The sequence below is a fragment of the Martelella sp. FLE1502 genome, from assembly GCF_053484255.1.
In genome coordinates this window covers 285,015-341,390 of record NZ_JBAKFQ010000001.1, presented here as the reverse complement: position 1 = coordinate 341,390, position 56,376 = coordinate 285,015, and the positions used below count along the sequence as shown (strand labels likewise).

The 56,376-nt window shown below is 62.7% G+C and carries 58 protein-coding genes (2 of these 58 running past the window's edge); 43 read left to right on the top strand and 15 right to left on the bottom strand.

Going from position 1 to position 56,376, the window contains the following annotated elements:
* The 5 genes from V6767_RS01600 to V6767_RS01580 form a co-directional block, all read left to right on the top strand.
* On the top strand, positions 1-181 hold the end of the coding sequence (locus tag V6767_RS01600; protein WP_448471802.1) for a cation:proton antiporter. Its footprint begins 212 nt before the window's first position; the window shows 181 of its 393 coding nt (coding positions 213-393); its start codon lies off the left edge, out of view; the stop codon is at positions 179-181.
* A gap of 4 nt (positions 182-185) precedes the next feature.
* The gene (mnhG, locus tag V6767_RS01595; RefSeq protein WP_448471801.1) at positions 186-527 is read left to right on the top strand and encodes a monovalent cation/H(+) antiporter subunit G; all 342 of its coding nucleotides are present in this window, start codon (positions 186-188) and stop codon (positions 525-527) included.
* Positions 528-880: 353 nt separating this feature from the next.
* Positions 881-1,303 (top strand): MucR family transcriptional regulator, encoded by a 423-nt coding sequence (locus V6767_RS01590; protein ID WP_230718968.1) that lies wholly within the window; start codon positions 881-883, stop codon positions 1,301-1,303.
* 295 nt (positions 1,304-1,598) lie between these two features.
* Positions 1,599-2,021 carry a helix-turn-helix domain-containing protein gene (locus V6767_RS01585; protein ID WP_448471800.1) on the top strand — a complete coding sequence of 141 codons (423 nt, stop codon included), beginning with the start codon at positions 1,599-1,601 and terminating at the stop codon, positions 2,019-2,021.
* On the top strand, positions 2,011-2,502 hold the full coding sequence (locus V6767_RS01580) for a DUF6456 domain-containing protein (protein WP_448471799.1): 492 nt from the start codon (positions 2,011-2,013) through the stop codon (positions 2,500-2,502). Before V6767_RS01585 ends, V6767_RS01580 begins: the two co-directional genes overlap by 11 nt.
* Before the next feature lie 5 nt (positions 2,503-2,507).
* Here the strand turns inward: V6767_RS01580 and V6767_RS01575 are convergent, their stop codons facing one another.
* Positions 2,508-2,933, bottom strand: coding sequence for a SufE family protein (locus V6767_RS01575; RefSeq protein WP_448471798.1), 426 nt, complete (start codon positions 2,931-2,933; stop codon positions 2,508-2,510).
* Positions 2,934-3,024: 91 nt separating this feature from the next.
* A complete protein-coding gene (locus tag V6767_RS01570) occupies positions 3,025-3,534 on the bottom strand; it encodes a DUF5330 domain-containing protein (protein WP_448471797.1) in 510 nt (169 codons plus the stop codon).
* Positions 3,535-3,944: 410 nt separating this feature from the next.
* Here V6767_RS01570 and V6767_RS01565 point away from each other — a divergent pair, with 410 nt between their 5' ends.
* Complete coding sequence (locus V6767_RS01565) at positions 3,945-4,859, top strand: peptidoglycan-binding domain-containing protein (protein WP_448471796.1); 915 nt, start codon at positions 3,945-3,947, stop codon at positions 4,857-4,859.
* Positions 4,860-4,937: 78 nt separating this feature from the next.
* On the top strand, positions 4,938-5,285 hold the full coding sequence (locus V6767_RS01560) for a DUF1491 family protein (RefSeq protein WP_448471795.1): 348 nt from the start codon (positions 4,938-4,940) through the stop codon (positions 5,283-5,285).
* A 33-nt stretch (positions 5,286-5,318) separates the two neighbouring features.
* On the opposite strand, the gene V6767_RS01555 is transcribed toward V6767_RS01560, so the two are convergent.
* The 6 genes from V6767_RS01555 to V6767_RS01530 all read right to left on the bottom strand — a co-directional run bounded on the left by V6767_RS01555 (position 5,319) and on the right by V6767_RS01530 (position 11,714).
* Entirely contained in the window at positions 5,319-6,239 is a 921-nt protein-coding gene (locus V6767_RS01555) for a DUF2336 domain-containing protein (RefSeq protein ID WP_448471794.1), read from the bottom strand.
* Between the two features lie 344 nt (positions 6,240-6,583).
* On the bottom strand, positions 6,584-7,348 hold the full coding sequence (locus V6767_RS01550) for an ABC transporter ATP-binding protein (protein ID WP_448471793.1): 765 nt from the start codon (positions 7,346-7,348) through the stop codon (positions 6,584-6,586).
* A complete protein-coding gene (locus tag V6767_RS01545; protein WP_448471792.1) occupies positions 7,345-8,112 on the bottom strand; it encodes an ABC transporter ATP-binding protein in 768 nt (255 codons plus the stop codon). Before V6767_RS01545 ends, V6767_RS01550 begins: the two co-directional genes overlap by 4 nt.
* A gap of 4 nt (positions 8,113-8,116) precedes the next feature.
* Positions 8,117-9,265 (bottom strand): branched-chain amino acid ABC transporter permease, encoded by a 1,149-nt coding sequence (locus V6767_RS01540; protein WP_448471791.1) that lies wholly within the window; start codon positions 9,263-9,265, stop codon positions 8,117-8,119.
* Between the two features lie 6 nt (positions 9,266-9,271).
* Positions 9,272-10,288 carry a branched-chain amino acid ABC transporter permease gene (locus V6767_RS01535; protein WP_448429802.1) on the bottom strand — a complete coding sequence of 339 codons (1,017 nt, stop codon included), beginning with the start codon at positions 10,286-10,288 and terminating at the stop codon, positions 9,272-9,274.
* Positions 10,289-10,364: 76 nt separating this feature from the next.
* The gene (locus V6767_RS01530) at positions 10,365-11,714 is read right to left on the bottom strand and encodes a substrate-binding protein (RefSeq protein WP_448429800.1); all 1,350 of its coding nucleotides are present in this window, start codon (positions 11,712-11,714) and stop codon (positions 10,365-10,367) included.
* A 228-nt stretch (positions 11,715-11,942) separates the two neighbouring features.
* On the opposite strand from V6767_RS01530, the gene V6767_RS01525 reads away from it, so the two are divergent.
* The 31 genes from V6767_RS01525 to V6767_RS01375 all read left to right on the top strand — a co-directional run bounded on the left by V6767_RS01525 (position 11,943) and on the right by V6767_RS01375 (position 41,373).
* On the top strand, positions 11,943-12,416 hold the full coding sequence (locus V6767_RS01525) for a YcgN family cysteine cluster protein (RefSeq protein WP_448429798.1): 474 nt from the start codon (positions 11,943-11,945) through the stop codon (positions 12,414-12,416).
* A 317-nt stretch (positions 12,417-12,733) separates the two neighbouring features.
* Positions 12,734-13,216, top strand: a complete 483-nt coding sequence (locus tag V6767_RS01520) for a hypothetical protein (protein WP_448471790.1) — start codon at positions 12,734-12,736, stop codon at positions 13,214-13,216.
* Positions 13,191-14,453, top strand: coding sequence for a DNA-packaging protein (locus V6767_RS01515; protein ID WP_448471789.1), 1,263 nt, complete (start codon positions 13,191-13,193; stop codon positions 14,451-14,453). The genes V6767_RS01520 and V6767_RS01515 overlap by 26 nt, the downstream gene beginning before the upstream one ends.
* Before the next feature lie 59 nt (positions 14,454-14,512).
* Positions 14,513-14,830 (top strand): Dabb family protein, encoded by a 318-nt coding sequence (locus tag V6767_RS01510; protein WP_448471788.1) that lies wholly within the window; start codon positions 14,513-14,515, stop codon positions 14,828-14,830.
* A 233-nt stretch (positions 14,831-15,063) separates the two neighbouring features.
* A complete protein-coding gene (locus V6767_RS01505) occupies positions 15,064-16,224 on the top strand; it encodes a phage portal protein (protein WP_448471787.1) in 1,161 nt (386 codons plus the stop codon).
* A gap of 29 nt (positions 16,225-16,253) precedes the next feature.
* On the top strand, positions 16,254-16,940 hold the full coding sequence (locus V6767_RS01500) for an HK97 family phage prohead protease (RefSeq protein ID WP_448471786.1): 687 nt from the start codon (positions 16,254-16,256) through the stop codon (positions 16,938-16,940).
* A gap of 69 nt (positions 16,941-17,009) precedes the next feature.
* Positions 17,010-18,248, top strand: coding sequence for a phage major capsid protein (locus V6767_RS01495; protein ID WP_448471785.1), 1,239 nt, complete (start codon positions 17,010-17,012; stop codon positions 18,246-18,248).
* 97 nt (positions 18,249-18,345) lie between these two features.
* Positions 18,346-18,912: a head-tail connector protein gene (locus V6767_RS01490; RefSeq protein ID WP_448471784.1), complete on the top strand. Its 567-nt coding sequence runs from the start codon at positions 18,346-18,348 to the stop codon at positions 18,910-18,912.
* Entirely contained in the window at positions 18,912-19,241 is a 330-nt protein-coding gene (locus V6767_RS01485; RefSeq protein ID WP_448471783.1) for a phage head closure protein, read from the top strand. The genes V6767_RS01490 and V6767_RS01485 overlap by 1 nt, the downstream gene beginning before the upstream one ends.
* Positions 19,238-19,645, top strand: a complete 408-nt coding sequence (locus V6767_RS01480; protein ID WP_448471782.1) for a DUF3168 domain-containing protein — start codon at positions 19,238-19,240, stop codon at positions 19,643-19,645. Before V6767_RS01485 ends, V6767_RS01480 begins: the two co-directional genes overlap by 4 nt.
* A gap of 34 nt (positions 19,646-19,679) precedes the next feature.
* Complete coding sequence (locus tag V6767_RS01475) at positions 19,680-20,090, top strand: phage major tail protein, TP901-1 family (RefSeq protein WP_448429778.1); 411 nt, start codon at positions 19,680-19,682, stop codon at positions 20,088-20,090.
* Entirely contained in the window at positions 20,087-20,449 is a 363-nt protein-coding gene (locus tag V6767_RS01470) for a gene transfer agent family protein (protein ID WP_448471781.1), read from the top strand. Before V6767_RS01475 ends, V6767_RS01470 begins: the two co-directional genes overlap by 4 nt.
* Before the next feature lie 26 nt (positions 20,450-20,475).
* Entirely contained in the window at positions 20,476-20,664 is a 189-nt protein-coding gene (locus V6767_RS01465) for a rcc01693 family protein (RefSeq protein WP_448471856.1), read from the top strand.
* Positions 20,665-20,673: 9 nt separating this feature from the next.
* Positions 20,674-21,252, top strand: coding sequence for a phage tail tape measure protein (locus V6767_RS01460; protein ID WP_448471780.1), 579 nt, complete (start codon positions 20,674-20,676; stop codon positions 21,250-21,252).
* Positions 21,253-21,261: 9 nt separating this feature from the next.
* A complete protein-coding gene (locus V6767_RS01455; RefSeq protein WP_448471779.1) occupies positions 21,262-21,891 on the top strand; it encodes a phage distal tail protein, Rcc01695 family in 630 nt (209 codons plus the stop codon).
* Positions 21,888-22,778 carry a DUF2163 domain-containing protein gene (locus tag V6767_RS01450; RefSeq protein ID WP_448471778.1) on the top strand — a complete coding sequence of 297 codons (891 nt, stop codon included), beginning with the start codon at positions 21,888-21,890 and terminating at the stop codon, positions 22,776-22,778. The genes V6767_RS01455 and V6767_RS01450 overlap by 4 nt, the downstream gene beginning before the upstream one ends.
* Positions 22,775-23,212, top strand: a complete 438-nt coding sequence (locus tag V6767_RS01445; RefSeq protein WP_448471777.1) for an NlpC/P60 family protein — start codon at positions 22,775-22,777, stop codon at positions 23,210-23,212. Before V6767_RS01450 ends, V6767_RS01445 begins: the two co-directional genes overlap by 4 nt.
* Before the next feature lie 9 nt (positions 23,213-23,221).
* A complete protein-coding gene (locus V6767_RS01440) occupies positions 23,222-27,061 on the top strand; it encodes a baseplate multidomain protein megatron (RefSeq protein WP_448471776.1) in 3,840 nt (1,279 codons plus the stop codon).
* Between the two features lie 16 nt (positions 27,062-27,077).
* Positions 27,078-27,284 (top strand): hypothetical protein, encoded by a 207-nt coding sequence (locus V6767_RS01435; RefSeq protein WP_448429765.1) that lies wholly within the window; start codon positions 27,078-27,080, stop codon positions 27,282-27,284.
* Positions 27,285-27,465: 181 nt separating this feature from the next.
* On the top strand, positions 27,466-27,708 hold the full coding sequence (locus V6767_RS01430) for a hypothetical protein (protein WP_448466833.1): 243 nt from the start codon (positions 27,466-27,468) through the stop codon (positions 27,706-27,708).
* Positions 27,709-27,747: 39 nt separating this feature from the next.
* The gene (locus tag V6767_RS01425; RefSeq protein ID WP_347445684.1) at positions 27,748-28,410 is read left to right on the top strand and encodes a response regulator transcription factor; all 663 of its coding nucleotides are present in this window, start codon (positions 27,748-27,750) and stop codon (positions 28,408-28,410) included.
* Positions 28,407-29,786 (top strand): sensor histidine kinase, encoded by a 1,380-nt coding sequence (locus V6767_RS01420; protein ID WP_448471775.1) that lies wholly within the window; start codon positions 28,407-28,409, stop codon positions 29,784-29,786. Before V6767_RS01425 ends, V6767_RS01420 begins: the two co-directional genes overlap by 4 nt.
* 108 nt (positions 29,787-29,894) lie before the next feature.
* A complete protein-coding gene (locus tag V6767_RS01415) occupies positions 29,895-30,335 on the top strand; it encodes a hypothetical protein (RefSeq protein WP_448471774.1) in 441 nt (146 codons plus the stop codon).
* Between the two features lie 111 nt (positions 30,336-30,446).
* Positions 30,447-31,583, top strand: a complete 1,137-nt coding sequence (gene ccmI, locus V6767_RS01410) for a c-type cytochrome biogenesis protein CcmI (protein ID WP_448471773.1) — start codon at positions 30,447-30,449, stop codon at positions 31,581-31,583.
* Positions 31,580-32,029 carry a cytochrome c maturation protein CcmE gene (gene ccmE / locus V6767_RS01405; RefSeq protein ID WP_448471772.1) on the top strand — a complete coding sequence of 150 codons (450 nt, stop codon included), beginning with the start codon at positions 31,580-31,582 and terminating at the stop codon, positions 32,027-32,029. The genes ccmI and ccmE overlap by 4 nt, the downstream gene beginning before the upstream one ends.
* A complete protein-coding gene (locus V6767_RS01400; RefSeq protein ID WP_448471771.1) occupies positions 32,026-34,020 on the top strand; it encodes a heme lyase CcmF/NrfE family subunit in 1,995 nt (664 codons plus the stop codon). The genes ccmE and V6767_RS01400 overlap by 4 nt, the downstream gene beginning before the upstream one ends.
* Positions 34,017-34,475: a cytochrome c-type biogenesis protein gene (locus V6767_RS01395; protein WP_448471770.1), complete on the top strand. Its 459-nt coding sequence runs from the start codon at positions 34,017-34,019 to the stop codon at positions 34,473-34,475. The genes V6767_RS01400 and V6767_RS01395 overlap by 4 nt, the downstream gene beginning before the upstream one ends.
* Before the next feature lie 105 nt (positions 34,476-34,580).
* A complete protein-coding gene (locus V6767_RS01390) occupies positions 34,581-36,119 on the top strand; it encodes a Do family serine endopeptidase (protein WP_448471769.1) in 1,539 nt (512 codons plus the stop codon).
* A 121-nt stretch (positions 36,120-36,240) separates the two neighbouring features.
* The gene (locus tag V6767_RS01385; RefSeq protein ID WP_448471855.1) at positions 36,241-36,930 is read left to right on the top strand and encodes a response regulator transcription factor; all 690 of its coding nucleotides are present in this window, start codon (positions 36,241-36,243) and stop codon (positions 36,928-36,930) included.
* Positions 36,931-36,933: 3 nt separating this feature from the next.
* A complete protein-coding gene (locus V6767_RS01380; protein ID WP_448471768.1) occupies positions 36,934-38,358 on the top strand; it encodes an ATP-binding protein in 1,425 nt (474 codons plus the stop codon).
* Between the two features lie 60 nt (positions 38,359-38,418).
* Positions 38,419-41,373: a bifunctional [glutamine synthetase] adenylyltransferase/[glutamine synthetase]-adenylyl-L-tyrosine phosphorylase gene (locus V6767_RS01375; protein ID WP_448471767.1), complete on the top strand. Its 2,955-nt coding sequence runs from the start codon at positions 38,419-38,421 to the stop codon at positions 41,371-41,373.
* A 6-nt stretch (positions 41,374-41,379) separates the two neighbouring features.
* On the opposite strand, the gene V6767_RS01370 is transcribed toward V6767_RS01375, so the two are convergent.
* Together V6767_RS01370 and pepN are read right to left on the bottom strand one after the other, a co-directional pair.
* Positions 41,380-43,023, bottom strand: a complete 1,644-nt coding sequence (locus V6767_RS01370; protein WP_448471766.1) for a PAS domain-containing protein — start codon at positions 43,021-43,023, stop codon at positions 41,380-41,382.
* Positions 43,024-43,250: 227 nt separating this feature from the next.
* On the bottom strand, positions 43,251-45,893 hold the full coding sequence (gene pepN / locus V6767_RS01365) for an aminopeptidase N (RefSeq protein ID WP_448471765.1): 2,643 nt from the start codon (positions 45,891-45,893) through the stop codon (positions 43,251-43,253).
* A 164-nt stretch (positions 45,894-46,057) separates the two neighbouring features.
* Here pepN and V6767_RS01360 point away from each other — a divergent pair, with 164 nt between their 5' ends.
* Positions 46,058-47,002, top strand: a complete 945-nt coding sequence (locus V6767_RS01360) for a DMT family transporter (RefSeq protein WP_448471764.1) — start codon at positions 46,058-46,060, stop codon at positions 47,000-47,002.
* A gap of 6 nt (positions 47,003-47,008) precedes the next feature.
* On the opposite strand, the gene V6767_RS01355 is transcribed toward V6767_RS01360, so the two are convergent.
* Positions 47,009-48,289 (bottom strand): MFS transporter, encoded by a 1,281-nt coding sequence (locus V6767_RS01355; protein WP_448471763.1) that lies wholly within the window; start codon positions 48,287-48,289, stop codon positions 47,009-47,011.
* A gap of 485 nt (positions 48,290-48,774) precedes the next feature.
* On the opposite strand from V6767_RS01355, the gene V6767_RS01350 reads away from it, so the two are divergent.
* Both V6767_RS01350 and V6767_RS01345 read left to right on the top strand, forming a co-directional pair.
* Positions 48,775-49,608 carry a hypothetical protein gene (locus V6767_RS01350; RefSeq protein WP_448471762.1) on the top strand — a complete coding sequence of 278 codons (834 nt, stop codon included), beginning with the start codon at positions 48,775-48,777 and terminating at the stop codon, positions 49,606-49,608.
* A 149-nt stretch (positions 49,609-49,757) separates the two neighbouring features.
* A complete protein-coding gene (locus tag V6767_RS01345; protein WP_448471761.1) occupies positions 49,758-51,047 on the top strand; it encodes a hypothetical protein in 1,290 nt (429 codons plus the stop codon).
* 114 nt (positions 51,048-51,161) lie between these two features.
* On the opposite strand, the gene V6767_RS01340 is transcribed toward V6767_RS01345, so the two are convergent.
* The 3 genes from V6767_RS01340 to V6767_RS01330 all read right to left on the bottom strand — a co-directional run bounded on the left by V6767_RS01340 (position 51,162) and on the right by V6767_RS01330 (position 53,130).
* Complete coding sequence (locus V6767_RS01340) at positions 51,162-51,353, bottom strand: hypothetical protein (protein ID WP_448429731.1); 192 nt, start codon at positions 51,351-51,353, stop codon at positions 51,162-51,164.
* 144 nt (positions 51,354-51,497) lie between these two features.
* Positions 51,498-52,331, bottom strand: a complete 834-nt coding sequence (locus tag V6767_RS01335; protein WP_448471760.1) for a uracil-DNA glycosylase — start codon at positions 52,329-52,331, stop codon at positions 51,498-51,500.
* Positions 52,332-52,341: 10 nt separating this feature from the next.
* A complete protein-coding gene (locus tag V6767_RS01330; protein ID WP_448471759.1) occupies positions 52,342-53,130 on the bottom strand; it encodes an SDR family oxidoreductase in 789 nt (262 codons plus the stop codon).
* Positions 53,131-53,360: 230 nt separating this feature from the next.
* Between V6767_RS01330 and V6767_RS01325 the strand changes: the two genes are divergently transcribed.
* Complete coding sequence (locus V6767_RS01325) at positions 53,361-55,019, top strand: electron transfer flavoprotein-ubiquinone oxidoreductase (protein ID WP_448471758.1); 1,659 nt, start codon at positions 53,361-53,363, stop codon at positions 55,017-55,019.
* Positions 55,020-55,108: 89 nt separating this feature from the next.
* Positions 55,109-56,014 (top strand): diacylglycerol/lipid kinase family protein, encoded by a 906-nt coding sequence (locus V6767_RS01320; RefSeq protein WP_448471757.1) that lies wholly within the window; start codon positions 55,109-55,111, stop codon positions 56,012-56,014.
* On the opposite strand, the gene V6767_RS01315 is transcribed toward V6767_RS01320, so the two are convergent.
* Positions 56,015-56,376: the final stretch of an AMP nucleosidase gene (locus V6767_RS01315; RefSeq protein WP_448471756.1), read on the bottom strand. The gene runs 1,132 nt beyond the window's last position; 362 of the gene's 1,494 nt are visible here — the last part of the coding sequence; the start codon falls outside the window, past its right edge; it ends in the stop codon at positions 56,015-56,017.

The following is a 56,376-nucleotide window of genomic DNA, read 5'->3' as shown; positions in this document are numbered from 1 at the left end:
GCTCGGCCTTGTCGGCTTTCTGGCGACCGTCGCCTTCGCGCGGTTCATCCGTTCGAGCGCGATGCGGGCCGATACCGAGACGGGCTTCAAGGTGAAGCCGCATCCCATGGCCTATGATTCCGGGCCGTCGGGCGAAGACGTGCCGGTGGTTTCGGCCGATGCGGAAAAGAGCGGGGAGTAGGGTTATGGCGCAATATCTTCTGGCCGGGCTGGTTTCCCTTCTGATGCTTGCGGGCGCGGCCTTCACGCTTACGGCTGCAATCGGAATCATCAGGCTGCCCGATCTCTATTCGCGCATGCATGCGGCCTCCAAGGCCGGCACGGTCGGGGCGGGGCTGATCTTTCTGGCAATCGGCATTCATGCCGGCGAGGTATCCACTTTCGTGCGGGCCTGCGCGGGTATCGTATTCTTCATCATCACGGCGCCGATCTCGGCGCATCTGCTGGCGCGCGCCTCTCATGAGGTTGGTTACCCGCTATACGAGAATACGGTCAGGGATGAATTACAAAGTAGAGACAGTGATTAGCAGCACGGTTTTTACGACTTTGGAATGTTTTTAAGTATTATGCCATGGGCAGACCCGAAATCGCGTGATCGCGCTTCGCTGCTTTCAATAAAGACGATAAAACGACGATTTAAACTTTACATTTGTCATTGAAGTGGTATTCCGTCCAAGAGCGCGCGAATATTTAGCGCGTTGATGAAAATAAACAGGCCCTATCCGTGAGGCTGTGCTGCCGGTTTTCCGTGCGGCGCGGCTTTAATTTCTACGCAGAAACGACGACGACCAACGGCGCTGCTTGAAGAGATTTTCTGAAGGCGTCCTTGCGCAGAGTAACTGCGGGCGCGGGCAGGCAAAGAAAAGAACAGGAGTGAAGAATGACGGATGCAACGATCGAGCAGGACAACCAGGCCCTCGTGGAACTGACCGCCGATATCGTGGCCGCTTATGTGAGCAACCATGTGATCCAGACCGGCGACCTGCCGGGGCTCATTCACGAGGTGCACGCCGCGCTGAGCAACACCGCGAAGCCGCAGGCTGCCGCCCAGGCTCAGGAAAAGCAGAAGCCGGCGGTTTCGGTTCGCAAGTCGATCAGCGGCGACCATCTCGTTTGTCTGGAATGCGGCGGCAGCTTCAAGTCGCTGAAGCGTCACCTGATGACCCATCATGACCTGACCCCGAATGCCTATCGCGAAAAGTGGGACCTGCCGGCGGATTATCCGATGGTGGCGCCCTCCTATGCCGAGGCGCGTTCCCGCCTTGCCAAGGAAATGGGTCTCGGACAGCGCCGCGGGCGCTAATCGCGATCAAACGATTTCGCTCCGGATCTGGATGCCGGCGGTCGAGAGGCTGCTGGCATTTTTTTATCTGCAAGCGCTAGCAAATGCCGGCGTCCTCTCAGGGACATTCCCTAAGGTTGTGTTTACCTTCGTGCAATGCCCGCATAGGTAAACGGTTGAAGAGAGTAGGAAAATAATCCTATTATGGAGGAAAATAAGTAAACAAAAACAACAGGCGGTTTTGAGGGTACCCCTCTTTATGTCCCCGCTTCCGGCGCCGATGTAAGAATAAAATCCTATTTTTCAGGGAGCTGACATGAACGAGCAACGCGTAGCATCGCCGGTCGCGACGACCTTCCAACAACGCCTGAACCATCAGCCAGCCTGGTGCATCGAGAGGGCAAGCCAGATGTCGGATATCCGCAAGGCCTGCCGCATTGTTCTGCTGATCACCAAGGAGATGGCGCTTATCGCCGGCGAGCGGATTTCGATCCGCGCCGAGCGGCGGCGTTCCGTCTCGCATTATCGCCAGATCGCCATGTATGTCTGCCACGTATCGCTGCAGTTGTCGCTGAGCGAGATCGGACTTGCCTTCGGGCGCGATCGCACAACGGTGGCCTATTCCTGCCGCGTCATCGAGGACCGGCGCGACGACCGGGCTTTCGACGAGTTCATCGCCGCCGTGGAGCGTCTGGCCTATAACGTGATCATTGCCGCCGAGGTGCGCCATGACGGCTGAGATGGGCGAGAAGACGCCGCTGGACATGCTGGCGCGGCAGAAGGCGCGCGACGGCTCTCCTTTTCTGACGGAGGAGGCGTTTGCGGCCGGGGAACGGCTGGCGGAGGATTTCAACCGCGCCCTTATGCAGCCGCGGATTTCCGCCTCGCTTCAGCCGCGCCTTGAGACGCGGGGCCGGTTTGCCGCTCCATCGGCAATGTCGGATACGGCGATCGATGCGCGCCGCCGCGTGGCGCGGGCGCTGAAGGCGGCTGGACCGGAGCTAGCCGATATCGCGCTCGATTTCTGCTGCTTCATGAAGGGGCTCGAACAGATCGAGCGGGAGCGGCAATGGCCGGTCCGCTCCGCCAAGCTGATGGTGCGCACGGCATTGCTGGCGCTTGCCCGCCACTACGCGCCGCCGCCGGCCAAGACGGGCATTCGCGGTTGGGGCGCGGCGGGCTACCGGCCCGAGATCTCGGCATTTTTCGCGGATGAGTGAAATGCTCAGGCGGCGAGTTCGCGCGCCGCCGTTTCGCGGATTTTGGTGACCATGGCGTTGAGCCCGTTGGCGCGCTGGGCGGAGAGGTGATCGACCAGGCCGATCTTGCGGAAGGTTTCGATGGCGTCCGTCTTTGCGATTTCCGATGCGGTGTGGCCCGAATAGACGGTCAACACGATCGACACCAGCCCCCGCACGATGAAGGCATCGGAATCGCCCCGGAATTCCATCACCGGGTCCTCGCCTTCGCCTGTCTTCGACACCAGCCAGACCTGGCTGGCGCAGCCATGCACGCGATTGTCCTCGATCTTCTCGTCCTCCGGCAGGTCCGGCAGGGCCTTGCCGAGCTCGATGACGTAGCGGTAGCGGTCTTCCCAGTCATCGAGAAAGGAAAAGTCGTCGATAATCTGCTTGAGTTTGTCGCTCATCATCCGGCCTTTTGATTGCTACTGCCTCGATATAGTTCGATGCGGCGGGAATTGAAATGCGCGGCGGCGCAGGAAGCCGAAATTTGCCGGTGTTTCAGCGCGGACGCGGGGTCGGCACGGGTACGTTCTCGGGCAGGCCGGGGATGCGAACGGTCGTCTCGACCATTGCCGGCTGGCCGATGATCGCGCCGGTCTGGATGAGGTCGGGCGTGTTGCCGGCAACCACCGCGGGCGGTGTTTCGACGACGGGTTCGGGCGCGATGACTGGCTCCGGCGCGGCGGGCCGGGCGACCTTGGGCGCGGCAGCGGTTTCCTGGGCGGGTTTCGGCGATTTGTCGCCGAAATGCTGGCCGAGATAGATATAGACGATCTCCGCGCCCTGGCGCGCGCGGCGGCCGAGAAAGCTGATAATGCCCGAGCCGTCATTGCAGACATCGGGGCGTTCGTCGCAGATGCCGCTCATATATTCGAACGTGCCGCGCGCGGCCGAGACCGCGCCGCCGATATCCTGGCCGCTGGGCAGCGCCTGTTGCTCGCGCGTTGCAGCACCCCCCAGCATGAGCGGCGCGAAGAACGGCACCAGCAGGAGCAGAACGAAAATCATGAATGCGGATTTCAGCAGGAATCTCATCGGCCCCCGGCCTGTTGGTTGTGCCCGCAAGCGTTGTACCCACACTTAACCTAAGACGGTAAATGAGCCGCTAAAAGGGCGCGGGAAAACGAACACAGGAGCGGCACCCCACTGCTTGACCATGGGTGTGCGTGTAAATATATAACTAAATCAGATCCTTGGTTTGAAAACGGGGCGTGTCTTGATGTGTTATGGCAACGTACCCCATTAACCATATCCAGAGATTTTTTCGATTGTAGAGGCGCTATCGGCGCGCGCGACGCTGGCAGCGGGAGGCCTGCTCCATTACCCTTCGTTAACAGCCGCGGTCTATTTTCTGCGGCGAGAGGCGTGACCGGATGCCGATGGTTTGAAAAGCGGCGAAGATACGGGTGATGGACTGAATGGCGAAAAAGACGACGAAGAAAACCGGAAAGCGCGGGAAAAAGACGCCCTCGCTGATCGGGCGCACGGCGTCGTCGCTGGGCGGCCTCGCGGCGCGTCATCCGGGCAAGATCGGCGGGCCGCTGGTGTTCGGCGTGGTCTTCAGCTTCGTATCGGCCAATGCGCTATGGTATCAGCCGGGGCCGCATCCGAGCCCGATGATGAAGACGCGCCAGCCGACCAACCCCTATGCCGTTCCCGGCCGCCGGATGGCCGAGGCGACGGACTTCGAGAGTTTCCGCATCGAACTCGAGGATGGCGAGACCGCCGCCGCCGAAAAGCCGAAAGACGATCTGGTCGCGATCCTCGAACAGGTCGAGGCCAATCCGCCGCCGGCAACGAGCGCTGCGATTGAACAGGACGTGACCGCGTCAGCGCCGCCGCCCGCGCCGGTTGCCGATGAACCGGATATCCTTGCCGTTCAGCAGGCGCTTGCGGCGCGGGGCTACTACAAGGGCACGCCGGACGGGGTGACCGGCCCGCTGACGAAAGCGGCGATCAGGGCATTCCAGGGCGATAGCGGGATCACGCCGACCGGGGAGGCCGACGAGGAGGTTGTGGCGCTGCTCAGCGTAGCCGCGCCGCTGCCGGAACCGCGGCCGGAGACCGCCCCATCGCCTGATCCGGTTGCCGACATCCTGAAGTCGGAAACCGCGCCTGCGGGCAACGCCGAAGTATCCGCCGCCGATCCGATGGTGGTCGAGATCCAGCGCGGACTGGTGAATATCGCCTATGACGGCGTGGTGGTCGACGGCGTGGCCGGGGCGACGACGCGGGCGGCGATCCTCGAATTCCAGAAACACTACCGGCTGCCGGAAACGGGCGAGCCGAATGAGGCCGTGCGCGACAAGCTTCGCGAGATCGGCGCGCTTTAGGCTGCCGATCTGCCGTTGCAAAAAGCCCGGTCATCGGGCATGCCATGAGAACGTCGTGGAAATCCTGGAGCGGCCGATATGCGCCTTCGTTCAGATTTTTTTGCTTCCGCGCTGGTGCGCGACGCCTTCGCCGCGGGCGGTTTCGCGGTGATCGAGCGCAAGGGCGCGGCCGAAGCGGGGGCGATCGTGATCCGCCAGATTTTCCGCGACGGCACCGAGAGCCTCTATCTGCCAGCCCCGCAGAGCTTTGCGGAGGAGGGTGTGCAGGACCGGGTTTTCGAGAGGCGGCTCAACGCGGCGTCATCGGAAAAAGTATCGGAGATGCTGGAGCGCGAAATGCGTTTCGACAGCGATCTGTGGGTCGTGGTGCTGGAATGCGAGAATGTGGACGGCTTCTTCAACATTGCCGACGAAGAGCAGGGCTGAGCGGGCTTCTTGCGCTGAAGGCGGCCGGGCGGTTCACGCCGTGCGCCGCGCCGCTTCCTGTTTTTCGGCGGCGACACGGGTTTCGCGCTCGCGCTCCGACTGCCAGCCCAGCAGTTCCTGGATGCAGGTGGCGGGCTTCAGCGATCCCACGAGCTTTTCGGCCGCGTGTTCGGTGGTTTCGTTGTCCTGCCGGTCGATCGCGGCAATGCGGGGCAGAACGTAGCTCGTGTCGGCATGGTTCATGCCAAGCGCGATCAGGGCGACGGCAAGACGCTGGCCGGTGGGTTCTTCGAGAATGCGACGGGCGAGCACCCGGTCGCCGCCAAGCGCGCGCGTGAAGGTTTCGGTGAAGAACGGCTTTTCGGCGCGCCGCGCGAAGCGCACCAGGAGCGCGGTCTGCAACTCGGTGAGGGTGGAAACGCCGAGGCGATCGGCATCGCCGGTGCCGGCGGCCATGGCCTTCAGCGTGCGACGTAGCGCCTCGCTGTCATCGCGGGTGCCGGTGTCGACGTCGAAATTGCCGGCGGACTCCTGCTGTTCCTCCGAGCGCCGTGCGCCGATCAGCGCCTGGATGACCTTCTGCGACAGGTCCGTCCGGTGGATGATGGCGCGGATATGTTCTTCCGTTGTGGTCTCGATCAGGGCGATCAGCGTGTCGTCGGTGATGGCGGGCGAGCGGGCGAGGAAGGGGGCCGCGACCGCGATCTCGCGGCTGCCGATATAGCGGCAGACATCCTGCGGCACATGGGCGTGGCAGGAAAGGGCGGCGACCGCCTGGCGGCGCGCCTCCGGCGAAGAGGCCTCGTAGACGGGGCCGAAGAGTTCGGCAAAGCGCCGGCGTTCGGCGCCGCTCGGATTGTCGAGCGAGCCGAAGCCCGAAACCGTGGCCATCAGCACGACGTCGAGATTGCGCGTGTTCTTCAGCCCTTCAAGTTCCCGATACCGATCGACCAAGACCGTACTCCCCGACAAATGTCTTCTATCGACAACAGGTTAGGGAGAAAACGTTATAAAGATGTTAACCATAGCGATGGAGCGTATTCCGGCTGCCGGGCCGTGTCTTTATTGCTCTGGCGATGTAAGGTGAACAGGTCGGGCAGCTTGCTCCCGATACTCTCTCCCGCTGGCGGGAGAGATGCCCCGAAAGGGGCAGTGAGGGTGGTTCAGCGTTTCAAATTGTGAGGGCGTTCGCGGGGATAGACTCCCCCCTCACTGTCGCTTTCGCGACATCTCTCCCCTCCGGGGCGAGAAGATTGGGGGGCTATGCGGAGAGGTTGATGGAGAGACTGGCATGAGCCTCAGATCGCCAGATATTCCTCGCGCAGTTCGGCGTTGTCGAGCACTTCGGCCGCGGTGCCGGAGAAGACGATCTGGCCGGTGTCCATGATGACCGCCTTGTCGGAGAGGCGAAGGGCTGCGACTGCGTTCTGTTCGACGATGATGGTGGTGATGCCGAGGTCGCGGATCTGGCGGACGATGCTTTCGATCTCGTGGACGATCACCGGGGCGAGACCCTCATAGGGCTCGTCGAGGAACAGGATCTTGATATCGCGGGCGAGCGCGCGGGCGACGGCCAGCATCTGCTGCTCGCCGCCGGACATGGTGACGGCGTCCTGCCTGCGGCGTTCGGCGAGGCGGGGAAAATGATCGTAGATCTTCTCGATGGTCCAGCCCTTTTCGCCGGAGACCTGGGCGAGAACGAGGTTTTCCTCGACGGTCAGCCCGCCGATGATGCGGCGGTCTTCCGGCACGAGCTGCGCGCCCATCTTGGCGGCCTGGAAGGCGCGCTTGTTGTGCAGCGGTTCGCCATCGAGCCAGATTTCACCGCTCTTCAGGCCGGGATTGTCGAGGCGGGCGAGGGTGCGCAGCGTGCTGGTCTTGCCGGCGCCGTTGCGGCCGAGGAGGGACAGCACCTCGCCCTTGGCGATATCGAAGGAAACGCCCTGAACGATGTAGCTTTCGCCGTACCAGGCGTGAATGTCGCGGACGCTGAAGAATGCATCGCCCTTTTCGGTGGCCATCCGGTTTTGCTCCTCGCGGACATTGTTGCTGTGCATGTTCATGCCTCGGTCTCCCCGAGATAGGCTTCCTTGACCTTCGGGTTCCCGCGCACCTCATCAGGAGAACCTTCGGCGATGATCCGGCCCTGCGCAAGCACCGAGATCCTGTCGGCGAGCGAGAACACGACATGCATGTCATGCTCGATGATCACCTTGGTCATGCCGCGGGCCTTGATGCGCTGAAGCAGTTCGATAGTGCGGTTGGTATCGTGGCGGGCCATGCCGGCCGTGGGTTCGTCTAGAAGCAGGAGCTTAGGTTTCTGGATCAGGCACATGGCAAGCTCCAGCCGCCGCTTGTCGCCGCGCGATAGCGAGCCCGCCTCGTGATGGCGGCGCGGGGCAAGCCCGATATCCTCCAGGATGAATTCGGCTTCCTCGCGCACTTCGTTTTCGCCGGCAAGGGCGCGGATGGCATTCAGCTTGAACGCGCCGTCGCGGCGGGCGAAGGCGGGGATCATGACGTTTTCGATCAGCGTCAGGTCCGGAAAGATCTCCGGCGTCTGGAACACGCGCGAGACACCCATCTGGTTGATTTCGTGGGGCGCGTGGCTGGTCAGCGTCTGGCCATCGAAGACGACCTTGCCGTGGGTCGGCTTCAGCCGGCCGATGCAGACATTGAGCAGGGTGGACTTGCCGGCCCCGTTGGGGCCGATAATGGCGTGGACCTTGCCGCTTTCGACCTCAAGATTGACATCGGAAAGCGCGCGCAGCCCGCCGAAGCTCTTGTGGACGTCATCAACGTGAAGGACGATGTTTTTGTCGGCCATGGTGTTACTCCGCGGGCTGGACTTCGGCGACGGATTGTTCCTCCGCCTTGCCGGTGCCGCCGCCGCCGAAGCGGGCGCGGACACGTTTGACACCTTCCATGATGCCGCCGGGCAGGAAGATCACGATCGCCATGAAGATCAGGCCGAGCGTCAGGTGCCAGCCTTCTCCGACGAACAGCGACAGGAGCTTGACCACGGGGATCTCCAGCGCGTCCGGCAGGAAGGAGAAGGTCTGATGCAGGGCCTGCTCGTTGAAGGACGAGAAGATGTTTTCGAAATATTTGATGACGACAGCGCCGATGACCGGGCCGACCAGCGTGCCGACGCCGCCGAGAATGGTCATCAGCACGACCTCGCCCGAAGCCGTCCACTGCATGCGTTCGGCGCCCGCCAGCGGATCGGTGACGGCCATCAGCGCGCCGGCGAGACCGGCGAACATGCCGGAAATGATGAAGGCGGAGCGCAGATATGGCCGCGTGTTGAAGCCGGTATACATCATCCGGTTCTGGTTCGACTTCACCGCCTTCAGCATCATGCCGAAGGGCGAGCGGAAGATGCGGATCGTGAGATAGAAACAGATCAAAAGGGCGATGGCGCAGAAATAGAAGCCGCCATAACCCTGGAGCTGGATGCCGAAGAAATCGGGTGAGGGCAGGCCGGCGCCGGCTTCGAAGAACATCCGGTCGAGGATGCGCGGATCATTATGCGAAAGCTGCAGGCCGGTTTCGCCGTTGGTGATTGGCGTCAGCACCGAATAGGCGAGGTTGTAGCTCATCTGGGCGAAGGCGAGCGTCAGGATCGAGAAATAGATTCCCGAGCGCCGCAGTGTGACGTAGCCGATGACGGCGGCGAACAGGCCGGAACAGATCATCGCGAAGATGATCGCCGGGATCGCGTTCATGGTCAGCAGCTTGAACGACCAGACGGCGGCATAGGAGCCGACGCCGAGAAAGGCGGCGTGGCCGAAGGAGAGATAGCCCGTCAGTCCGAACAAAATGTTGAAGCCGATGGCGAAAATGCCGAAGATCGCAAATTTCTGCAGGAGCGCCGGATAGGCGGCGCCGAGCGGCATGAACAGGATGGGCGCGGCAAGCACGATGGCCGAGAAGATGGCAAACAGCAGCCAGTCATTGCGGGAAAGATTGGCGAACATGCGGGTCTATTCCTCCATCACGCCGCGGCGGCCCATGAGCCCGCGCGGCATGGTCAAGAGAATGATGACGGCGACGAGGTAGATGATGACCTGGTCGATGCCGGGGATGATGGCCTTGACCTCGTTCATCGAGGCGAAGGATTGCAGGATCCCTAGCGTGAAGCCGGCAATGATGGCGCCGGGCAGCGAGCCCATGCCGCCGACCACGACCACGACGAAGCTCAACACCAGGAAATCCATGCCGAGGTGATAGTTCGGCGGCAGGATCGGCGTGTACATGACGCCGGCGAGGCCCGCGACCACCGCGGCGATGCCGAAGACGACGGTGAAGCGCTTTTCGATGTCGATGCCGAGCAGGCCGACGGTTTCACGGTCGCGCATGCCGGCGCGGACCACCATGCCGTAGGTGGTGAATTGCAGGAAGGCGAACACGGCGCCGATGATCAGGAGCGCCGTCACGAAATAGATCAGGCGCCACCAGGGATAGACGATGAAGGCATCGGCCATGCCGATCCAGGCCCCGACATTGGCGGTGCCGGAGAAGAGGGAGGGGGCGGTCTGCGGGATCGGATTGGCGCCGAAGATCTTCTTGATGATCTCCTGCAGCACGATCGCGAGGCCGAAGGTGACGAGAATCTGGTCGGCATGGGGACGCTTGTAGAAGAACCGGATCAGCCCGCGCTCCATCGTGAGGCCGATCAGCAGCATGACCGGGATCGCGAGCAGGATCGACAAGGGGACGGACCAGTTGATGATCGTGGCCCCGACATCGCCGAAAGCGTATTCCATGTAGGGGATGGCGCGGGGCGCGAACAGCGCGCCCTCTTCCTTGGGCGGCTGGATCGGCCAGGAAATCAATGCGTTGAAGGCCACGGCGCAGAATGCGCCGAGCATGAACAGCGCCCCGTGGGCGAAATTGACCACGCCCAGCGTGCCGAAGACCAAGGTGAGGCCAAGCGCGATCAGCGAATAGGCCGCGCCCTTGTCCAGACCGTTCAGAATTTGAATGATGATGGCGTCCATTACCCGCTATCCGCTGTTTTGATGCGCGGGACCGGGCGCGGATCTGGCGCCCGGTCCGTTGTTCATCTGGCCGAGATCAGCACTGCTTGGCCGTATCGGGTCCGAGCTCGCCGCCGAAGATCGACGGATCGTAATCGACCTGCGAGCGCGGCACGACTTCGACCACCTTGAGGAGGTCGTATTCGTTTTGCGGGTCCGGGTTACCGCGCACGACCAGGCAATCCTTCATGCACTGGTGGTCGGCGGCGCGGTAGAGCGTCGGGCCATTGCCGAGACCATCGAACTCGAAGCCTTCCAGCGCCTTGATGACTTCCGGTGCGAAGAAGGTGCCCGCGCGTTCCACGGCGTCCGCGTAAAGCAGGGCCTGGACGTAGCAGGTCTGGGCTGCCTGGGACGGCGGGAAGCCGTATTCGGCGCCGAAGGACTGGACGAAGGCCTTGGTGCCGTCATTGTCGAGCGACCACAGCCAGTTGGCCGAGCCGAGGATGTTCTCGGCGGCGGAGCCCGCGCCCTTGGCCATCAGGTCGGAGAACAGCGGCACGACGATCTCGAAATTCTTGCCGTTGGCCTGCTTGTCCTTGAGGCCGAACTGGACGGCCTGGGTCAACGAGTTGACCATATCGCCGCCGTAGTGGTTGAGAATCAGGACATCCGCGCCGGAATTGAGAACCGGGGTGATGTACTGCGAGAAGTCGCCCGCGCCGACGGGGGTCTTGACCGTCTGGACGGTTTCCCAGCCGAGCGCCTCGGTGGCGTTCTTCATCGATTCCTCCTGGGTCCAGCCCCAGGTATAGTCGGCGGTGAGGTGATAGGCGCGGCGGTCCGAACCGTATTCCTTTGCGAGGACCGGGCCGAGCGCTTCGCCGGACTGGTAGGCGTTGAAGAAGTGGCGGAAGCCGTAGCGGCGCTTGTCCTTGCCGGTGGTGTCGTTGGAATGGGTGAGGCCGGCCATGAAGATGACGCCCATGTCCTGGCAGAGGCTCTGCACGGCAATAGCGACGCCCGAGGACGAACCGCCGGTGATCATCACCGCGCCGTCCTTCTCGATCATGCGCTTGGCGCCGTCGCGGGCCGCGTCCGACTTGGTCTGGGTGTCGCCGGTGACATAGTCGACCTTCTTGCCGAGAATGCCGTTGCCCTTCAGCGTCTTCGAGGAGAAGGTCGACAGCATGCCGCCATCGCCTTCGCCATTCAGATGCTTGGCGGCGAGCTGGAGGGCCTTCAACTCGTCGAGGCCTTCATCGGCATAGGGGCCGGTCTGGGGCACGTTGAAGCCGAGCACGACATTGCTGCCGGTCGGCATGTTGCAGGACATCTTGTCCTGGGCGTATGCGCCGCGGACGAAATGCATGGGTGCGGCGAGCGTGATGCCGGCGGCCGCGCCCGCTCTCAGCAGGCTGCGCCGGTTCATGATAAAGCGAGACATTCAGACTCCTCCCAAGTCGTGAAAAGGGCTGCGCTCTCCTCAGCGCAGAAGCGCTCATCCTCCGGAGCGCATGGGGGGATGCTAGCAAGCGGGCAAATTGTCGCAATTGACCGATAGTGATAAGACCTTTGTTTAAGTCAGTAATTGCTTACGTAATATCCGGCGCGATGCGGGTTGAAGCGCGGCCGCGACGCGCGCATATAGGCGGTTCGGCGAAAAGGAAGACCAATGGCTGACAAGGCGGACGAACCTTTCTGGCGGGTGAAGCGGCTCGAGGAGATGGACAATCGCGAATGGGAAGCCCTTTGCGATGGTTGCGGGCTGTGCTGTCTGAACAAGCTGGAGGACTGGGAGACGGGGGAGGTGGCGTTCACCTCGGTCGCCTGCCGGCTGCTGGACGGGCATAGCTGCCAGTGTTCGGATTACGAGCACCGGCAGAAGACGGTGCCGGAATGCATTCAGCTCGATATGGAGGGCGTGCGGGAAATCCCCTGGCTGCCGCCGACCTGCGCCTATCGGCTGATCCATGAGGGACGGGACCTCTACTGGTGGCATTACCTCGTTTCCGGAGACCGCGAGACGGTGCATCAGGCCGGGATTTCGGCCCGCGACAAGACCATCAGCGAGATGAAGGTGGCGGTGGAGGACTACGAGGACTACCTGATCGAATGGCCGGTGCTGACGGGCGAGAAGACGGGATGAGACATTCCGCCAAGATTACAAGATAAGAAAAAATACCTATTATAGGAAAATAATCCTTGACGGCGTAACGGTGCTTTGGTAGCTTCTGGATACGGTCGGGAATTTGCGGGTTTGACCCCGTTTCGCCTTCCCGCCCGATTCAGCCGTCACTCAGACTGGAGCGGTTCCGCTTTTCCTCGTATCGCGGAACCGCTCTATCTTTTTGACCTTCTGCGAGCCGGTGACGGCTCCATCCGGAATTGTTGCCGCCCGGTTTCGACCGGGCTTTTTTATGGTCGAACGGCGGACTTGAGAGGTGCGCCGGAAGGAGCTTCATTGTGGCTGACCATGAGTCATTCGATATCTCGCTATTCGGGTTGTGGCCGCGCAACCCGCGCTATGAAGGCGGGGCGGGGCGAACGGAGGCCGGCTATCATTTCATCGAACCGAAGACGCGGCGCGGCGGCGGCGATGACGACATGCGGCTGCTCTTGAACGACCTGACGGCGGAGATGCGGGCGCAGTTTTCTTTTTTCAAGCGACTGCGCATGCGGGCCGTCAAGAGAGGTAGTCAGGGCGATGACGGCGATGCCCGCGCCGAGGTGAAGGCGGCGACCGATGCGATCGCGCTGATCATCCGGACGCTGGAAAAGGCCGACGAGCTGCAGCGGCGGCTGGCGGCCAACCGCAAGGACGAGGAAGAGCGCCAACTGAATTTCAGGGATTACGACAATGCCAAAGCCCATTTCTTCGACCTCATCGAAAAGCGGGCCGAGGAACTGGCGACAAGAAAACTTGCCGAACGCGAACGGGCAGGCTGATCCGTTCCATTATGCCGCCTTTCTCGCCAAGGAATGGCAGTTTCTGGCGCGGCCGGAGCAATTGCCGCCGGCCTCCGACTGGCGGACATGGCTGCTGATGGGCGGCCGTGGGTCAGGCAAGACCCGCGCCGGAGCGGAATGGGTGCATGATCTGGCGATTGCCGATGGCGAAAAAAGCGAATTGCGGATCGCGCTGGTGGCGGAGACGCTGGGCGACGCCCGCGAGGTGATGATCGACGGCGTTTCCGGGATTTGCCGTGTGGCCCGGCGGATGAAGCCGGATTTCGAGATCACGCGACGGCGGCTGGTATGGCCGAACGGGGCGGTTGCCTATCTGTTTTCCTCCGAGGACCCGGAGGCGCTGCGCGGGCCGCAATTTCACTTTGCCTGGTGCGACGAACTGGCGAAATGGCGCTATGGGCAGGAATGCTGGGACATGCTGCAATTCGGCCTGAGGCTCGGGCATTCGCCGCGGCAGATGGTGACCACGACGCCGCGCGCTGTGCCGCTATTGAAGCGGCTGATGGCGGAAGACGACACCGTGTTTACCCGGATTTCGACGGCGGATAATCGCGCCAATCTGGCGCCCGGCTTCATCAAGGCGCTTTCCAGCCGCTATGGCGGAACGCGGCTTGGGCGGCAGGAGCTTGACGGCGAGTTGATCGAGGATCGCGAGGACGCGCTGTGGCGGCGCTCCGATCTGGATGCGCTTGTTGCCCGACGCGCGATGGCAACCGGGCGGATCGTGGTGGCGGTCGATCCGCCTGCGGGCTCGGGGCGGAATTCGGTCTGCGGTATTGTGGTTGCGGGCGGGATGGAAAATGGCGGGGCGCTGGTGCTGGCCGATTGCTCTGTCGAGGGCGGTTCGCCGGCGCAGTGGGCGCGGGCGGTGGTGGAGGCCTATCGGCGCTTCGATGCCGACCGAGTGGTGGCCGAGATCAACCAGGGCGGCGATATGGTGACGGCGATGCTGCGCAGCGTCGATGAACGGCTGCCGGTCTCGACGGTTAGGGCCAAGCGCGGCAAGTTTCTGCGCGCCGAGCCGGTGGCCGCACTTTATGAGCAGGGGCGGGTACGCCATGCCGGGCATTTTGCCAGGCTCGTGGACCAGATGTGCGATTTCGGGCCGGACGGGTTATCTGCGGGCCGGTCTCCCGACCGGCTGGACGCGCTGGTCTGGGCGCTGACGGCGCTGCTTCTGGAGGGCGACGGGATGCCGCGCGTGCGGGGCGTATAGCGACTTGCGCGCCGCAATCGCCAGTGCTAGCAGAAGCCCGAACAGCGCAGAGGTCTGGCATGATACGACATATCGTTTTCTTCTCGGTTCCCGAAGGCGGGGATGCGGATGCGATCGAGGCCGGGCTTTCGATGCTGACCGAAAACCCGCATGCCAGCGTGCTGGAAATCGGGCGCAATACCCGCAGCGACCTTTATGACGAACAGGTCGATTTCGTCGTCTATGGCGAGTTCGAGGACGAGGCGGCGCTGGCGGCTTATCGGGCGCATCCGATCTATCAGAAGTCGACGGCGACGGTGCGGCCATTGCGCGAGATGCGGATGGCGGCGGATTACGATACTGAAAAGGCGGTGAAGACATCGCGTTTTGTGGGATAGTTGTTGGGGCGCTGTAGGTGGTTTGTCCCGGTAGGTTTTTCGTAGGGATAGACTCCCCCCTCACTGCCCCTTTCGGGGGATCTCTCCCCTCCGGGGCGAGAAGATTGGGGGGCTTTGCGGTTAGGCCGGCGTGATAGTCGGCGTCCGGTTGGGCGGTGTCGTTGCCGCTTCTGTATTTTTCAAAGCTCCGGTTCTCCGGGGCTTTTTTTGTTTTGAAAACAGAGAGGTGTGGCATGAAGATGCCCTTTCATCTGCCGGGACGGCGTCCGGCGGACGTGGTTTCCGCGTCCGAGAAAAAGGCGACGCCGGTGACGCTTTCGGCGCTTTCGATCAGCGGAGAGGCGCGGTGGACGGGACGGTCCTATGCCGCGCTGTCGCGCGAGGGATTCATGAGGAACCCGGTGGCGCACCGCGCGGTGCGGCTGATTGCCGAGGCCGCGGCGGCGATGCCCTGGCAGCTTTTCGATGAGGGCGCGCTGGTGAGCGATCATCCGCTGCTGGCGCTTTTGAAGCGGCCGAACGGGCGGATGAGCGGCTCGGATTTCTTCGAGGCGCTGTTCGGACATCTTCTGCTTTCCGGCAATGCCTATGTCGAGCCGATCCTTGTGGGCGAAACGCTCAGGGAGCTGCATCTGCTGCGGCCCGACCGGGTGCGGATCATCGAGGGGCGGGAGGGGTGGCCGGAGGCTTATGAATACCGGATCGGCGCGCATGCGAGCCGGTTCGCGGCCGAGGGCGACGGGCTGACGGTGCTGCATATGCGGCTGTTCCATCCGCTCGACGATCATTCCGGGCTTTCGCCACTGGCGGCGGCGCAGATGGCGCTGGACCTGCACAATGCGTCATCCGTTTGGAACAAGGCGCTGCTCGACAATTCCGCACGGCCTTCCGGCGCGCTGGTCTATCAGCCGAAGGATGGCGGCAACCTGACCGAGGAGCAGTACGAGCGGCTTAAGCAGGAGCTGGAGGACGGCTATGCCGGGCCGGTGCGCGCGGGCCGTCCGCTGCTGCTGGAAGGCGGGCTCGACTGGAAGGCGATGGGACTGACGCCGCGCGACATGGACTTTACCGAGGCGCGCAACGGCGCGGCGCGGGATATCGCGCTCGCCATCGGGGTGCCGCCGATGATGCTGGGGATCCCCGGCGACAACACCTATTCCAATTACCAGGAGGCCAATCGGGCATTTTACCGGCTGACGGTGTTGCCGCTGATTGCACGCACCGCCGCGGCGCTGACGAGCTGGCTTGCGCCGATCTATGGCGCGGGGCTGAAGCTGGAGGTCGATCTCGACCAGGTCTCCGCCCTTTCGGCGGAGCGCGATGCGCTGTGGACCCGGGTGTCCGGCGCTGATTTTCTCTCCGACGAGGAGAAGCGCGAGGCTGTCGGCTACTGAAAATGACCGGCGAATTTCAAGGAGTGGATATGGGCGAGAACACCATGCTGGCCGATGAACTGAAATATGCCGACCTGTCGCTGACCGACCTTGCGGGCGATGGGTCGTTTTCGGGCTATGCGAGCCTGTTCGGCGAGATCGATCTCGGCAAGGACATGATCGAGCGCGGGGCGTTTTCGCGCTCGCTGCAAAAGCGCGGCGCGGGCGGCGTGCGGATGCTGTTCCAGCACGACCCGTGCGAGCCGATCGGGACGTGGACGAAGATCCGCGAGGACGGGCGCGGGCTTTATGTCGAGGGCGTGCTTTCCGCCGACGTGGCTCGCGCCCGTGAGGTGCATGCCCTGATGAAGGCGGGCGGGCTCGACGGACTTTCGATCGGTTTCCAGACGGTTAGGGCGAGGACGGATCAAAAATCCGGCGTGCGCCGGGTGCTGGAGGCCGATTTATGGGAAATATCGATCGTTACCTTTCCGATGCTGCCTTCGGCGCGGATCGCGAATGTGAAGCAGGCGGGCGATATCTTTCCGACAATCAGAGAATTCGAGCGATGGCTGACGCGGGATGCCGGCCTCTCCCGAAAGGCGGCGCGCCGGTTTCTGGCCGGCGGCTATGACGCGCTTGTTGGCAGGCAGGATGCGGCCAATGGCGCAGACGGGGCGGATGACGACCGGCTTTTGGGCCTGTTGCGGCGGGCCAGCCGGATGATGTCGCCCTGACATCCATGGCGGGTGGCAGGCAAAAATGCCGCGCCCGTATTTCAACCGAAATTGCGAGAGGACAGGATTATGACCATGTCTCAGATGAAGGTTGCGCCGGAGATCAAGAGCGCGCCGATCAACCAGGCTTTCGAGGACTTCATGTCGAGCTTCGAGGCCTTCAAGGAAGCCAATGATCGCCGGCTCGGCGAGATCGAGAGCAAGATGGGCGAGGATGCGGTGACCCGCGACAAGGTCGACCGCATCAACCGCGCCATGGACGCCCAGTCGCGACTGATCGACGAGATGCAGCTGAAGAAGGCGCGCCCTTCGCTTGGCCGCTCGAACGCTCTTGCGGCGAGCGAGCACAAGGCGGCGTTCGAAAACTATATCCGCCGCGGCGACGAGCAGGGGCTTCGCGCCCTTGAGGCCAAGGCGATTTCGACGACCGAAAGTGATGGCGGCTATCTGGTGCCTGATGAGACCGACACCGAGATCGGCCGCCGGCTGACGGCGGTTTCGCCGATCCGGCAACTGGCGACGGTTCGTCAGGTGTCGGGCGCGGTGCTGAAGAAACCGTTCATCGCCTCGGGCTTTACCGCCGGATGGGTGGGCGAGATCGCCGACCGCGACCAGACCGCGACGCCGGACATTTCCGAGCTGTCATTCCCGACGATGGAGCTTTACGCGATGCCGGCGGCGAGCGCTTCGCTGCTGGACGATGCGGCGGTGGATGTCGAGAGCTGGATCGCCAGCGAAATCGACATCGCCTTTGCCGAACAGGAGAGTGCTGCCTTCATCAACGGCAATACGGCGACCATGCCGAAGGGTTTCCTGAGCTACACCAACGTGGCTGACAGCGCCTGGGAATGGGGCAAGATCGGCTATGTCGCGACCGGCGCGGATGGCGCGTTCAAGGCAGCGGACCCTTCCGATACGCTGATCGAGACGATCTATTCGCTGAAGGCGGCGCATCGCCAGAACGCGCATTTCGTGATGAACCGGAAGACGCAGGGCACGATCCGCAAGTTCAAGGATGATGACGGCAATTATCTCTGGCAGCCGCCGGCGGGGCTCGGCCAGTCCGCATCGCTCATGGGCTTCCCGGTGACCGAGGCCGAGGACATGCCGGATATTGCGACCGACGAAACGGCGATTGCCTTTGGCGATTTCGCCGCCGGCTATCTGGTGGTCGATCGCACCGGGGTCCGGGTTCTGCGCGATCCCTATTCGGCCAAGCCCTACGTGCTGTTCTACACCACCAAGCGCGTTGGCGGCGGGGTGCAGAACTTCGAGGCGATCAAGCTGATCAAGTTCGGCGAGGCGTAAGGCGAACGGCCCCGGCAAGCTGCCGGGGCCGTGTCTTCAGACAAACCTGCCCCGGCGCTTGCGTCGGGGCTTTTTCGTTGCCGGAGGAATTTTGACGATGAGCTATGCCCTGATAACGCCGCCCGCGGAAGAGCCGGTGAGCCTCAGCGAGGCCAAGGCGTTCATGCGCCTCGATGGCAGCGAGGAAGATGATTTTGTAGCGGCGCTGATCGTGGCCGCGCGGGAATATCTGGAAAGCGTGAGTGGTCTGGCGCTGGTGACCCAGACGTGGCGGCTTTACCGCGATGCATGGCCTGCCAGCGGCATGATTTCACTGGCGCATGGGCCGGTGCAGAGCGTCGATGCGGTGACCGCCTATGATGGCGATGGCGAGGCGACGGTGATTGCGCTCGACGGCGGACGGCTTGATGGCCGGGCGCGGCCGGCGCGGTTCTATCTGCCCGGCATGGGCGGATGGCGGGCCGGTGTCAACGGCATCGAGGTGGAGTTTACATCGGGTTTCGGGGCGGCGGCGGATGTGCCGGAGGTCGCCAGACAGGCGATCCTGCGCCATGTGGCGCACATGTTCGTGTTCCGGGGCGCGGTCGGGCCCGATCAGCAGCCGGCTGGAACGCCCGATGGCTATGACCGGCTGATCGCGCCGCTCAAGGCATGGAGGCTTTGATGCGCACGTTTGATCCGGGGGCGTTTTCGGCAAGGCTTCAGCTCATGGCCCCGACATTCACGCCGGACGGGCAGGGGGGCGCGACCGAAAGCTGGTCGGAGGTCGCAAAGCTCTGGGCGCGGGTGGAGCCGGTTTCCGTCGCTTTCGATGAGGAAGCCAATGGTGAGGTCGTTCGTTTGACGCACGAAATCTGGATGCGGATGCGGACGGATTTGATGCCAGGGATGCGGCTCACGCGCGGCGGGCGGATATTCAGGATCAATGGCTGGCGCGATCCCGACGAGACCGGGCGCTATCTGGTCTGCAGCTGCGAGGAGGTTGCGCCATGAGTTCAACTGAAAACGCGCTGCTTGCGGCGATCCATGCGGCGCTTTCCGGCGATGGCGAGCTGACAGGGTTGATCGGCGCGGATGCGATCTTCGACCGTTTGCTGAGCCGGCCGCGACTGCCTGCCATCGTCTTCGGAGAATGCATAACCACCGATATCTCAACGGTGGATGGCAAGCTGTTCGAGCATGCGCTGACGATCGAGATCTGGTCGGAGGCGCATGGGCGCAAGGTGTTGCAGGAGATCGAGGCGCGGGTGCGGGCGCTGCTCGACGATGCGGCGCTGTCGCTTTCCGATGCCACGCTGGTGAATCTTGCGCATCGTTCGACCAGGGTGAAGCGGGTGACGCGAACCGGCTATTTCCTCGCCGAGATGCGCTTTCGCGCGGTGACCGAACCGGCGTGAGCCGCAGATTTCCAGACAAACAACGGAGAGTTCCATGACGGCCCAGAAAGGCAAGGACCTGCTTTTAAAGCTGCATAATGGCAGCGGTTATGAAACCGTCGCCGGCCTCAGGTCGCGGCGGCTGGCGTTCAACGCGGAGACGGTGGACATCACCGATTCCGAAAGCGCCGGGCGGTGGCGCGAGCTGCTGGCCGGCGCCGGCGTTCAGCGGGCGTCCATGACGGCGTCCGGGATATTCAAGGATCAGGCATCCGACGAGACCGTGCGTGCGGCGTTTTTCTCCGCCGCGCTGGTGGAGGCGCAAATCGTGATCCCGGGGTTTGGCACTGTGGCCGGACCGTTCCAGATCTCGGCGCTCGAGTATAGCGGCCAGCACAATGGCGAGGTTCAGTTCGAGATCGCGCTGGAATCGGGCGGGGCCGTCAGCTTCGGAGCGGCAGTATGAGCCGCGGCGGCAATGGGCGGGCGAACCGCCATCGCGGCGAGGTGGAGGCGGTGTTCGACGGCGAGCGGCGGATCCTCTGCCTGACGCTGGGGGCGCTGGCGGAGCTGGAAACCGCGTTTGCGGCCAATGGCCTGGCTGACCTCGGCAGCCGGCTTTCCTCGGGCGGTCTCAAGGCGCGCGATCTGATCGCGATCATCGGCGCCGGACTGCGCGGCGGCGGCAATGCGATCGATGACGAGGAGGTGGCCGCCATGGGCCTGGAAGGCGGCGTCGCGGCCTATGCAAGCCTTGTCGGCGAACTTCTGACCGTGACGTTTACGGGAGGGGACTCGCCCAAGGCGGCGGCGGACCCTTCCTAGCCGCAGCGGCAGAGCCCCAACCTCCCATCGCCGAACCGTTCCCCTGGCGGGCGGCGATCCATACCGGGCTCTGTACGCTGCGGCTTTCGCCGGACGCGTTCTGGGCGCTGTCGCCGATGGAATTCGCGGCGATGGCGGGCGCGTTCGCGCCGGCCGAGGGCTATCCGACGCGGGCGGCCCTCGACGATCTGATGACCCGCTTTCCCGACAGATGAGGACGTTTCATGGACATTGAAGAGACGAGTATCGATGGCGCACGCGAGAGCGCCAGCACGCTTTACGACGTGCTGCTCGATCTGGAAACGCAATCCGACCGGTTTGCGGGCGCGCTTACCACGGCGCTGAAGGACGCAACGCTTGGCGGCAAGGGGTTGCAGACGGTGCTGGGCGATCTTGGGCGTCGGTTGAACGACCTGGCGCTGAACGCGGCACTGAAACCGCTGGAGGGCGTGATCTCGAGCCAGATCGGTTCGCTGACGGGCGGGCTGGTGGAGGCCGTGGCCCATGCCAAGGGCGGGGTGCCGGGCAGGATCACGCCCTTTGCCGCCGGCGGCATCGTTTCGACGCCGACCTATTTCGGCATGAATGGCGGCCTGGGGCTGATGGGCGAGGCTGGCAGCGAGGCGATCCTGCCGCTGAAACGCGGCGCTGATGGTTCGCTTGGCGTAGCCGCAGGTGCCGGTGGCGGGGCGCGGATCGTCTTTAATGTCTCGACGCCGGATGCGGAGAGCTTCCGCAAGAGCGAGGGACAGATCTCGGCGATGCTGGCGCGGGCGGTGCGTTCCGGCCAGCGCAATATCTGAGGAGCGGCCATGAGCGCGAGTTTTCATGAGGTGCGGTTTCCGCTGCGCCTTTCACTCTCGGTGAGCGGCGGGCCGGTGCGGCGCACCGATATCGTCAACCTCTCCAACGGTCACGAGTCCCGTAACCAGCGATGGCGGGATTCGCGGCGGTCCTACGACGCGGGCTCTGCCGTGCGTTCGGTGGCCGATCTTTATGAGTTGATGGCATTTTTCGAGGCGCGCGGCGGCCAGCTTTACGGGTTCCGCTTTCGCGATCCGGTCGATTTCAAATCCTGCGGGCCGCTTGCCGAACCGGCAGCCGGCGATCAGTGGATTGCGACCGGAGACGGCGCGACGACGGGCTTTCAACTGATCAAGACCTATGGCGACGGCGCGGCGTCCTGGACCAGAACGATCCAGAAGCCGGTGGCCGACAGCGTGAAGGTCTCGGTGGATGGCGTTGCCGCATCCGGATTTTCCGTCGATGCGGCGAGCGGGCTTGTGACGTTTGCGGCTCCGCCCGCGAACGGCGCCGCGATTTTCGCGGGCTATGAATTCGATGTTCCGGTACGCTTCGATATCGACCGCATCGACATCAACATGAAGGCGTTCAATGCAGGCAGCGTGCCATCGGTGCCGCTGGTGGAGGTCAAGCCATGAGGGAGATCGAAGCGGGCCTTCTGGCCCACCTTTCCGAAGATGCAACCACGGTGTGTTCCTGCTGGCGAGTGGTGCTGAAGGACGGCACGGTCATGGGCTTTACCGAACACGACCACGATCTCCACTTCGCATCCACGACCTTTCTGGCGGCGAGCGGGTTTGCGGCGACGAACCTCGAGACGGAGGAGGGGCTTGCGGCCAGCACCAGCGAGGTCGCGGGCGGGTTCTCCAGCGCGGCGATAACCGAGGAAGCGCTGGCGGCCGGGCAGTATGACGGGGCGCGGGTGGAGGCCTATCTGGTCAACTGGCGCAACCCATCGCAACACCAGCGGATGTATGTGCACGAAATCGGCGAAGTGACCCGTGAGGGCGGCGGATTTACGGCGGAGTTGCGGTCTGTGACGCACCGCCTGTCCCAGCCGCAGGGGCGCAGCTTCTCGCGCCGTTGTGATGCCGCGCTCGGAGACGGGAAATGCGGGTTTAATCTGGCCACGCCGGGGTTCACCGCGACCGGGACCGTTGTCGCGGTCGATAGCGATGCGCAGTTGACGGTATCGGTCGGTGGCGCATTTGCTACGGGCTTCTTTTCGTTCGGCGTTCTTTCGTTCGAGAGCGGGGCGCTTGCCGGCACGAAAGCGGATATCGAGACCAATCAGGGTGCGGGCGGGTCGATGCGGCTGGAGCTCTGGCTACCGCTGGAGGAGGCGCCGGAGATCGGCGATGCGGTGCGGCTGACGGCGGGCTGCGACAAGTCGTTTTCCACCTGCCGGGCAAAGTTCGGCAACCATCTCAACTTCCGGGGTTTCCCCCATATGCCGGGCGCGGACTTTGCCTATTCCTATGTGAATGGCGAGAGCGAGCATGACGGTCGGGCGCTCTACAAATGACGGCGCTTGGCGACGCGGCCGTGGCTGCGGCTGAAAGATGGCTCGGGACGCCCTATCGCCACCAGGCAAGCGAATGCGGACTTGGATGCGATTGCCTCGGTCTGATACGCGGCGTCTGGCGGGAGCTCTATGGTTTTGCGCCCGAGAAGGCGGCGCCCTATGCCGCTGATTGGGCGGAGCGGAGCAACGAGGAGCGGCTGCTTGATGCGGCGCTTCGCTATTGCGGGCCGGCGATTGCGATCGGCGCGATGCAGCCGGGCGATATTCTTCTGTTCCGCTGGCGGGCGCAGTTTTCGGCCAAGCATGCCGGCATTTTGTGCGGACCCGACCATTTCATCCATTCCTATGAACAGGCGGGCGTGATCCGCTCCGCCCTTGTTCCCGCGTGGCGGCGCAAGGTCGCAGGCGTCTTCCGCTTTCCCGACCGAGATTGAGGTTTCAGCATGGCAACTATCGTGTTTCAGGCGGCCGGCGCCGTGTTCGGCGGGCTGCTCGGCCCGTTCGGTGCGGTTGCCGGCCGGGCGATCGGCGCTCTTGCCGGCAATGCGCTGGACGGCCTTATCTTTTCCGGCGGGCAAAAGGTAAAGGGTAGCCATCTTTCAAGCGCGCGGATTGGCGGCGCGGAGGAGGGCGCTGCGATCCCCCGGGTTTACGGCACGTCGCGCATCGGCGGAACGCTGATCTGGGCAACGCGGTTCGAAGAGGAAGTGACCGAGGAGCGCACCGGCGGCAAGGCCGCGGGCTCGACGGTCGAGAGCTTTGCCTATTTCGGTAACTTTGCCTATGGCCTCTGCGAGGGACCGGTGGCGGCGATCCGACGCGTGTGGGCGGACGGTCGCGAACTCGATCTCGAAAATATCGAGATGCGGTTTTACCCCGGCTCGGACAGCCAGTTGCCCGATCCGCTGATCGAGGCGAAGCAGGGGGCTGGCAATGCTCCGGCCTATCGCGGGCTTTGCTATGTCGTGTTCGAGCGCCTGCCGCTGGACACGTTCGGCAACCGGATACCGGTGATCCAGTTCGAGGTGCTGAAACCGACAGGCTCGCTGGAAAGCCAGATCCGAGCGCTCGCGATCATTCCGGGGGCGACCGAGCACGGGCTTTGTCCGTTTCCCGTGACCGAGGCGCTGGGCAGCGGCCAGCAGCGGATCATGAACCGCAACACGCTGACGCGGGCGACCGACTGGGAAGCCTCAATCGACGAGTTGATGGCGTTGTGCCCCAATCTGGAGCGGGTGGCGCTGGTGGTGGCATGGTTCGGCTCTGACCTGAGGGCAGGGGAATGCCGGATCGAACCGGGCGTGGAAACGCCCTTCCGGAGGGAAGAGAGTACGCCCTGGCGGGTCTCGGGCATTGCCCGCGGCCAGGCGCATATCGTTTCCACGCATGAGGGCGGTCCGGCCTATGGCGGCACGCCCAATGATGAAGGACTGATCGCGGCGATCGCCGATCTGAAGGCGCGCGGTATCGAGGTCTATCTCTATCCGTTCCTGATGATGGACGTGCCCGCGGGCAATGGTTTGCCCGACCCGTATGGCGGCTCCGAGCAGCCGCGTTACCCTTGGCGCGGGCGAATAAGCTGTCATCCGGCGCCGGGCCAGCCCGGCACCACCGACCGCAGCGCCTCTGCCCGTGCCCAGGTGGAGGCGTTTCTGGGCACGGCGGAGAACCATCAGTTCAACACCTTTGGCGGCGGGGTGAATTTTACCGGCGATGACAAGGGCTATCGCCGGTTCATTCTGCATTACGCGCATCTGGCGCGTGCCGCAGGCGGCGTGGACGGGTTTATTATCGGCTCCGAAATGCGGGGGCTGACCTCCGTGCGTGACGGGAGCGATGCCTTTCCCTTCGTGGAAGGGCTAATCGCGCTTGCGGCCGATGTGCGCTCTGTCCTGGGCCTCAGGGGGCGGGTGACCTATGCCGCCGACTGGAGCGAGTATTTCGGCTACCATCCCGCCGATGGCAGCGGCGATGTCTATTTCAATCTCGACCCGCTATGGGCGAACCACAATATCGCGGCGGTCAGCATCGACAATTACATGCCGATTTCAGACTGGCGCGACAGCGATCTGGGCGCTGAAAACCCTGATGGATTCAAGGTCGCGAACGATCCGGATGGCTTTTGGGGGCAGGTTGCCGGCGGCGAGGGCTATGACTGGTACTATGCCAGCGATGCGGATCGGGCGGCACGTGTGCGAACGCCGATCACCGACGGCCTTGCCGGCAAGCCCTGGGTCTATCGCTACAAGGACATCCAGAACTGGTGGGCAAACCCGCATTATAACCGCGTCGGCGGGGCGGAATCGCCGACGCCGACGGCCTGGGTGCCAATGTCGAAGCCGATCTGGTTTTCCGAGCTCGGTTGTGCCGCCGTCGACAAGGGGGCCGGGCAGCCGAATGTCTTTGCCGATCCGAAATCGGCGGAATCGGCGTTTCCCTATTTTTCGAGCGGACAGCGTTCCGATGCCGAGCAGCGCCGGTTTCTGGAGACGCAGCTTTCCCGGTTTGAAACCGTGGAGACGCCCGTCGATTTCGGGCATATTTTCCTCTGGTGCTGGGATATCAGGCCCTATCCCGCCTTCCCGCAAAACTCCGACCTATGGACCGATGGCGACAACTGGACAACCGGCCACTGGCTGAACGGACGGCTGGGGGCGACGACGCTTGCCGACACGGTGCGTGCGCTTCTGGCTGACCACGGTTTCCACGATTGCGACGTGCGACTTTTGAACGGCGATCTGACGGGCTATCAACAGGCCGATATCGACAGCGCCCGCAATTTGATCGAGCCGCTGCTTTCGCTGTATTCCGCCGATACCATCGAACGCGGCGGCGTGCTGCAGTTCCGCTCCCGGCTCAGGGCGAGCCTGCCGCCGGCGACGATCGACGTGACGGCGGAGCTCGCGGAGGCCGGGCGCTTCAGGGAAAAGCGCAGCCATGAGAGCGACCTTGCCGGCGAGGCGGTGGTGTCATACTTCGACCCCTTCACCGATTATGAGCAGGCGAATGTGCGTTCCAGCCGCGTTGTCGCGGTCAATGACCGGGTGTTGCGCTATGCGCTGCCCACGGTGCTGCCGGAAACCACGGCGCTTTCGCTCGCGGGCGACATGCTGCGGGAGAACCGGATTGCGGTGAGCACCCTCTCGATCGATCTGTCCCCGCAGGCGCGTGGTCTGGAAGTGGGCGATGTTGTGCGTATCAGTGACGGGCCGGCTGGCCGGTTCATGGTCACGCGCGCCGAGCTTGGCGAGACCCTGAAGATCGAGGCGCGCTCTTTTGCGCCGCTTGCGGGCGCTCGGTTTCCGCCTGTGGACCGGGGCCGGGTTCACGAAGATGCGTCCGATGGGTTTGCGCCGCGGGTGGTTTTTCTGGATCTAGCCCGCGACGGCGGCGGCGCGGCGGAGAGCTTTGCTCGTATCGCTGCGTTTGCGAGGCCATGGCGTCGCATTTTTGTTTCCTCGTCCGCTGCCGCTGAAGGATATGGAGCCAATGTGGTGATCGAGAGGCCGGCTGGGACCGCGCGTCTGGCGGAGGCGCTGTCGCCTGGCGTGAGCGGCCGGTTTGACTTCTCCGAGGATCTGGTCATCGACCTCGATTTTGGCGGCCTTTCCTCGGCTTCGAAAGACGCTGTGTTGAGCGGAGCCAACCGGATCGCGGTTCGCGCCGGTAACGGCGTTTTCGAGATTATCGGTTTTCTCAACGCTGTCGAGATAGCAGCAGGGCGCTGGCGGCTCACCGGACTGCTGCGGGGGCTTCACGGGACCGAAGACGCCATGATGGCCGGGGCGTTGCCGGGCAACGACGCGGTTGTTCTGGGCGATGCGGTGATTCCCGTCGGCCTGAACGCGCGCCACATCGGTCTTGCGCGCAATTACGTGATCGAGGCGGCCTATGGGCAGCAGGATCCGAAAGGGCCTTACGTCTTCGCCGGCGGATTGCGGGCAGAGACGCCGCTTGCGCCGGTTCATCTGCGCGCGCGCCGGATGGCCTCCGGGGACATTCATTTCAGCTGGATCAGGCGATCGCGGCTCGACGCGGATGACTGGGCGGCAGCCGAAATACCGCTGGACGAGGATATCGAGCGCTACCGGCTCGAGCTGTTCGACGGCGCGACAATGGTGCGGCGTATCGAGATGGGCGTTGCGGAATTTCTGTACGCGGCGAGCGATCAGGCCGACGACTTCGGGACGCTGGCCGGCGCGATGACGGTCAGGCTTTGCCAGCTCGGACGCAAGGTGCCGCTCGGCATCCCGCTGACCGCAGAAATAAACCTTCCCAACTGACAGAAAGGAAAATGCTATGGATGTGAAGAAATGGTATCTCTCCAAGACCGTTTGGGGCGCTCTGCTGGCGGTTGCCGCGCCGCTGCTGCAGCTTGGCGGCATCTATATCGATGACGGCACGCAGAGCGAACTGGCGGCTTCGATTACCACGATCGCAGGTGCAGCGGGCGGGATGCTCGCGCTGTTCGGGCGGATTGCGGCGAAGTCGTCGCTAACCCGTTAGCTTGAAACCATCATCTTTACACAGGACTGGTCGGAGCTTCGGGCTCCGGCCAGTACATCATTTTCGATTTTGCTGAAATTAAGATTGCAAGCGTTTCGACGGGGCTATTCATTTGGAGTTCAGCCACGTATCTTTATAAGGACTTGCGAATGGTGCGCAGGATGGCGAAGAAGAAGATTTGATGTCGTTGAAACCTCTATATATTCTGGTGCTGACCGGCTTGTTGCTGGGCGGAAACAGTGGAACGGCCGGCGCCGCCAGCTGCGCAAACGCCGCGCGTCAGGTCGCGGCCAGCACGGGCGGCGATCTGCTTTCCGCTCTGCCCGCGCCGGACGATCCGAATATGTGCCTGGTAACGGTGATCGTTCCGGCAAGCGACGGCAGCCCGCCGCGCAAGATTACCCGCCGCGTTCCGGCAAGCTGAAGTCTGTCAGGCCGGCGCCTGCAAGAGCGGACAACTGAAATGCGAATTCTGCTGATCGAAGATGATGAGAACCTGAACCGCCAGCTTGCCCAGATGCTGCGGGATTCAGACTATGTGGTTGATTGCGCCTATGACGGTGAGGAAGGCCATTTCCTCGGCGACACCGAACCATATGACGCGGTCATACTCGATATCGGTCTGCCCCAGATGGATGGGGTGACGGTGCTCGACAAATGGCGGCAGGCCGGTCGCAACATGCCGGTTCTGATCCTGACGGCGCGCGATCGCTGGAGCGACAAGGTGGCCGGGATCGATGCCGGCGCCGATGACTATGTCACCAAGCCGTTTCACATCGAAGAGGTGATGGCCCGCATCAGGGCGCTGATCCGTCGCGCCGCCGGTCATGCAGCGGCGACGATCACCTGCGGCCCGATCGAACTTGACGTCAAGGCCTCCAAGGCCACGCTCGACGGTGAGATACTGAGGCTGACCTCGCACGAATACCGGTTGCTGTCCTACCTGATGCATCATCAGGGGGAGGTTGTCTCGCGGACGGAGCTGACCGAACATCTTTATGATCAGGATTTCGATCGTGATTCCAACACGATCGAGGTTTTTGTTGGCAGACTTCGCAAGAAAATCGGAGCTGACTGGATCGAGACGGTGCGCGGCCTCGGTTATCGCATGCAGGCGCCGGGATGAGGTTTGCGAACTCCCTTACCCTCCGTTCGCTCGCACTGACGACCGTATGGTTCGCGATCGCGCTTCTTGTGATCGCGATCGTGATTTCGGCGCTTTATCGCAATGCCGCAGAGCGCGGCTTCCGGCAGCTTCTGCAAGCCGAAATGTTCAATGTGATCAACTCGGTGTCGATTGATGATGAGGGCGAACTCAAGGGATCTCCCCAGCTTGGCAATCTGAACTATCAGCAGCCGCAGACCGGATGGTACTGGGTTGTCGATCCGCTTTACGACAAATCCAAAAAGTCGCTGCAATCGCCCTCTCTCGGCGCGCAAGACCTGCCGGTTACCCCTGAGAGCGAAGTTCCCTATGACGGCAATTATCGCCGCACCTATATCGTTCGCGACGACAACAATAATGACCTGGCGGTGATCGAAACCGTTGTCGTGATGGACGAGAAGGACCGGGCAACCCGGATCCGGGTGTCGGGCAATCGCGATGCGGTTGACAATGACGTACGCTGGTTTTCGCAGCGGCTCTACATAGCGCTCGCCCTTTTCGGGATTGCGAGTATTCTCCTCAATGGCCTCATCATTTTGTGGGCGCTGCGCCCGCTCGACCGGGCTCGTGTGGCTTTGCGCCATATTTCCGAGGAGGGCGAGGGCGAGATGCGCGGGCAGTTTCCGGTGGAAATTCAACCGCTTGCCGATGAAATCAATGCCTTGCTGGCAAACAACAGGGCAATCGTCGAGCGGGCGCGGATGCAGGTCGGCAATCTCGCGCACTCCCTGAAGACGCCGATTGCGGTGCTTTTAAACGAGGCCCAGGGCATGGCCGAGAAGGAAGGCAAGCTCATCGCTTCGCAAGTGGTGATGATGCAGGCCCAGGTTCAGGCCTATCTGAACCGGGCGCGCATCGCTGCCCAGACCGAATCGGTCCTGACGCGCTGTGAGGCGGAGCCGGTGCTTGAACGGCTCGTGCGGGTGATGCGGCGGCTGAACCCCGAGAAATCCTTCGTGCTGACCTGCGAGCAGGGTCTTCTTCTGGCAACAGAGCAGCACGACCTCGAGGAGGTTGTCGGCAACCTTCTGGAAAACGCTGCTCGATTTGCCGAGAACGAGGTTCATGTGAGCGCGCAACGGCGGGTGGATGCCGCTGAGCCTGGAGAGTGGGCCGAGATCATCGTGAAGGATGACGGGCCGGGCCTGACGCCCGATGAAATCCGAAGGGCAATGAAGCGCGGCAACAGGCTGGACGAGAGCGGGGCGGGCTCCGGCCTTGGCCTGTCGATCGTTGATGATATCGTACAGGCCTATGGCGGTCGATTCGAACTGACCGGACTTGAGCGTTCCGGCCTGCACGCGCGCGTTGTTCTTCCGGCCAAAAGCAGGAAATAGTTGATCGCGACCCCTCATGCGAATTATGGCCACATTCTGTGCTTAGCGACGATATAGCGGGAGCGCTGTGGATCGGGGAACCATTCTTTCTGCTCAACGCTTTCTCTGATGACGCAAAACAATATGACGGGAAAACTCGTGATACGAAATTGGCAATTGATTGCTGTCGTTCTCATGATCTCAGGCTGTTCGGCAACCGGTGGCCGTGGAGCGGCGGTCGCTCCTCAGCCCGTGGCGGCACAGGCAGCTGCACAGTCGGCGGCGCTGAATGGCGGGTTGGTGCAGCGCGCCGGCATTACATTGTCTTCTTTCGATCAAGCCAAGGCGCTGCAGGCCGAGCAATACGCCCTGGCGGCGGCGCCGGCGGGGGAAGCCGTCAACTGGCAGGGACAGGGCGCGCGCGGCTCTGTGACTGCGGCAAGCCCCTATCAGGTCGGTGACCAGAATTGCCGGCAATATACGCAGCGCATTGTGGCCGATGGCCGTGAGTTTGTCGGTCGAGGGGCCGCCTGCCGCGAAGCTGCCGGTTCGTGGAGCCTCCTCGATTAACTCAGCGGCGTCTTGCGGGATGGCCAGCCGAAGTGCGACGTTTTGAGGCAGGTTCGCCGCCTGATGTTTTGAACTGTTGGAATTTTCGCGGTGGTGGCGTACGAAGACGACATGATATTCACGCTTGCCGCCATTGTCCTGACGCTTGCCGCGGCTTTTGCGGTTGCCGTACCGTTGTTCCGGCGGGACGCGCCGACAGATGCGGTCGCCGCCGGGCCGGACCCGGTCTATCGCTCCCAACTGAAAGAACTAGATCGGGAACGGCGAGACGGCCTTATCGACGAGAATGCCTATCTTTCCTCCCGTGCAGAAATCGGGCGAAGGCTGATGGCCTCGGAAGCGAAGGCGGCGGACAGAGCCACCGCGCTGCGGGGCGTTGCCGCGCGCCATCGTATCGCAACAGCGGCATGCGTATTTGCTGCGCTGATTGTGGCGGGCGTTGCCTATCCCCTCCTGGGCGCGCCCGGCGCGAAGGACTATCCGTTGTCGGCCCGCCTCAATTCGGAGAATCCGGAGCTTGCGGTCCTTGTCGCGCAGGTCGAACGGCATCTCGCTCAAAATCCCGATGATGGTCGGGGGTGGGACGTGATCGCGCCGGTCTATCTGCGCGAAAACAGGCTTGATCGCGCTTATGAAGCCTATGCCAATGCCATAAGGATTTCCGGCCCGAACCCGGAGCGACTTATGGGGCTCGGCGAGACGCTTGTGTCGCTCGAATCGGGCTTCGTCAATGACGAGGCGCTTGAGGCATTTCGTGACGCCGAAGCATTGTCGCCGGACAATGTCAGGGCCGGATATTATATTGCGCTGGCGGATGAGCAGGCCGGGAACCACCAGGCCGCGCTCGAGCGCTTCGACGCCTTGCTGGAAAAAATGCCGGAGAACGCCACCGGACGCGACGTGATCGAGCGGCACATCGCCTTGAATCGAGGTCGATTGGCGCAGACGGGCGCGCCGGCGTTCGGGCCCGATCAGCAGGACATCGATGCGGCGGCCGCCCTATCGCCGCAGCAGCGTGCTGAAATGGTCGAGGGCATGGTCTCGGGGCTGGCGCAACGCCTTGAACAGGAGCCCGACGATATTGAAGGCTGGATGCGGTTGATCCGCTCCTACGCGGTGCTGGGTCGGGAGGATGATGCAAATACCGCGTACGATGCCGCGCTGGCCTATTTCGGGGCGGAGAGCCCCGCCGGCCAGCGGCTTGAGCAGCTTGCGGCGGAACTTGCGCTTTCGGGAGGAAGATCATGACGCGCAAGCAAAAAAGGCTCGCTGTTATCGGCGGCGGGGTGGCTTTTATCGCGATCGCGGTTCTGCTGGTGCTTTTTGCGCTGAGCCGCAGCGTCTCCTACTTTTTTATGCCATCTGATTTTGCCGAAAATCCCGTCAGTTCCGAAACGCGGATAAGGCTTGGCGGGCTCGTCGAGGACGGTTCGGTCCGGGGCGCGGAAGGGGCGGGCGTTGCCTTTGCCGTTACCGACGGCAATTCTTCCGTTGAGGTGCGCTACGCGGGCATTCTGCCTGACCTTTTCCGCGAAGGGCAGGGCGTGGTAACCGAAGGACGGATGGGACCGGACGGGATTTTCCGCGCCGACACCGTGCTTGCCAAACATGACGAGAACTACATGCCTAAAGAGGTCGCCGACCGTCTGAAGGCCGAGGGCGTATGGGAAGGTGAGGGGGGCGGCACACCTTGACCGTTGAACTCGGACTCTATGCGCTGATCCTCGCTCTGGCAGTCTCCGTTCTGACGGCGACGCTGCCGCTTGCGGGCGCGCGGACGCAGAACATGGCCTTGATGGGCATTGCGCGCAGCGGCTCGCTGACCCTGTTCGCGCTGGTGGCACTGTCGTTCGCCATTCTGATCAGGAGTTATCTTCTCTCCGATTTTTCCGTGCGCAATGTCTGGGAAAACTCGCATTCGCTGATGCCGCTGATCTACAAGTTTTCGGGCGTCTGGGGCAATCATGAAGGCTCCATGCTGCTTTGGCTGCTGATCCTGACGTTTTTCAGCGCGCTGGTGGCGGCCTTCGGGCGCAATCTGCCCGCCGATCTTCGAGCCAATGTACTTGCCATCCAGGCCCTGATTGCCACGGCTTTCATCCTTTTCATTCTTCTCACTTCCAATCCGTTCAGCCGCGTCTTCCCCGTTCCCGCAGAGGGGCGGGAACTCAATCCGATCCTGCAGGATATCGGCCTCGCCATTCATCCGCCGCTTCTCTATCTGGGCTATGTCGGCTTTTCGGTCTGTTTCTCGTTCTCGGTCGCGGCGCTGGTCAGCGGGCGGATCGACTCGGCCTGGGCGCTTTGGGTGCGGCCATGGGCGCTGCTTGCCTGGCTGTTTCTGACCGCCGGCATCGCGATGGGCTCCTACTGGGCCTATTACGAACTGGGCTGGGGCGGATGGTGGTTCTGGGACCCGGTCGAAAATGCATCCTTCATGCCTTGGCTGGCGGGCACGGCACTGCTGCATTCGGCTCTCGTCATGGAGAAGCGCGAGGCCCTGAAAATCTGGACCGTGCTGCTGTCGATCCTGACATTTTCGCTTTCGCTTCTCGGGACGTTTCTCGTTCGCTCCGGCGTTCTCACCTCGGTCCACGCCTTTGCGACGGACCCGACCCGCGGCGTTTTCATTCTGGCCATTCTTGCGTTCTTCATCGGCGGCGCACTGACGCTGTTTGCGTTGAGGGTGCCGCTTTTGCGCGCGGGAGGCCTGTTCTCGCCGATCTCGCGGGAAGGCGCTCTGGTCTTCAACAATCTGATTCTGACTGTCGCCGCCGGCACGGTGCTGATCGGAACGCTCTATCCGCTGTTTCTGGAGACGCTCACCGGAGAGAAAATCTCGGTGGGTCCGCCCTTCTTCAACCTGACCTTCGGGTTGTTGATGATCCCGTTGCTGCTGGCCGTCCCCTTCGGGCCGATGCTTTCGTGGAAAAGAGGAGACCTGAAGGCTGCGTCGGAGCGTCTCATGGTCGCGGCGGTCCTGGCGCTGATCTTCGCCGCGGTCTTCGTCTATTTCCATGAAGGCGGACCGGTTCTGGCCGTGCCCGGCATTGCGATCGCCTTCTGGCTTATCTTTGGAGCGCTGTCGGATATCTGGACCCGCTCGGGGTTTTTCCGTCTGCCGTTTTCGAAGGCATGGCCGCGTTTCAAGGGCCTGCCGCGCTCGGCCTTCGGCGCGGCGCTTGCGCATCTTGGTCTCGGCGTGAGTGTGTTGGGCATATTGGCGGTTTCGCTTTACGAAACAGAAGCCGTGCTGGAGATGACGCCGGGGTCCGAGGTCGCATTGAGCGGCTATACGGTGACTTTTGAGGGTGTCGAAACCGTGCGTGGCCCCAATTACACAGATGAGCGCGGAACATTTGCGATCAGCGCGGACGGGAGGGCATCCGGCGTGGTGCACTCGGCCAAACGGCTCTATCCTTCGAGCAATACGCCGACGACCGAGGCGGGCATCAGGACCTTCGGTCCCAGCCAGCTTTATATTTCGCTTGGCGACCCGCGTCAGGATGGTGCCTGGGTCGTGCGGGTGTGGTGGAAGCCCTTCATTCTGTGCATCTGGCTTGGATTCGTGCTGATGGCTGTCGGCGGGGTTGTCTCGCTTTCCGATCGGCGTTTGCGCATTGGCGCGCCGGCGCTGAGCAAGAAAAGAACGCAGCCAGCGCAAGCCCTGGGAGCCGCTGAATGATTCGGCTTGTTGTCTTGGTTTTTGCCGTGCTGCTCCCGATCGGGGCGTCTGCCGTCGAGCCCGACGAGATGCTGAGCGATCCCGCGCTGGAAGCGCGCGCGCGGGAGATTTCCGCGGAGCTTCGCTGCATGGTCTGTCAGAACCAATCCATCGACGATTCCAATGCCGACCTCGCCCGCGATCTGCGCCTTCTGGTGCGAAGCAGGCTGGAAGCCGGCGACAGTGATGACGAGGTCATCGATTATGTCGTTTCGCGCTATGGCGAGTTTGTTCTGCTGAAGCCCCGCTTTTCGCCGCATACCTGGCTTCTATGGGGCGCGCCGGCCCTTCTCATCCTGTTGGGCGCCATCGGTTTGTGGCGGCTTGCGGCCGCTCGCCGCGGTGCTGACAGACCGCTCTCCCGCCAGGAGGAGGAGCGGCTGGAGAAGATTTTGTCCGAGACGGACGACCATTAACAAACCGTCATCTGGCGGACAGTGTTTTGTAAGGTCCCAGCTTTTATAGTCCCTCTATTCGATATGAAATCATTCAACCATCGACACCAGAGGAAAAGCAGACCTATGTTCCAGCAGCCCACCGGACCAAACAAGTTCAGGTCACTCTTGAAAGCCTCGGCAGCTGCGGGCGTCGCAGCCGTGCTGTTTTCCGCCGGCGCTCCCCTGACGGTAACGGAAGCGCTTGCGGATCCCGTTCATGTTCAGGCTCCGGAAGTCCCCGGATTTGCCGATGTCGTCGAAGCGGTCTCGCCCGCGGTTGTCTCCGTGGTCGTTGAAAGCAACGTCCAGCCGGTCGCCCAGCAGGATGGCGGCTTCGGTTTCGGCTTTGGCGGGCGCGGTTTCGACAACCTTCCCGATGATCACCCCCTCAAGCGCTTCTTCCACGATTTCGGTGCGCCGAATGAGCCCACGCCGCCGCCGCAGCCGCGCAAGGGCGGTCCGCGTCCGGTTGCGCAAGGCTCAGGCTTCTTCGTCTCCGAGGACGGCTACCTTGTCACCAACAACCACGTTGTGCGCGAAGGCGACGCATTCTCGGTACGTATGGATGACGGCACCGAGTATGACGCAAAGCTGATCGGCACCGATCCCCGCACTGACCTCGCCGTGCTCAAGGTGGATGCCGATCGCGAATTCACTTACGTGAAGTTCGCGGACGACAAGAATCTTCGCGTTGGCGACTGGGTTGTCGCGGTCGGCAATCCGTTCGGCCTTGGCGGCACGGTCACGTCGGGCATCGTTTCGGCGCTTGGCCGCGATATCGCCTCCGGTCCCTATGATGATTACATCCAGGTTGATGCCGCGGTGAACCACGGCAACTCCGGCGGCCCGACATTTGACCTCAGCGGTGAAGTCGTTGGCGTCAACACCGCGATCTTCTCACCTTCCGGCGGCAATGTCGGCATTGCCTTCGCGATCCCTGCGCACCTGGCCCAGGACGTCGTTGTCGACCTCATCAATGATGGCGTGGTCGAGCGCGGATGGCTCGGCGTTCGTATCCAGCCCGTCACCGAGGACATCGCCGAATCGATCGGACTTGCGAAACCGGAAGGCGCGCTCATCTCGGAGCCGACCAGTGACAGCCCCGGCGCCAAGGCGGGTCTGAAGCAGGGCGACGTGATTACCGCGGTGAATGGCGACGTGATCGAGGATGCCCGTTCGCTTTCGCGTATGATCGGCATGATGGAACCGGGCGACGAGGTGGAGCTGTCGGTCTGGCGTGACGGAAAGTCCCAGACGATCGATGTGAAGCTCGGCGAATTCCCGACTGAGGATGAAATCGCCGCTGCTGACGGCCTCAGCGGACCGACGGAAAGCTCGCTGATGACCCAGCTCGGCATCGAGGTTCGCCCCGCCGATGACGGCAAGGGCGTCACGGTCACGGCAGTGGACCCGAACTCCGACGCCGCGACCAAGGGCCTGGCAACGGGACAGAAGATCCTGAGCGTCAATAACAAGGACGTCAGCTCGGCTGCGGATATTCTGAAACAGGTCAAGGATGCCGCCGATCAGGGCCGCAAGCAGGCGCTGTTCCAGGTCGAAACCGAAAACGGCAGCATGTTCACCGCGCTGCCCACGGAAACCGACGCCGAAGACGCCGGCTGATCCCCCATCAGCACTGGAGGAGGCGCATCGCGGAAGCATGCGCCTTTTCCGTTTCAGGAGACCTTAGATGTTTTCCAAAGAGCCGGTTGAGCCTGCTTGTCACACCGAGGCCGATGGCGATATGGTCCCCGGCATGCGTGTTCTTGTCATCGAAGACGATCTGGAGGCGGCTGCCTATCTGACCAAGGCCTTTCGCGAGGCCGGCATTGCCTGTGAGCATGCCGGTGATGGCGAGAGCGGCCTGTTCATGGCTAGCGAGAATGAATACGACGTTCTCGTCGTCGACCGCATGTTGCCGCGTCGCGACGGGCTGTCGGTGATATCGGCGCTGAGGGCGCGCGGCATCAACACGCCGGTGCTGATTCTCTCGGCTCTCGGTCAGGTCGATGACCGGGTGACCGGCCTCAGGGCAGGGGGCGACGACTACCTTCCCAAGCCCTATGCCTTCAGCGAGCTTCTCGCCCGCGTCGAAGTGCTCGGCCGGCGCAAGGGCGCGCCCGATCACGACGTGCTCTACAAGGTGGGCGATCTGGAGCTCGATCGTCTTTCGCATGAGGTGCGCCGCGCGGGCCGCGAGATCACGCTTCAGCCGCGCGAATATCGCCTGCTGGAATATCTGATGAAGAATGCCGGACAGGTCGTTACCCGCACCATGCTTCTGGAAAATGTCTGGGATTATCATTTCGATCCGCAGACCAATGTGATCGATGTCCATGTTTCGCGGCTGCGCTCCAAGATCGAGAAGGACTTCGACAAACCCTTGCTGAAGACCATTCGCGGCTCCGGCTACATGATCAAGCATGATGCGTAACGGATGAGGGAGCGGCTGAAGCTTCTGTTCAAGTCGACGGCGGTGCGTCTCTCCGCCGTCTATATTCTGCTGTTCGGGCTCTGCGCGGCGGTGATGGTGTTCTACGTGACCGCCGTTTCCGAAAGTCTGGTCGAGCGGCAGATGCGGGATTCCCTCCACCGGGAGATTGCCCAGCTTGATGCCTCATTCGAAAGCGGCGGTATTCGCCGGCTGTTCAACACGATCGAACGGCGCGCGCGCCAGCCCGGGGCCAATCTCTACGTCATCGCCAGTCCGCAGGGCGAAATCCTGGCAAGCAATGTCGCCTCGCTACAGCCCGGCGTCCTGGACAATGCGGGTTGGCTCGATACGCCCTTCCGCTATGAAGGCTTCGCCGAGAACAACAAGGGCGACCGCTATAGTCTGGCGATCGGCTATGTGATCGTGCTCGACAACGGCATGAAGCTGATGATCGGCCGTGATCTGGGCGACCCCGAAAGGCTGCATATCATCGTCAGGCAGGCCTTGCTGCTGGCGCTGATCATCATGGGCGTCGGGGCGCTGGTGATCTGGTTCGCAATCGGGCGCAACGCGCTGAAGCGCATGGACCGGATGTCGTCGGCGAGCGGCAAGATCATGGCCGGCGATCTGTCCCAACGCCTTCCCGTAACCGGTTCCGGTGATGAGTTCGACCGGCTCTCCAATTCGCTGAACCTGATGCTGGACCGCATCGTCCGTCTGAACGAGGGGCTGAGGCAGGTTTCCGACAACATCGCCCACGACCTCAAGACCCCGCTGACCCGTCTTCGCAATAAGGCGGCCGATGCCGCCGCCGCCGAGGATCCGGAAGAGCGGCGCGCCTCGCTCGAAGGCATTATCACCGAGTCCGACCAGCTCATCCGCACCTTCAATGCCTTGTTGATGATCTCCCGCGTCGAGGCTGGCGCCGTTGCGGCAGAGATGTCGCCGGTCAACCTTTCGGCGATCGTCGAGGACAGCGCCGAGCTTTACGGCCCGGTGGCCGAGGAAGCCGGCATGACGCTGGAGATCGCGATCGAGCAGGATCTTTCGGTGAACGGCAATCGCGAACTGATCGGGCAGGCGATTTTCAACCTCCTCGACAATGCCATAAAATACGCCTCGGCTTCCGAAAACGAGCCGCGTATCTACCTGTCGCTCAAACGCGAGGGCGCGGATGCCGTGTTCATGGTTGCCGATAACGGACCGGGCATTCCCGCCAATCGCATCGAGGACGTCAAAAGGCGGTTCTTCCGTCTGGATGAAAGCCGCACCAAGCCGGGCACCGGACTTGGCCTCTCCATGGTCGATGCCGTGACCGACATGCACGGCGGCAAATTCGTGCTTGCCAAAGCCAGCCAGTATGTTCCGGGCTATGGCGGTCTTGCCGCGCTCATTCGCTTTCCGCTCACCGCCAATCGTTCGCGCTGAGCGGCTTTTGCTTCCGCTCCGTCAATGCTAAGGCGGAGAAAAGAAGTTGCGGAGGAAGCTATGCAGGAGACCGAGGGTCGCTTGGCCGACAGTGCGGCAGGGCGCGTCTTTGCGCTGGATGAGGCGGCATCAAGGGAAGCGGCGGGCGAACTCGCCGAAGCGGTCGAAAGTCATGTACTCCCGGCCGTCCTCGCCGACGCCGAGGCCCCTTTAACCGCCTTTCTCGCGGCCGCCTTCACGCTCTCCCCCTTTCTCCACGACACCTTCCGCTCCCGGCCCGAACTGCTTGGCCGGATCGATGAGCCAATCGGCCCGCAGATCGAGGCCGAAATCGAAAAGGCGCGTAACGCCTGGATCGTCGAAGACGGCTCCCAAAGCGATGGCGAGATCATGACGCGGCTCCGGCACGCCAAGCAGCGTGTCGCCTTCCTCACCGCGCTCGCCGATCTCGGAGGCATATTCGAAGCCGAAGTCACGACCGATCTGCTGAGCCGCTTCGCCTCCGCCGCCGTGGCCGCCACGCTCGACCATCTGCTGGTCTCGGCCGCCGGCGAAGGCAAGATCAGGCTGCCATCCTCCCGGGACACCCCTTCGGAAAACTCCGGCGTCGTGGTGCTCGGCATGGGCAAGCTCGGCGCGAACGAGCTCAACTATTCCTCCGACATCGATATCGTCGTCTTCTTCGAGCCGGAGGCGGAGATCATCATCGATCCCGACGATGCGCGGGAGCTGTTTCCCAAGCTGATGCGCCGGCTTGTGCGCATCCTTCAGGAGCGCACCGGTGATGGCTATGTTTTCCGCACCGACCTGCGCCTGCGGCCGGACCCCGGCTCCACGCCGCTCGCGATCCCTGTCGAGGCGGCGCTGATCTACTACGAAAGCCGCGGCCAGAACTGGGAACGCGCCGCCTATATCAAGGCAAGGCCGATCGCGGGCGATATCGCCGCCGGCGAATCCTTCCTCGCCGAATTGGCACCCTTCATCTTCCGCAAATATCTCGATTATGCGGCGATTGCCGATATCCATTCAATCAAGCGGCAGATCCACGCGCACAAGGGCTTTGGCCTCGTCGCCGTCCATGGCCACAACGTCAAGCTCGGGCGCGGCGGCATTCGAGAGATCGAATTCTTCGCCCAGACCCAGCAACTGATTGCCGGCGGGCGCATGCCGCAATTGCGCTGCCGGCGCACCGTCGATGCCCTTGATGCCCTCCGCGAGGCCCGATGGGTCGACAAGCAGACGGCGGATGAGCTGAAGACCGCCTACTGGTTCCTGCGCGATGTCGAGCATCGCATTCAGATGGTGCGCGACGAACAGACTCACATCCTGCCCGAGGATGATGCCGAACTGCTGCGGATCGCGCGCATGAGTGGGTTCAAGACGACCGATGAGTTTGCGACGGCGCTGGTATCGAACCTGAAAACGGTCGAGAAACGTTATGCCCGCCTGTTCGAGCGGGAACTGACGCTGTCCGGTGAAACCGGCAATCTCGTCTTCACCGGCGAGGATGACGACCCCGGCACGCTCGAAACGCTTTCGAAGCTCGGTTTCGAGCGGCCGGCCGATATCGCGCGCATCATCCGCACCTGGCATTATGGCCGCTATCGCGCCACCCAGAGCACCAAGGCCCGCCAGCGACTGACCGAGATCATGCCCGATCTGCTGGCGGCCTTCGGCGCCAGTCGACGCGCCGACGAGGCGCTGCTGAGGTTCGACCGGTTCCTCTCCGGGCTTCCTGCTGGCATCCAGCTTTTCTCGCTGCTCAAGAGCAATCCCAACCTGCTTCTTCTGTTCGTCGAGATCATGTCCGCCGCGCCGCGCCTCGCCGAAATCATCGCGGCACGGGCCCACATCGTCGACGGCATGCTCGACCCGGCCCTGCTCACCGAAATTCCTACGCGCGATTATCTTGCAGGCCGCCTCGAAGCCTTCATGGCTGGCGCGGAAATCTACGAGGAGCGGCTCGATCGCCTCAGGATATTCACCGCCGAACAGCGCTTCCTCATCGGTATTCGTCTGTTGACCGGCGCGACCGGCGGTTTCGCCGCCGGCCGGGCGCTGACGGTGCTGGCCACGCTTGCGATCGACGAGGCGCTGACTGGCGTGCTGTCCGAGATCGAGCAGAGCCACGGCAAGCTTGCGGGGCAGCGGGTCGCGGTGCTTGCCATGGGCAAGCTCGGCAGCGCGGAACTGACCGCCGGCTCGGATGTCGATGTGATTGTGCTTTATGATTGTGACGACCCGCTCGGCTCTTCCGACGGCCCGAAATCGCTTGACGCGCCGCGCTACTTTGGGCGTGTGACCCAGCGGCTGGTGGCAGCGCTCAGCGCGCCTACGGCGGAAGGCGTGCTCTACGAGGTCGACATGCGGCTGAGGCCCTCCGGCAATGCCGGACCGCTTGCCACCCGTCTTGCGGCTTTCGAGAAATATCAACTCAATGACGCCTGGACCTGGGAGCATATGGCGCTGTCGCGCGCCCACCCGCTGTGCGGTGATCCGTCGCTGATGAAGGACGCGGCCGCCGTCATCGATGCGGTTCTGGTGAAGCCGCGTGACCGGGAAGCGCTGGCGCGGGATATCGCGGAAATGCGGGCGAGAATCGAGCGCGACAAACCGGCGAAAAGCATCTGGGACCTGAAGCTGATCGCGGGCGGCCTGATCGATATCGAATTCATTGCCCAGTTCTGCCACCTCGGCTCCGACCAGCCGCGGGAAAAGGCCGGCGGCGGCGAGGCGATGAGTACGGATGACGTGCTGGTGCGGTTCGGGCACGAGTTCATGAATGCGGGCGATCTCGAAGCCTGCCGAAAGGCGCTCGCGCTTTACACCGATATCGCTCAGCTCACGCGCGCCTGCCTGAACACCGGCTTCAAGCCCGATACCGCACCAGCGGGACTTCTGGACCGGCTTTGCAAATTGTCGGATTGCCCTGATATAGAAGCGCTGGAGGCGCTGATCACCGATACGGCTGAGGAGGTGCGCTCGATCTTCAGAAAGCTGTTGCCGCTGGCGTAACCGACGTTACGCCACGGTCTTGCGGATGATCGTCCCTGCTGCGCGGCTGGCCCGTGCGGACGAAAGCTCGGCTTCTGGATCGTAACGAACCGGAATATCGCGGCCAAGCGCACGATTGAGCGCGGCGCATTTCAGCTCCAGCCTGCGGCGCGCGGCGGCAAGGGCGGCGACCTTTTCGCGCAGCCTTGCCTGTTCGCCCTGAAGGCGGCATTCATCGCTTTTGAATGCGGTGATGTCGGAGCCGACGGTGAGCAGTGCGCCATTCGGCAGCCGGCTTTCGCTCACCGCCTGCCAGTGTCCGGCCGGCGTTCTGACCTCGCTCGACACGGCGTTGTCGCCGCAAATCCGGCGGACCACCACGGCATCGTCGGCGACAAGGCTGTCGCGGCGGGCGCTGCCGTCTACGCCATAGGCTGCGGCGAAGCTGGCATTCGCAAGCTCGAGGCGTCCATCCTTGCCCCAGAGCGCCAGCGCCTGCGGCATGGCGTCGAACGCGGCCTGATAGAGGCTTGCGCGCTTCGTGGCCGTCTCGACTTCCCGCCGGCTTGCGCTGGCCGTGCGGATCGCCGTGCCGCTGACCGCGATCCTGCCGTCGGTCTGGCCGGCATGGGCGCGGATATCAATACGGGTGTAGCGACCGTCATGCTGGCGGAGGCGGAAACTCGCCTCGATAAGCCCGGTATCTGCCGGCGCAAACCTGCGGAAGAAGCCGGCGCGATCGTCGGGATGGATCAGCGCAAGCATTTGCTTGTGGTCAAGCTGCCGCGGCGCGGTGCCGAGGCCGAGCGCCATTGCGGCCGAGCCGTCAAGAAAGGTGAGGCCGGCCTGCGGGTCGAACGACCAGAGGCCCGTTTCGCCATTGGCCAGCATGCCGTCGCGGCGCGCTTCGTTTTCCAGCATCAGTTCGGTGGTGTGGTCGGCGCGGTTGAGCTGGGCGTAATAGGCGTAGACCACCACCAGCAGCAGCATCGCCATCGCCGCAAACAGCGTGACATTGAGATTGATCTCCGCCCGCCACAGGGCGTTCATCGTCTGCATCGAATGCAGTGCGATCACCATGCCGCCATCGCTGCCCGCCAGATGCATGGAGACCTGATACGGCACGCCATTGATATGCGTTTCCACGACGCCGCCTGAAGAGCGGCTGGGGCGCGCCGAGGTCAGTTCGGGAAAGACGGCGGCGAGCGGGCGTCCGGTCAGGCTCGCGCTGGCGCCGGTCGCCGCCAGAACAGTGCCAGCGGTGTCGATCACCACCAGATCGGTATCCGAACCGGCTGCGACAAGCGCGTTCAGTTCCTGAGCGGTTTCGGCCGCGCTGGCCGGATCGAACAGCCGAGGCTCGTCCTCAAGCGCGGCGAGTGCCATGGCGGAGGTCAATTCGGTCGCCTGGCGGACGGCATCTTCCATCCGCTCATGGCTCGAGATCAGCGACAGACCGCGCGCCGCCGCCACGCTGATGAGAAAGGCAATGATGAGAAGGGGAATGGACTTCTTCAGGATCCGTTCGATGGCCGGCCGTTCAATCAGACTGAAGCCGCCGAGGCCGACAAAACCCGCCTGCTGCGCCGCGGTGAAAACCCGCTGTGTCCCCGCATGAGCGCGCAACTTCCCGTTGACTGTGGGGCGTTCCCACATGTCCGATCTTTTCATTGGTCTGGTTCCCTCGTGTGATTCGGCAAACCGCCTTTGCGAATCTGCCCTAGTGAATCAAACGTGATTCGCCTTGTCCAGCGCCCATAGGGAACCTTTTGTTAACCATAAGCATAAAAAGGCTTTTTTGTGTTCGCGGTCCTTCCGACATCCCGCTATTGGCGGCCTGCTAGCGTTACGGGTTACGAAGGCAAGGACTCCGAACGCACTTTTTTGCAAGCCCTCCGTCAGCTTTTCAACATGCGGTTGACGATATCGCGCAGGTTGCGGGAAAGGTCTTCCTGGTTCGCAATGCGTTCAATCTCCGCCCGCGCCTTCTCGCGCCGTCCGGCTTCAAGCGACTGGAACGACCGCATGGCCGTCATCATCCGCGCCGTCAGCGTGGCGTTGCGCGGGTCGGTGGCGAGGATGAAATTCGCGAAGAACCGATAACCTGCTCCATCCGGGCAGTTGAAGCCGGTGGGATTGGAGGAGGCGAAAGCGCCGATCAGTGCGCGCACGCGGTTGGGGTTGCCCTCATCGAACGCCGGATCGCCCATCAATTCGGCCACCCGGTCCAGCGTGGCTTCGCCGGGAACGGTCGCCTGAGCGGTAAACCATTTGTCGAGCACCAGCGGCTCGCCGTCGAAACGCTGACGGAAGTCGGCAAGCACGGCGCCAGTTTCCGCGCTGCCCGGAAACTGGTGCGCCAGTATGCGAAGTGCTGCAATCATATCCGTCATGTTGGTCGCCGCGTCATAGGCGCGCTGCGCCGGCAGCGGCGACTGTTCGGCTTCGGCGAGATAGGCGAGCGCCGTATTACGAAGCGCGCGGCGTCCCGCACTGTCCGCATCCGGACTGAAGCCGTTGTCTTCCCGCAGTTCCTCCACGAGCCTGGCGAATGATGCGCGCCCGGAATTGGCGATTGCCGAAAACACCGCCTTGCGGGCAAGGTGGATCGCATCCGGGTCCACGTCCTCGCCGATCTCGCGGCCGATATCGAGTTCGCTCGGCAACGTCAGCGCCAGCGCGCGGAAGGCCGGCTCAAGGCTGCTGTCCTCCGCCGTCTCGATCAGGATCGAGGCGAGGGCGCTGTCGGTATCCACGCTGCGTCCGGCCCTCACTGCTGCCGTGGCATGGACAAGCACCTCCAGCGCCAGCCCGTTGATCGCGTCCCAGCGCGCCACAAGGTCGCTTTCCGCTCCCGCGATTTTCAGCCGATCCTCGCGCGGCTGATCGAACCGCACCCGCACGGGCGCGGAAAAATCGCGGTTGAGCGAGATCGCCGGCTTCGCCCCGAGGCCCTCGAACACGAAGGTCTGTTCGCTTTCCGTCAGATGCAGCACATCGCCGGTGCGCTCTCCGCCGCTAACGGAAGACGGTTCCATGTCGTCGCCATTCGGGCTGATAAGCCCGACGCGCAGGGGAATGTGGAGCGGCTTCTTGTCGCTCTCGCCGGGTGTGGGCGGGGTGCTCTGCGACAGTGTGAGTTCCAGCCGCCCCTCTGCCGCGTTATAGGTACTGCGCGCGCCGATCACCGGCGTTCCGGCCTGATGGTACCAGAGCGCGAAATGGGAAAGGTCGCGGCCGGTCGCATCCTCGAAGCACTTCAGATAGTCCTCGATCGTCACCGCGCCGCCGTCATGGCGCTCGAAGAACAGGTCGAGGCCCTTGCGGAACCCGTCTTCTCCGAGCAGCGTCGCGATCATGCGGCTGACTTCGGAACCCTTTTCGTAGACGGTGGTCGTGTAGAAATTGTCGATCTCCATGTACTGCGTCGGCCGCACCGGGTGGGCGAGGGGGCCGCCATCCTCGGGAAACTGGTGCGCCCTCAGGAACTTGACCTCATCCACCCTTACCACCGGCCGCGACCGCTGGTCGGCCGAGAACTCGTGCTCGCGGTAGACGGTTAGCCCCTCCTTCAGGCTGAGCTGGAACCAGTCGCGGCAGGTGATGCGGTTGCCGGTCCAGTTGTGGAAATATTCGTGGGCCACCACCGCCTCGATGCGGGCGTAATCGTCATCGGTGGCCGTTTTCGGGTCGGCCAGGATCAGCCGGTCGTTGAAGATGTTGAGACCCTTGTTCTCCATCGCGCCCATGTTGAAGTCGGAGACCGCGACGATCATGAAGATGTCGAGATCATATTCGCGCCCGAACCGTTCCTCATCCCATTTCATGGAGCGTTTCAGCGCATCCATCGCATAGCCGGCGCGTTCCGCCTTGCCGTGTTCGACATAGATGCGCAGCGTCACCGCGCGGCCCGACATGGTGGTGAAACGATCCTCGATCATCGCCAGGTCGCCGGCCACCAGCGCGAACAGGTAGGAGGGTTTGCGGAAGGGGTCGTGCCATTTCGCCAGATGCCGGCCGTCGCCAAGGTCGCGTTCCTCGACAAGATTGCCGTTGGACAGAAGCAGCGGGTTCTTCGCCTTGTCGGCGATGATGGTCACCGTATAAACGGTCAGCACATCCGGCCGATCGTAGAAATAGGTGACCCGGCGAAAGCCCTCCGCCTCGCATTGGGTCGAATAGACGCCATTGGTGCGGTAAAGGCCCAGAAGCTGCGTGTTGGCGGTCGGATTGATATTGGTCTTGATCGTCAACGTGAACGCGTCGTCGGCCGGCAGATCGTTAATCGTCAGATGGTCGGAGGTGCACTCGTAGCGCGCGGGCAGCAGCGGCTTTCCGTCCAGCGCGAGGCCGGCAAGCTGAAGCCCGTCGCCGACAAATTCGAGCGGGGCGTCGGGCGAGACGCCCGGGCGGCGCTTCATCCTTATCTGCGAGCCGACCGTCGTCAGTACCTCTCCCAGTTCGAAAATCAGATCCACGCTTTCGATGATGAAGTCCGTCTGGCGATAGTCTTTCAGATAGACGGTCCGGTCGTTACGCATTGTAGCCTCATTCTCTTTCACTGCGCCTGAGCGATTTGTGCGCTAAGAAAGCGCCGAATGTTCAAAAAAGCAAATCTTTGACTGCGCGACGGGAAATCTGTGCATTCCCGCCCTATCTGGCCTATTGTTAGTACCCACCCACCGAACGGGAAGAATACCCGAAAATGCCGCAAGCGCCTGACGATCCCCTCCGTGGGATCATCCTGAAACTGTCTTCAATCCTCGCCTTCCTGTGCATGCAGACCTGCATCAAGCTTGCCGGCAGCGGCATCGCGCCGGGGCAGGTGACCTTCTACCGCTCGCTCTTCGGCATCGTGCCGATCCTTGTCTACCTCGCCTGGCGTCGTGAACTGAAGGGCGCCTACAGAACCTCTCGCCCCTTCGGGCATTTCGTCCGCAGCCTTATCGGCATCACCTCCATGGGCATGGGGTTTTACGGCCTCATGCACCTGCCGCTTCCGGAGGTGATCGCGCTCGGCTATGCCCTGCCGCTGCTGTCGGTGGTGTTCGCAGCGCTGCTTCTGGGGGAGGTCGTGCGGATCTATCGCTGGTCGGCGGTGGTGGTGGGCCTCTTCGGCGTGCTGATCATCTCCTGGCCCAAGCTGACGCTGTTCCGCCAGGGCGGGATAGGCGAGACGGAGGCGCTGGCGGTGGTCATGGTGCTTGCCGGCGCCTGCCTCGGCGCGCTGGCCATGGTGCAGGTGCGCAGGCTGTTGGTGACCGAGACCGGGCCGACCATCGCGCTCTACTTCTCCACCTTCGCCGCCCTGATCTCGCTTGCGACCCTGCCGTTCGGCTGGGGCGATCTGGGTGCGCTGCCGCTGGCGCTGCTGATCGCTTCCGGCCTGTTCGGCGGCGCCGGGCAGATCATGATGACCGAATCCTACCGCTTCGCCGACGCCTCCACCATCGCGCCCTTCGATTACAGCTCGATCATTTTCGGAATCCTGATCTCGCTTTTCGTTTTCGGAGAGATACCGACCCTGAATACCATGGCTGGCTCGGTCATCGTCGTCGGCGCCGGCATATTCATCATCTACCGCGAGCACAAGCTCGGGCTCGAGCGCCGGAACCTGCGCCGCGTTTCGTCCTCGCAGACCCCCAACTGATAGGCTCTATCCCGTCCGGGCGTTTTCGTCGAAACTCGAAGGATCGTATTCCTCCTCGTAATCCACGGCGATACTGCCGGCGGGGTCGGTACCGCGCATCGGAACGGCGATCGCATGGAAGTCCGCGCGGTCATCGGGGTGCACGGTCGGGTTGCCTCGCCATACACGCCAGCCGGCATAGGCGCCGTAGATCGCAAAGCCGACTGCGAGATAGAGCATCAGCCCGCGCGGGCCGGCAAACTCCATCGCGCCGCCGCCGATCAGCGGCCCGGCGACGGTGCCGAGGCCGTAAAGCACCATCAGCGAACTGGAGATCGTCACATATTCGCTCGGGTCCGCGCGGTCATTGGCATGGGCCACGTTCAGAGCGTAGATTGGATAGAGCATCGAGCCGACGATGAAGGCGGTGATATAGAGCAGATTGGGCGTCAGCGGCGTCATGAAGAACATCGCGAAGGCCGAAATCACGCCGGCCGCCCCACAAGCGATCATGACGTAGCGCCGGTCTGTAAGGTCCGAAATCCTGCCGATCGGGATCTGACCGAGCGCGCCGCCCGCCAGAACGCAGGCAAGCAGTGTTGCGCCCTGTCCGGTCGAAAGCCCGCTGCCAGTGGTATAGACGCCGCCGAGGCTGCTCCAGGTGCCGGACAGGATGCCGGCAAGGATCGCGCCGATGAAAGCAACGGGAGAACGGCTGTAGAGCTTGCCGAGCCCGAGCTGAACCTTGGCGATCGGGGCCGGGGACTGCGCCGTCGACAGCGCGGTCGGCAGGATCGAGATCGCGAACAATATCCCGCAGACGATGAACAGCGTCGTCGTTTTTGGATCGCCGAGCGGCACCAGATACTGCCCGGCAATCGCCCCGCCGAGCGTTACGATCATGTAGACCGAAAACATCGATCCGCGGGTCTCGTTGGTCACCCGCTCGTTGAGCCAGCTCTCGATCACCAGATAGCAGCCGGCAACGGCAAAGCCGGCAACGGCGCGCAACGCCACCCAGACCTGCCATTCCACCATCAGCGAGCTTGCAAGAATTGCCGCCGTCAGAAGCGTTATCAACGCGCCGAACACCCGCACATGGCCGACCCGCAGCACGAGTGTCGGCGTGACGATGCAGGAGAGCGTGAAGCCCACCGTGTAGCCGGTCGCGATCAGCGAAATCAGCAGCGGCGACCAGCCTTCGGCAACGGCGCGCACCGGCACCAGATAGTTCATCAACCCGTAGCCCACCATCATCAGGAAGGTGGACAGCATCAGGCTGGCGATGGAGAACAGGCTGGCAAACATGATCGATCCGCTCCGACCGTTACGGGTTTCGATGGCTCTCTTCGAGACTGGCCCGTGACAACGCCCGGCCTATAGGATTTTCCCGGCCATGCCGCAACCGCCATGGCGGAAAAGGTGACTGTCTTTTTGGCTGCGATGTCCGTAATACCAAGAGTCAATGATTAGAACTCATATGATGCGCGCTGGAATGGCCATCCGAGTAGGAAAATACCGCAGAGCGATGCCGTAGCATCGCGCAAGGATTTTGACGCCCTCGGGGGCCATTCCAGCCGCACCCTTTCAGGGCCGGGCGCTTTTGAAAGCCTGCGTCGTTGAAAGTCCTCACTGTCACTATGGCTACGACTGCGGCTTTCGCCTAGCCGGCTTTCAAAATCGCTCCGGTCATATGGGTCCTAATCATTGACTCTTGGTATAAGTTTTCAAAAAAAGGAATCGATCGGACCATAGTCTCCGGTCGAGATAATGCGCCCGGGTTCAGCTACGACATGCCACTTTCCGTTGACGTCATTTGTTCGCATCCAAGTTTTCTGCCGTCACTTGCATATTATGGTGAAGCCCTGGCGGACGTTTATCACACCAACCAGCGCCTCGGCGCCAATCTCGCGTCCCAGCGTCGGTGGCTGATCTCCCAGACGGCGCTGGCACTCTTCTGGGGCGATGAAGGCGGCCTGACGGTCAACCGTCTGATCGAGGTGCTGACCCCGTTCAAGGTCGCCAGCCCGAATACGATCCGCGCTTTCATCAATGAATCCGTGCAATACGGCTTCATTGAAGTCGACCCCGACAGCCGCCGCGTCCGGCCGCGGTACTGGAAGCCCACCGAGATCGTGAAGTCGGCGCTGATGGAATGGGTGGGGCTCAATCTGGCAATGCTCGATGGAATTGATGGGCATAACCGCGCGTCCGTGTTGATGCAAAGGCCGGATATTGTCTTTTCGATCCAGCCGCGCCTTGCCTGGAACTGCCTGAACGACCCTGCCTGGCGCGAACCGCCGCCGCGCGTCGCTCTTTTGCAGAACACGATATCGGGCGGCATGGTGATGGATCACATTGTCTCGCAGATCGGCGCTGGTGCGCCTGAAGGCGAACGCTACCTGATACCGCCGATCAATGCACGGCGCCTTTCCGAGCGGATTTTCATATCCCGCACCCATCTGCAGCGCATTTTGAACAAGGCCATCGAGATCGGCGTCCTCGGCTGGAGCCGCCGGCCATTCGAGAGCCAGATGTGGATCGGCAGGCTGTTCATCGAAGAATATTGCCGCTGGCAAGCGGTAAAATCCCATCACATCGACGAGGCCTTCACCCATTTCGCCTGAGACGGGCATGGAGCGTAGAGCCGCGTTCTTTTCGAAAATCGTTGTTTAAGACACAATTTACCGAGCGACCGTAATGTAATAGCCTTAATCTTCGGCTTTTGTCTGCGGCAAGCCGCTGCGAGGTTGAAAACCCCTGGAGGCTGGCCAATATGAACCGGCATTGGGAAGATAATCGGGTGCGCTTAATGAATTCCGAGGTCCCGCGCAAAGCGGACAACGCACAAGTGGTGCAGACGCTCAACCAGGCGCCTGAAAGCGTACTGCTGGTCAATGCCGCCGGCGTGATCGAACTTGCCAATGAAGCCGCCATCACGTTTTTCGAACCGGACGACAAGGCGCGCGACCTGAGCGGGACGCGGCTCGCCTCTCTGTTTGATATTCATGGAGCGGCGCGCATCGATCTTGCGCTTGCGCGCGTCCTGGGCGACGAACCGGGCAACCGTCTGGAAGAGGTGCGCGCCGATCTGGCCGCCGCACCCCCGCGCGCCGTCAATCTTTCTCTTGCCCGAATGCGCCATCGCGACGGCGTTTGCGTGGTCGCAACGCCCGTTGCCGCGAGCGCCCCGGCGCGACAGCCGTCTATGCCGAAGGTGGACGACCCGGACTTCGGGCGAGAGCCGATCGCGCGCGAAACCGCTCGTCCCGCGACGTCCAAGCAACCGCAACAGGCCGCGCCGCTCGCCAACCATATGCCATGGAACAACCACGCCCGGCGCGTGTCTGCCGCGCAGGGGGGCAAGAGCCTGCAACAGGCGCGGGCGGAAGACGGTCGGTCCATGCCTCCGCAGACTCTACCTACGGGCGAGACTGCAAAGCCGGTTTGGAATGACGAAGCAGAAGGCGTCGAAGAACGGCTAACAGATAACGCTGATAGCGCTATCAGAGAAAAACCGGCCAATGGTCCGGACGATGTGGCGAAGCGGGTAAGCTGGGCGCCCGGCCGGCGCGACATCTATGCTGAATTCGAGTCGGTGAAAGACGAGAAGGAACGCAGCCATGAGCTGCCGCTGATCTCTCCGGCAAAATGTTTGTCCGCGGCGATCGATCGCCATCGCGGCGACGCGGTTTCGGAAAGCCTGCTGCTCGTTACCGAGATCGACGACGGCGAGAAACATGTCCGGCTCGATGAGGACACCCTCACCGCGATGTTCGGACATCTGGTGGAGCGCGCCATCGCGGTCTCGCCGCCCTATTGCGAAGCCAGAATCGACATGTCGCCGCTCGGCCGCGAGGGGTTCATCGCCAAATTCGTCGATATCGGACGCGGGCTCAGCGAGCAGGAGCTGGATGCCGTCTTCAGGCAGCCGGAACTCGCGCTCGGCATCTCGCATACCGGGCTGGTGGAGGCCCAGAAGCGGGCCGCGGCGCTTGGTCTCGGCTTTTCGATCAGCTCTGGCATATCCAGCGGCACGACCGTTGAAATCACGCACGACGCTTGAAGCGCTCCGACGTCGCACGAAAAAGAGCCGGCGTTTCGGCCGACTCTCGGGTCATGAAATATCGCGTTGAAAATTTGGCGGAAGGCCTCGCTTCGCCGTGGAGAAGGGCGCTTCTCAGGCTCCGAGGGCGCGCGGCGCGGGCCGCAGCGCGCGGGCATCATGGTGACCGACGAGCTTGGAAAAACCCTTGGCAATCGCCCGGTCAATGCCGCGCTGGCCATGGTAACCATTGGTCGAACGTCCAAGCTCGAGCGAAAGGCGTGTGTTCTGCATCAAAGTGGCGTCCATATCGTCAGTAGGTTTCATCTGCCTTGGTTCCTGTGATCCTCCCAAGACATGATGCGTTATCTCAGTTTCGCGCAATTGCAGCAATGGGACCTGCCGGAGGGCTGCTATGCGGTGGGCGCATGCCGGCATTAACAGTAAATAAACTGATGAAGAAAAAGGCGGTCAGCCGAGCCGGGCGCTGAGCGCCTGAAGGTCCAGCCATGCCTCTTTCTTGTTTTTGGGCGCGGCCAACAGTTCGGAGGGAGAGAAGGTGACGAGCGTTTCGAAGCTCTGGCCGCCGATCTCCTTTCTGTGCCAGCTTCCGCGAAGATCGAACACGGTCTTGTTCGGATCGATCGTCATGCGGCAGGCAAAATTGCCGAGCGTCACCAGCAGTTTCGGTTCCGCCAGCGCGATCTGGCGTTCGAGGAAGGGCTGGCAGATCTGCGCCTCGGAGGCGGTCGGGGCGCGGTCGCCGGGCGTGCGCCACGGCAGCGCGGTGGTGACGCCGACATCGGCGCGCGACAGCCCGATCGCGGCCAGCATGCGTTCGAACAAGCCGCCGGCTGGCCCGGAAAGCGCGGCGCCCGCCTTGTCGTCCTCGCCGGTGGGGAAGCCGCAGACCATCAGTATCCCGCTTTCCGGCATCTTTTCCAGAAGGATGGTCGATCGGGCATTCTGCTTCAGATTACAGCCGGTGAACCCCTGGACGATCTCGGCAAGCTCTGCCAGCGAACGGGCGCTCTCGGCGGCAAAACCCGCATCGGAAACCGCCTTGTCATCCGGGATGGTCGTATGAACGGCCGGCGCCGCTCTTGGCGGGTCGGGCGCGCGCGCCTTAGTCTTCGCCGCCTCCGCCCGTGGTTCGGGCTCGGCGCGCGCCGCCTCGGCCTTCTCGGCGGCGAGCCGGGTCAGGTCCGTCGCCTCATCCTCCAGCATCGCATCTACGCCGGCATCGGCGTAGAAGCTGAGGAGGGCTGCGGCTTCCCGGGCTGTGAGCGCGCTGGCGGTGGTCATGATGCTCCCGTCAGATGCTGCGCGTCGCGCCGCCATCGCAGCGCACGAGGCTGCCGGTCAGGTAGCTTGCCTGCTGCGAGCACAGGAAGGTCGCGATCGCCGCGAACTCCTCCACCCGTCCCAGCCGACCCGCCGGTATCGCGGTCAGCGTGCCCTTGCGCACCTCGGCAAGGCTCTTGCCGCTGCGCTCGGCGTTCGCATGGTCCAGTTCGTCGATGCGGTCGGTGTGGATGCGGCCCGGCAGCAGAAGGTTGGCGGTGATTCCCGAGGCGGCGACCTCGCTTGAAAGCGTCTTGTTCCAGCCGACAAGGGCGGAGCGCAGCGTATTGGAAAGCGCGAGATTGGGGATCGGCTCCTGCACGCCGCCCGACGCCACGGTGACGATTCTGCCCCAGCCCTTTTCCTTCATGTGCGGAATGAGCCGGTTGGTCAGCGCGATGATCGGCGCGACCATGGAATTGAAGAACCTGTCGAGTTTTTCGGGCGTCATGTCGGCCACCGTTCCCGGCGTCGGCCCGCCGGAATTGTTGACGAGGATGTCCGCCCCGCCGAGTTTCTCCGCAATCGCCTCCATCAGCGTATCGACCACGTTTTCGGCGGCGAGATCGGCGATGACGTAATCGGCCTTGCCCGGCGTGGTGTCGTTGATCACCTTGCAGTTCTGTGCGAGGCGGTCTTCCGTCCGCCCGCACAGCAGCACATGGGCGCCCTCCTTGGCCAGCGCCTCCGCGATGCCGGCGCCAAGGCCCCGCGAGGAGGCGAGTACAACGGCCTTCTTGTCGGCAATACCGAGATCCATGGCGAACTCCTTGTGAACAGCGTAACGGGATCGAACGGCCAATCGGGCCGGATGGGTTGCCGCACCATAGCCTCTCGCGCCGTCGTGTTTCAATCACTATCGGACGTTATCACACGCGCCTATCAAATCGGTTTTATTGAGATTTGCAGCATTTGCCGCTGGAAAATGCTGCAATCATTACGATACCTTGTCGGCGCGCCGGACGAGGCCGGCCGGGAAAGAGGATACGCATGAACGAAGACCTACCGGAACGCGAAAGCATGGAATTCGACGTGGTGATCGTGGGAGCGGGCCCCGCTGGTCTTGCCGCCGCGATCCGCCTCAAACAGATCAACGAGGACCTCAGCGTCGTCGTGCTGGAAAAGGGCGCGGAAGTCGGCGCGCACATCCTGTCCGGAGCGGTCGTCGATCCCTCGGGCATCGACCGGCTCCTGCCGGGCTGGCGGGAGGAGGAAGACCACCCGTTCAAGACGCCGGTGACCAAGGATCAGTTCCTGCTGCTCGGCCCTGCCGGATCGCTCACGCTACCCAATTTCTTGATGCCGCCGCTGATGAACAATCACGGCAATTATGTCGTATCGCTCGGCAATGTCTGTCGCTGGCTCGGCGAAAAGGCCGAGGCGCTCGGCGTCGAAATCTATCCCGGCTTCGCCGCCGCCGAAGTGCTTTACGATGAAAACGGCGCGGTCAAGGGCGTGGCCACCGGCGACATGGGCGTGGAACGCGACGGCACACCGGGCCCGAACTTCACCCGCGGCATGGAGCTGCATGGCAAATATGTGCTGATCGGCGAGGGCGTTCGCGGTTCGCTGGCCAAGGAGCTGATCGCGAAGTTCAAGCTCGATACCGATCGCGAGCCGCAGAAATTCGGCATCGGCCTCAAGGAACTCTGGCAGGTAAAACCGGAAAACCACAAGCCGGGCCTCGTGCAACATTCCTTCGGCTGGCCGCTCGATGGCAAGACCGGGGGCGGCTCCTTCCTCTATCATCTGGAGGACAACCAGGTCGCTGTCGGCTTCGTCGTCCACCTGAATTACAAGAACCCCTATCTCTATCCCTTCGAGGAGTTCCAGCGGTTCAAAACCCACCCCAGGATCGCGCCCACCTTCGAGGGCGCCAAGCGGGTTTCCTACGGCGCGCGGGCAATCACCGAGGGCGGCTATCAATCGGTGCCGAAGCTCTCCTTCCCCGGCGGCGCGCTGATCGGCTGTTCGGCCGGCCTCGTCAACGTGCCGCGCATCAAGGGCTCGCACAACGCCGTGCTCTCCGGCATCCTGGCGGCCGATCGCATCGCCGAGGCGCTTGCGGCCGGCCGCAGCAATGACGAGGTCGCCGAGATCGAGGCGGACTGGCGCGCAAGCGCCATCGGCAAGGACCTGAAGCGTGTCCGCAACGTCAAGCCGCTCTGGTCGAAATTCGGCACCTATACTGGCATCGCGCTCGGCGGTTTCGACATGTGGATGAATACGATTTTCGGCTTCTCGCTGTTCGGAACGATCAAGCACGGCAAGACCGATGCCGAAGCGCTGGAGCCGGCGGCCAAACATAAGCCGATCGATTATCCCAAGCCCGACGGGGTCCTGACCTTCGACCGGCTGTCATCGGTATTTCTGTCCAACACCAACCACGAGGAGGACCAGCCGGTCCACCTCAAGGTCAAGGACATGGCGCTCCAGAAGCGCTCCGAGCTTGAGGTCTATGCCGGCCCGTCCAGCCGCTACTGTCCGGCGGGCGTCTATGAATGGGTGGAAAAGGATGGCGAGGAAACCTTCGTCATCAACGCCCAGAACTGCGTGCACTGCAAGACCTGTGATATCAAGGATCCCAACCAGAATATCGTCTGGACGCCGCCGCAAGGGGGCGAGGGGCCGGTTTATCCCAACATGTAGATAACGGCATCCGGCGCCACCCGGCGCCGGACCGGAACCATCGCGACATGCCCGGCGTTATTGTGCATCAACCTTTCCAGGGAAATCGAATGCGTCTCAAGGGCATTTTCAACCGCGATGGCGGCACCTTCAAAACCACCGATATGGACGCGTTCCACAGGCTGGCGACCGATATCTTCACCGATGCCGGCCATGAGTTCGACTGCGATATCGTCGCGGGCAAGGAGGTCAAGCAGGCGATCGCGAAGACCGCAGAAGGCTCGGGCTTTGACGGCATGATCGTCGGCGGCGGCGATGGCACGGTGTCGCTGGCCGCCGGTTTCCTGCATGGCAAGAACAAGCTCCTGGGCGTGGTTCCGGCCGGCACCATGAACCTGTTCGCCCGCAGCCTCGGCATCTCGCTCGATATCGAGGAGGCGCTGCAGGAGCTTGCCAATGGCAGGCCCGTGCGCGTCGACATGCCGACGATCAACGACCGGCCCTTCATTCACCAGTTTTCCGTCGGCCTCCATGCCACCATGATCAAGAACCGGGAAAAGCTCGACTATGATTCGCGGCTGGGCAAGATTTCCGCCAGCACCCGCGCCTGGTTCGACACGTTGAGACAGGTGCCCAGTATCCGGGTGAAATATCAAAGCGAGCATGGCGACGGAGAGGGCAGTTTCGCCCTGCTCGGCATTTCCAACAACCGCATTCACAACAATCCGGTGCCGTTTTCCGACCGTCCCCAGGGCGGCAAGCTCGGCGTTTACCTCGTAAAGGCGAGCTATTTCGACAATGTGGTCGGCTTCGCGATGGACTATCTCACCGGCCATCTCGAGGACAGCGAGCATATCACCCTGTTCGAGGCAGACCGGATCACGCTCGATTTCGCCGATAGCGACATGGACCAGTCGCTGGATGGCGATCTCATCGACGTGATCGATCACGCGGTCATCGAGCAGCACCCCGGCGCGGTCCATGTGATCGTGCCGGACGGCAGCGATCTGCGCTGATTACTGAAAAGCCGTCTCGTAAAAGCTTCTGAGCTTGCGCGAATGCAGTCTTTCGGGCGGCATCGCCGCGAGCTTCTGCACCGCCTTGATGCCGATGTGGAGGTGTTGGCGCACCTGCGTCGTGTAAAACGCCGTCGCCATGCCTGGCAGTTTCAGTTCGCCATGCAACGGCCGGTCGGAGACGCACAGAAGCGTGCCGTAGGGAACGCGGAAGCGGAAGCCGTTGGCGGCAATCGTCGCTGATTCCATATCGAGCGCGATCGCGCGCGACTGCGACAGCCGCTTGACCGGCCCGCTCTGGTGGGAAAGCTCCCAGTTGCGGTTGTCGATGGTCGCCACAGTGCCGGTGCGCATCACCCGCT

Coding starts and splice junctions, on each gene's coding strand:
- mnhG (WP_448471801.1), top strand. CDS start 186: ATGGCGCAATATCTTCTGGCCGGGCTGGTTTCCCTTCTGATGCTTGCG.
- V6767_RS01590 (WP_230718968.1), top strand. CDS start 881: ATGACGGATGCAACGATCGAGCAGGACAACCAGGCCCTCGTGGAACTG.
- V6767_RS01585 (WP_448471800.1), top strand. CDS start 1,599: ATGAACGAGCAACGCGTAGCATCGCCGGTCGCGACGACCTTCCAACAA.
- V6767_RS01580 (WP_448471799.1), top strand. CDS start 2,011: ATGACGGCTGAGATGGGCGAGAAGACGCCGCTGGACATGCTGGCGCGG.
- V6767_RS01575 (WP_448471798.1), bottom strand. CDS start 2,933: ATGATGAGCGACAAACTCAAGCAGATTATCGACGACTTTTCCTTTCTC.
- V6767_RS01570 (WP_448471797.1), bottom strand. CDS start 3,534: ATGATTTTCGTTCTGCTCCTGCTGGTGCCGTTCTTCGCGCCGCTCATG.
- V6767_RS01565 (WP_448471796.1), top strand. CDS start 3,945: ATGGCGAAAAAGACGACGAAGAAAACCGGAAAGCGCGGGAAAAAGACG.
- V6767_RS01560 (WP_448471795.1), top strand. CDS start 4,938: ATGCGCCTTCGTTCAGATTTTTTTGCTTCCGCGCTGGTGCGCGACGCC.
- V6767_RS01550 (WP_448471793.1), bottom strand. CDS start 7,348: ATGAACATGCACAGCAACAATGTCCGCGAGGAGCAAAACCGGATGGCC.
- V6767_RS01545 (WP_448471792.1), bottom strand. CDS start 8,112: ATGGCCGACAAAAACATCGTCCTTCACGTTGATGACGTCCACAAGAGC.
- V6767_RS01540 (WP_448471791.1), bottom strand. CDS start 9,265: ATGTTCGCCAATCTTTCCCGCAATGACTGGCTGCTGTTTGCCATCTTC.
- V6767_RS01535 (WP_448429802.1), bottom strand. CDS start 10,288: ATGGACGCCATCATCATTCAAATTCTGAACGGTCTGGACAAGGGCGCG.
- V6767_RS01530 (WP_448429800.1), bottom strand. CDS start 11,714: ATGTCTCGCTTTATCATGAACCGGCGCAGCCTGCTGAGAGCGGGCGCG.
- V6767_RS01525 (WP_448429798.1), top strand. CDS start 11,943: ATGGCTGACAAGGCGGACGAACCTTTCTGGCGGGTGAAGCGGCTCGAG.
- V6767_RS01510 (WP_448471788.1), top strand. CDS start 14,513: ATGATACGACATATCGTTTTCTTCTCGGTTCCCGAAGGCGGGGATGCG.
- V6767_RS01505 (WP_448471787.1), top strand. CDS start 15,064: ATGAAGATGCCCTTTCATCTGCCGGGACGGCGTCCGGCGGACGTGGTT.
- V6767_RS01500 (WP_448471786.1), top strand. CDS start 16,254: ATGGGCGAGAACACCATGCTGGCCGATGAACTGAAATATGCCGACCTG.
- V6767_RS01495 (WP_448471785.1), top strand. CDS start 17,010: ATGACCATGTCTCAGATGAAGGTTGCGCCGGAGATCAAGAGCGCGCCG.
- V6767_RS01490 (WP_448471784.1), top strand. CDS start 18,346: ATGAGCTATGCCCTGATAACGCCGCCCGCGGAAGAGCCGGTGAGCCTC.
- V6767_RS01485 (WP_448471783.1), top strand. CDS start 18,912: ATGCGCACGTTTGATCCGGGGGCGTTTTCGGCAAGGCTTCAGCTCATG.
- V6767_RS01480 (WP_448471782.1), top strand. CDS start 19,238: ATGAGTTCAACTGAAAACGCGCTGCTTGCGGCGATCCATGCGGCGCTT.
- V6767_RS01475 (WP_448429778.1), top strand. CDS start 19,680: ATGACGGCCCAGAAAGGCAAGGACCTGCTTTTAAAGCTGCATAATGGC.
- V6767_RS01470 (WP_448471781.1), top strand. CDS start 20,087: ATGAGCCGCGGCGGCAATGGGCGGGCGAACCGCCATCGCGGCGAGGTG.
- V6767_RS01460 (WP_448471780.1), top strand. CDS start 20,674: ATGGACATTGAAGAGACGAGTATCGATGGCGCACGCGAGAGCGCCAGC.
- V6767_RS01455 (WP_448471779.1), top strand. CDS start 21,262: ATGAGCGCGAGTTTTCATGAGGTGCGGTTTCCGCTGCGCCTTTCACTC.
- V6767_RS01450 (WP_448471778.1), top strand. CDS start 21,888: ATGAGGGAGATCGAAGCGGGCCTTCTGGCCCACCTTTCCGAAGATGCA.
- V6767_RS01445 (WP_448471777.1), top strand. CDS start 22,775: ATGACGGCGCTTGGCGACGCGGCCGTGGCTGCGGCTGAAAGATGGCTC.
- V6767_RS01440 (WP_448471776.1), top strand. CDS start 23,222: ATGGCAACTATCGTGTTTCAGGCGGCCGGCGCCGTGTTCGGCGGGCTG.
- V6767_RS01435 (WP_448429765.1), top strand. CDS start 27,078: ATGGATGTGAAGAAATGGTATCTCTCCAAGACCGTTTGGGGCGCTCTG.
- V6767_RS01430 (WP_448466833.1), top strand. CDS start 27,466: ATGTCGTTGAAACCTCTATATATTCTGGTGCTGACCGGCTTGTTGCTG.
- V6767_RS01425 (WP_347445684.1), top strand. CDS start 27,748: ATGCGAATTCTGCTGATCGAAGATGATGAGAACCTGAACCGCCAGCTT.
- V6767_RS01420 (WP_448471775.1), top strand. CDS start 28,407: ATGAGGTTTGCGAACTCCCTTACCCTCCGTTCGCTCGCACTGACGACC.
- V6767_RS01415 (WP_448471774.1), top strand. CDS start 29,895: ATGACGCAAAACAATATGACGGGAAAACTCGTGATACGAAATTGGCAA.
- ccmI (WP_448471773.1), top strand. CDS start 30,447: ATGATATTCACGCTTGCCGCCATTGTCCTGACGCTTGCCGCGGCTTTT.
- ccmE (WP_448471772.1), top strand. CDS start 31,580: ATGACGCGCAAGCAAAAAAGGCTCGCTGTTATCGGCGGCGGGGTGGCT.
- V6767_RS01395 (WP_448471770.1), top strand. CDS start 34,017: ATGATTCGGCTTGTTGTCTTGGTTTTTGCCGTGCTGCTCCCGATCGGG.
- V6767_RS01390 (WP_448471769.1), top strand. CDS start 34,581: ATGTTCCAGCAGCCCACCGGACCAAACAAGTTCAGGTCACTCTTGAAA.
- V6767_RS01385 (WP_448471855.1), top strand. CDS start 36,241: ATGGTCCCCGGCATGCGTGTTCTTGTCATCGAAGACGATCTGGAGGCG.
- V6767_RS01380 (WP_448471768.1), top strand. CDS start 36,934: ATGAGGGAGCGGCTGAAGCTTCTGTTCAAGTCGACGGCGGTGCGTCTC.
- V6767_RS01375 (WP_448471767.1), top strand. CDS start 38,419: ATGCAGGAGACCGAGGGTCGCTTGGCCGACAGTGCGGCAGGGCGCGTC.
- V6767_RS01370 (WP_448471766.1), bottom strand. CDS start 43,023: ATGAAAAGATCGGACATGTGGGAACGCCCCACAGTCAACGGGAAGTTG.
- pepN (WP_448471765.1), bottom strand. CDS start 45,893: ATGCGTAACGACCGGACCGTCTATCTGAAAGACTATCGCCAGACGGAC.
- V6767_RS01360 (WP_448471764.1), top strand. CDS start 46,058: ATGCCGCAAGCGCCTGACGATCCCCTCCGTGGGATCATCCTGAAACTG.
- V6767_RS01355 (WP_448471763.1), bottom strand. CDS start 48,289: ATGTTTGCCAGCCTGTTCTCCATCGCCAGCCTGATGCTGTCCACCTTC.
- V6767_RS01350 (WP_448471762.1), top strand. CDS start 48,775: ATGCCACTTTCCGTTGACGTCATTTGTTCGCATCCAAGTTTTCTGCCG.
- V6767_RS01345 (WP_448471761.1), top strand. CDS start 49,758: ATGAACCGGCATTGGGAAGATAATCGGGTGCGCTTAATGAATTCCGAG.
- V6767_RS01340 (WP_448429731.1), bottom strand. CDS start 51,353: ATGAAACCTACTGACGATATGGACGCCACTTTGATGCAGAACACACGC.
- V6767_RS01335 (WP_448471760.1), bottom strand. CDS start 52,331: ATGACCACCGCCAGCGCGCTCACAGCCCGGGAAGCCGCAGCCCTCCTC.
- V6767_RS01330 (WP_448471759.1), bottom strand. CDS start 53,130: ATGGATCTCGGTATTGCCGACAAGAAGGCCGTTGTACTCGCCTCCTCG.
- V6767_RS01325 (WP_448471758.1), top strand. CDS start 53,361: ATGAACGAAGACCTACCGGAACGCGAAAGCATGGAATTCGACGTGGTG.
- V6767_RS01320 (WP_448471757.1), top strand. CDS start 55,109: ATGCGTCTCAAGGGCATTTTCAACCGCGATGGCGGCACCTTCAAAACC.